The sequence below is a fragment of the Chromobacterium sinusclupearum genome, assembly GCF_002902845.1.
GTDB lineage: Bacteria > Pseudomonadota > Gammaproteobacteria > Burkholderiales > Chromobacteriaceae > Chromobacterium > Chromobacterium sinusclupearum.
The window spans coordinates 53,808-109,872 of sequence record NZ_PPTF01000073.1 but is presented as its reverse complement, the minus strand read 5'-3'; the positions used below and the strand labels follow the sequence as shown (position 1 = coordinate 109,872).

Here is a 56,065-nt window from a genome sequence, read left to right as displayed (position 1 = left end):
GGGCAAGGACCACACCCTGTATGCGAAGGTTGATGGCTACGTTGAATTCACCGTTAAGGGCGCGCATCAGCGCAAGACCGTTAACGTGGTTCCGTACACCGGCGTAGACGGCGAATAATTTTCGCTTTCTGGCACCCGAGAAAGCCCTATCCTTCGATAGGGCTTTTTTCATACCCGAGGGGCAAGGCGTGAGGGTTGGATGGCTCCAATCCTGACGCCTGACTCCTCGCTAGACAGAGGTTTTGAGCAATGAAATTCATCGATGAAGCCCGGATTGAAGTGATGGCCGGACGCGGCGGCAATGGCGTCGCCAGCTTCCGCCGCGAAAAATTCGTGCCGTTTGGCGGCCCGGATGGCGGCGACGGCGGCAAGGGCGGCAGCGTGTACGCGGTGGCCGACGAGAACGTCAACACCCTGGTGGAGTTCCGCTTCGTCAAGAAATACCTGGCGCAGCACGGCGAGCGCGGCCGCGGCGCGGATTGCTACGGCAAGGGCGGCGACGATATCGAACTGAAGATGCCGGTAGGCACCGTGATCACCGACCACGACACCGGCGAGCTGGTGGCCGACCTGACGCATCACGGCCAGCGCGTCATGATCGCCAAGGGCGGCAAGGGCGGCCTGGGCAACATCCACTTCAAGTCGTCCACCAACCGCGCGCCGCGCCAGTGCACGCCGGGCGAGGATGGCGAGCAGCGCACCTTGAAGCTGGAGCTGAAGGTATTGGCCGATGTGGGCCTGCTGGGCATGCCCAACGCCGGCAAGTCCACCTTCATCCGCGCGGTATCCGCCGCGCGTCCCAAGGTGGCGGATTATCCGTTCACCACGCTGCACCCCAATCTGGGCGTGGTGCGGATGGACGATACCCGCAGCTTCGTGATCGCCGACATTCCGGGCCTGATCGAAGGCGCGGCCGAAGGCGCCGGCCTGGGCCACCGCTTCCTGAAGCACTTGCAGCGCACCGGCTTGCTGCTGCACGTGGTGGACATCGCGCCGTTTGACCCGAATGTGGACCCGGTGCGCGAGGCGCGCGCCATCGTCGACGAACTGAAGAAGTACGACGAGGAGCTGTACAGCAAGCCGCGCTGGCTGGTGCTCAACAAGGTGGACATGCTGCCGGAGGACGAACGCGAGCTGACCGTGTCCGCCTTCCTCAACGCCTACGGCTGGCCGCAGACGCCGCCGGACGATTCCTTCGGTTTCGACATCAAGGCGCCGCGCGTGTTCACCATCTCCGCGCTGAACCACGAAGGCACCCGCGAGCTGACCTTCGCCATCATGTCCTATCTGGACGTGGTGCGCGCCGAGGCGCGCAAGGAAGCCGAGGCGCTGCAGCAGCAAGCCGCAGCCGCCAAGCAGAAGCTGATCACGCCGGAAGCGCCGACGGTAAGCGAGGGTGACGAGGTGTAACGAAAACGCAAGGTTTTCATGGTATGGAAGACGGGCTGGAGGCATATCCAGCCCGTTTTTTTATTCAATTTGGGCAAAATATGGGCTTTTGACCGATTTTCGCTCATTTTCGTCGCTTTGTTGTACACCGATCTTTTCACGCGCCGTTACTTCACAAGTCAATTGGATGTTGTATTTTGTCCTCAGGGGAAAACGCCAAGCCAGCCGCCGGTTTGAAGGGCTCCGTGGCACGGAATCTGCTTAGCTTGGCTGCATATGCCCAGTAAATGATTGCGGCATAGCAAGAAAATCCGTCTTGCTAGACAAATTGCTCTAACTATATAACATGGTGCAGCCAAGCCTTAGACCTTGAACAGACTCTTGGCCTGGCCGAATCACGAGCAGTTTGCAGTTCCGTTCCGGGCGCTGGGGTGCCTGGGTGACAAAATGCCGGCGTTCTCGCCGGTCGACGAAACAAGAGTTCGCATTGCTTTGATGAGGAGAATCGCATGAAGAAGGCACTTGCTGCGCTGGCTATCGGCCTGATGGCCGCCTCCGTGGGCGCTTACGCCAAGGACTGGAAGGAAATCCGCTTTGGCGTGGACGCCAGCTACGCGCCGTTTGAATCCAAGGCCGCCAATGGCCAGATCGTCGGCTTCGACATCGACCTGGGCAACGAGATCTGCAAACGCTTGAAGGCCAAGTGCGTGTGGGTGGAAAACGATTTCGACGGCATGATCCCGGCGCTGAAAGCCAAGAAGTTCGACGGCGTGCTGTCGTCGATGTCGATGACCGAGGCGCGCATGAAGGAAATCGCCTTCTCCGCCAAGCTGTTCAATACCCCGACCCGCATGGTGGCCAAAGCTGGTTCCGGCCTGATGCCGACGCCGGCCTCGCTGAAGGGCAAGCGCGTGGGCGTGGAACAGGGCACCATCCAGGAAGCCTACGCCAAGAAGCATTGGGCGCCGGCCGGCGTGGAAGTGGTTCCGTACCAAAACCAGACCCTGGTGCTGGCCGACCTGACCGCAGGCCGCCTGGACGCCTCGCTGCAGGATGCCGTGCAGGCCGACATGGGTTTCCTGAAGAAGCCTGAAGGCAAGGGCTTCGCCTTTGCCGGCGCCAACCTGGTTGACCCGCAAACCCTGGGCGAAGGCGCCGGCATCGGCCTGCGCAAGGAAGACACCGATCTGAAGGCCGCCATCGACAAAGCCATCGCCGGCATGCTGAAGGACGGCACTTACAAGAAGATCGAGAAGAAATACTTCACCTTCGACGTGTACGGCGGCTGATGCCGCCAGCGGGAGGGCGGCGCAGCCGCTCGCCCGACGTAGTGATGCGCCCCGCTTTGCCGGGGCGTATTGATCTGGAGGGCCGCTTTCCATTCGGCAATATAAGCTGAAGGATGCGGCCGCTCGACAAGGGGAACACAATGTTTCTGGATGGATTCGGTCCCATTATCTGGCAGGGGACCCTGGTGACGCTTGAGTTGTCGGTGCTGTCGCTGCTGCTCGCCTTCGTCATCGGCCTCTTTGGCGCGGGCGCCAAGCTGTCGCACAATCCCGTGCTGGGCGGGATTTCCACCGTGTACACCACTTTGGTGCGCGGTGTGCCCGATCTGGTGCTGATGCTGTTGATCTTCTACAGCCTGCAGATCGGCATGAACAAGATTACCGAGGCGATGCACATCGATCAGATCGACCTGGACCCGTTCGTGTCCGGCATCGTCACGCTGGGTTTCATCTACGGCGCCTATTTTACCGAGACGCTGCGCGGCGCCTTCCTGTCCGTGCCCAAGGGGCAGATCGAGGCCGGCATCGCCTATGGCATGAGCGGCTGGCAAGTGTTCCATCGCGTGCAATTCCCGCAGATGATGCGCTTTGCGCTGCCTGGCATTTCCAATAACTGGCAGGTGATGCTGAAGGCCACCGCCCTGGTGTCCATCATCGGCCTGGCCGATGTGGTGAAGGCCTCGGTGGACGCGGGCAAAAGCACCTACAAAGTGTTTTTCTTCACGCTGGTGGCCGGGGCGATCTACCTGCTGCTGACCACGCTGTCCAATTTCGTGCTGATGTGGCTGGAGCGCCGCTATTCTATGGGTGTGCGGGAGGCGGACCTATGATCGACATCATCCAGCAATTCTGGAAGACCTTTCTGTGGACCGATGGCTACCACCTGTCCGGCCTGGCTGTTACCATGTGGCTTTTGGTGCTGTCGGTAGGTTTCGGCTTCATCGCGTCGGTGCCGCTGTCGGTGGCGCGGGTGTCCAAGATCAAGTGGCTGTCGCGTCCGGTGTGGCTGTACACCTACGTGTTCCGCGGCACGCCGCTGTATGTGCAGCTGCTGTTCTTCTACAGCGGCATGTACAGCCTGGACGTGGTGCGCGAGGTGGGCTTCCTGAACCACTTCTTCCGCGAAGGCTACAACTGCACCATCCTGGCGTTTGCGCTGAACACCTGCGCCTACACCACGGAGATCTTCGCCGGCGCCATCAAGGCCACGCCGTATGGCGAGATCGAAGCCGGCCGCGCCTATGGCATGAGCAACTTCACGCTGTATCGCCGGGTCATCATTCCGTCTGCCTTGCGCCGCGCCCTGCCGGCGTACAGCAACGAAGTGATCCTGATGCTGCACGCCACCACCGTGGCCTTTACCGCCACCGTGCCGGACATCCTGAAGGTTGCGCGCGACGTCAACGCCGCCACATACGACTCCTTCAACGCGTTCGGCCTGGCCGCGCTGCTGTACCTGAGCATCACCTTTATCCTGGTCGGCTTGTTCCGCAAGGCCGAAGCGCGCTGGCTTGCTTACCTGCGCCCGACCAAGAGCTGAAACACTGGGGAATCATTTAGATGGACAAGCTGACTATCAGCAACATTCACAAGAGCTACGGCGATCACGAAGTTCTGAAAGGCATCTCGCTGAAGGCCAAGGCCGGCGACGTGATCAGCATCATCGGCTCGTCCGGTTCGGGCAAGAGCACCTTCCTGCGCTGCATCAACTTCCTGGAAAAACCGAATCAGGGCAGCATCGCGCTGAACGGCGAGGAAATCCGCCTGGCCAAGGACAAGCGCGGCGAGCTGATCCCGGCCGACCAGAAGCAGCTGCAAACCATGCGCACCAAACTGGCCATGGTGTTCCAGCACTTCAATCTGTGGGGCCACATGACGGTGCTGGAAAACGTCATCGAGGCGCCGGTGCATGTGTTGGGCCTGTCGCGCGACGAAGCCCTGGCCCGCGCCAAGAAATACCTGGCCAAAGTGGGACTGGACGAGCGCGCCCAGGCCAAGTACCCGGCCCACCTGTCCGGCGGTCAGCAGCAGCGCGTGGCCATTGCCCGAGCGCTGGCGATGGAGCCGGAAGTGATGCTGTTTGACGAGCCGACCTCGGCGCTGGACCCGGAGCTGGTGGGCGAAGTGCTGAAGGTGATGCAGGCGCTGGCCGAGGAAGGCCGCACCATGATCGTGGTGACGCACGAAATGGGCTTCGCCCGCAACGTGTCCAATCACGTGATGTTCCTGCACAAGGGGCTGGTGGAAGAGGAAGGCCATCCGGACGAGGTGTTCGGCAATACCAAGAGCGAACGGTTGAAGGCTTTCCTGTCGGGTAGTCTAAAGTAAAACTATCCCTGCCAAGGGGGAAGGAAACCCGCCGGAGTCGTCAGCCGGCGGGTTTGTTTTTGGGCGGCCCCGTCAGTTGTGGGTAACTTAAGGGTTGGGCCGAGCCTGTGGATAAGCGGGCGTTACTGCGCGGGATGCTGCGCGCGGTAATACGCCCATTCCTCGACCGTGCGGCCATCGGGCAGCTGGCACTGCGCGTATTCGTTGCCGGCGGCGTCCTTTTGCGGCAACAGTTTGCCGCCTTGCTGCACGCAGTAGACCGAGGCCGGATTGGCCATGCCAACCATGGGCGCCTGCGCCGGCGGCGTGTTTTGCGCGCAGGCGGACAGCAGCAGCGCCAGCGGCGCGATCAGGGCATAAGTGTGTTTCATTCGAATTCTCGTTTCTATCGTTGATCAGGCGGTAAGCAGCTTACCGGTTTTGTAAGCGGTGCGGCTGGCCACGCGGGCGATGCACAGGCCGGCCGTGGCGTAGGGACGGTCGCTGCTGGCGTACAGCACGCCGCCGCGCTCGGTGCAGACCTGGCTCACGCTATCGTTGACCGGATCGATCACATCAGCCACCAGGTCGCCGGGGCTGAGCTGGCTGCCTGGCTCGGCGCGGTACACCACCACGCCGGCGTGCGGCGCCAGCAGGTCTTCCGATCCGGCCAGCGGCGTGGCCGGATGGCGCAGCGGCGGCAGATGCGGCGCATCGCCGGCGATCACGCCGCGGTGCTGCAGGAAGTGCACGATGGCCTCGGCGTCCTTGGCGGCGTATTCATGGTTGACGTCCCACTCGCCGCGCAATTCCACCGTCACCGCCAGACAGGCCATGTCGATGGGCGCGGACAGCCCGGCCTGGGCGGCCAGGTCGCGCAGCTGCCACCACGGCTGGCTGCAGGCCTCGTCGAAAGGGTAGTCGCCGGAGTCTTCCGCCAGCAGGCTGGCGCACACGCCCAGATAGCGCGCCAGCGGCTCGCACTGGTCCCACAGCGGCGTGCCGGTGTACAGGTGGATGTCGGCGCGGCTGTCGCAGTGCAGGTCCAGCACGATGTCGGCGTCGCAGGCCATGCTGTGCAGGATGTGGCGCAGCGCTTGCAGCTCGGTCTGCGGCAGTTGTTTGGCCAGTTCGGCGCGCATCGCCTCGCGGATCAGCCGGGTATTGGCCTTGGCATCCGGTCCCAGTTGCTGGCGCACGGCGGCGAACACCGGCTCGGCCAGCGGCAGGTAATGGCGGTTGAAGTTCTGCCCGCTCATCAGCTCAAAGCGGCCCATCAGCCGGCCGTGCTGGTTCTGGTTCAGGCCGATGGGGTTGGCCATAGGCAGCACTGTGATCTCGCCATGGATCGCGCCCTCGTTTTCCAGCTGGCGCAGCCGCTGTTTCAGATGCCAGGCCACCAGCATGCCGGGCAGTTCGTCGGCGTGCAGGCTGGCCTGGATGTGGACTTTTTCGCCGCTGCCCGGCTGGCCGAAATGAAAGCTGGTGAGCGCGCGCTGGCTGCCCAGGCTGGGCGACAGCAGCGGATGATGGCGGGTGTGCATGGCTTCTCCTCTTGAATGATTGGGCGCGCAGCTTCAATAAAACGCGCCGCCGCGTTGACGAAGCGGCGGGCCGCCGGGACAATCTGCGCTTTGATTCACTCCATAGCGGAGCGCGCTTGGATTCATTGTCCGATTTCTTCCAGCCCGGCATCGAGCCCGGCTCGCTGCAGGCGGTATCGCGGCTGCAGGGCGCCTGGGGCTATCTGTCCGTTTTCGTCACGCTGTTCCGCGGCGGCGACGAGGAAGTGCTGATGCGCCTCCTGGTGCTGCGCGAGCTGGGCGGCCGCGCCGAGGCGCCCATGTGGACGCCGCAGGAAATCGCCCAGCGCTTCTCTTATCTTAACGATACCAAACTGGCCACCATTCTGGGGCGTTTGCGCGAGGGCGACCTGCTGGTTTACGACAGCGACGGCGGCGTCTACCAGCTGTCCGAAGGCGCGCGCGTGGCGCTGGCGGCGCTGGCCACCATGGTGGATTTCGCTGGCGACGACGTCGAGCTGGGCTATCTCACCAGCCAGGTGGCGGCCGGCCAGGCCGTGGGCCAGGTGTCGGACGAAGCGCTGAAGCACCTGCTGGCGAGGCTCAACGAGCTGTACGCGGAATTCGAGGAAGCGCTGGAGTCGCAGTCCGAGTTCCGCATCCGAGCCGCCCAGCACCGGCTGGAGGCCGTGTGGCGCTGGGTGGCCAAGTCCACCGAGGTGGTGAAGAGCCTGACCCAGGACGAGTCGCTGAGCCTGACCGTGCTGAACCAGGCCCAGGCCATCGCGCTGGCGCAAAGCCGCATGCTGGCGCTGGCCGGCACCTTCGAGCGCCGCCTGGCGCAGCTGGCCGCGCAGCGCGTGCATCTGGGCAACTCCGGCCTCACCTCCACCGACATCGCCGACTGGCTGCGCCGCCAGGGCGCGGCCACGCTGGCCGGCAAACTAGCCGACGCCTGGTCCATCTGCCCGGAGCCAGCCTTCCTGTCCACGCCGGAGCTGGCCGACGTGGCCGAGTTCGAGCTTTTGGCCCGCGAGCGCGCCAAAGCCGGCGCGCAGGTGCTGCCCGGCAGCGAATCCGCGCCGCTGGCGGACGCGCCGGAAATGGAACGCTTGCTGGAAGCCGAGGACCTGTACGACGCACTGCTGCAGCTGGGCATGAGCGGCGCGGCCGACGCCCACATCAGTCAGGCGGTGCTGGCCGACAGCTACAACGAAACCGCTTATCGCCTGTCCCTGTTGTCCTTGATCGGCGATCCGGAAACCAGCAACGATCAAAGCATCGTCGCCGCGCTGGCCAAGCTGCCGTTCAGCCTGCAGGGCGGCGACGCGGTAATCGAGACGGACCACCCGGAGGTGGCGACTTTGTCGGATGCCAGGCTGGTGGCGGCGCAACCCAAGAGTTGAACCCTTTATTTCGCCACGAAAACCACGAAAGACACGAAAAGTGCAAATTCAGCGAGATGCTTAGTCCTCCCGCTGAGGGCTGAAGAAGACAGCTTTCAAATCAATCTTTCTTTGGATATTTTCGTGTTTTTCGTGGGGTTCGTGGCAAGAGAAGATATGGAACACGAAATCAAAACCCTCACCGCCCGGCTGCTGGCGCAGCGCGTGGTGCCGCGCGGCGACACCCTGGCGCGCAAGGCCTTGCTGGACGACATCTTCCGCGCTGAGCTGGACAAGAGCCTGGCCGCCGTCGGCCTGCGGCTGGTGGAAAATCCGTATGCCGAATACATCGCGGTGGCGCTGCTGCCGGAAATGACCGAGCCGGTGTTCGGCTCCGGCGACGCCTGGCTCAACAATAATCTGGGCTTGCCGCGCGACGGCGTGGCCTTGCTGGTGATCCTGTGGGCGTTGATCATCCTGCCCAAGCGCGAGCGGCAGATCGCCCGCGTGGAGGCTGGAAAGGAGAGCCAGAGCGATATGTTCGGCGCGCAAAAGCCGCTGGAGACGGGCGAGACAGTGTCCACCGGCATTTCCGAGGACGCGCTGTACGCGGACTTCGGCAAGGCCTTGGGCGGCCGCACCCGCTTCAACGCCAACCTGGGCCGGCTGGTCAACCTGGGCTTCGTCGTGCGCCGCAACCGCTGGCTGGACGAGGGGCCGATGCTGGACCTGATGATCGACTACGCCCAGCTGGCGCCGCGCATCATCGAGGGCGCGCTGGCCGACGTATTGCTGCGGCGCGAAGGCCGCGAGGCGCTGGCGGACAAGCGCGCGCCGGACGAGATGGCCGACGAGATTGACGAGGAAATCGGGGCGGACGATGTCGAGTCGGCCGGCCCGCTGTTTGATCTGCCGCCAGAAGACGCGGCGGACGAGGAGACGCGCTGATGTTCCAGATGAAATCCGTCGAAATGGTGCACTGGGACTTCTGGCAGCGGCTGAGCGTGCCGCTGGACGCGCAAATCGTCACCATCATCGGGCCCAACGGCTCCGGCAAGACCACCCTGCTGGACGCGATGCGCACGCTGCTGGCCATCAAGTGCTCCGGCAAGCGCGACTACAAGCGCTACGTGCGCAACAACAAGGAAGCCTTCGCCTACCTGCGCGGCGTGGTGGATAACCCGCGGCGGCCAAGCGGCGGCCTGTACCCGACGCCGTTCTTCCCCATCGTGTCCGAGTCGGTGACGCTGCTGTGCCGCATCAAGAAGCAGGGCGGCGACTGGGTGCGCCATTACGCCATTCTGGACGGCGACATCGCGCTGGAGCACGCCGAGGGCCAGGCGCAATGGCTGGGCGTGCAGGAATACCGCCGCCGCCTGGAGGCGGCCGGCCTGACGCCGGCGGTGGCCGAGGTGCTGGCGCTGGAGCAGGGCGATACCGACAAACTGACCGAATACAGCCCGCGCCAATTGCTGGACCTGGTGTTCCAGGTGTTCGGCGACAAGGACGTGCTGGACAACTACCAGCGCGCCCGCGACGAGCAGCGCGCCACCGAGCTGGAGTTGGAGGCGCTGAGCCGCCAGGAAGAGGCGCTGCAGGTGCGGGTGGAGGCGATGAAGAACCGCGCCAACCGCTATCTGGAATGGAAGCAGCTGCAGACCGGCATCGCCCGGCTGCGCGACGAAGCCTTGCCGGTGCTGGCTTATCTGGACGCCAAGGCATCGTTTGGCAAGCAGTGGCATGACTACCGCGGCGGCTACCATGTGCTGAACCAGGCCCGCGCCGAGCATGCCGATACCCTGGCGCTGATGGCCAAGCTGAAGGCGGCCGAGGTCAGCGCCGCTGAGGCGCGCGCGGCGGCGGAAACCGTGCGCCAGGCCGCGCAGGAAGCCTTCATGAAGGCCAAGGGCGAGCACGCCGGCGTGGCGGGCCAACTGAAGGAGCGCGACCGGTTGCAGGCGCTGGCCGGCAAGGAATACGGCGCCGACGCCGCGCAGCTGGCCGACAAGCTGGCCGCCTTGCGCGCCGAGGCGGATCAACTGAAAGACGGCCTGCGCGATCTGAAAAAGCAGCGTCAGGAAAGCTCGGAACACCTGCAGGCGCTGGAGATCGGCCGCGGCCGTTCGCCGGAGGACGTGCGCCAGTTCAAGGCGGCGCTGGACGAGGCCGGCATCGCCCACGCCATGTTGTCCGACATCGTCGAGGTGATGGACTCCAACTGGCAGGGCGCGGTGGAGGCGCTGCTGCGCGGCTACCGCCACGTGGTGCTGCTGGACAGGGAGTCGGATCGCCGCGAGGCTTGGAAAATCGGCGAAAAGCTGCGCTACCGCCATTTTGTGGTGCCGGAACGCGCCGCGCCGCCGCGCGCCGCCAAGGGCAGCCTGCTGGAAGTGGTGCGCTTCTCCGCCGACGCGCCGGAGTGGCTTTACCGCCAGATGAACAGCGTGACGCGGGTGGAAAATGCGAACGAAGGCGCCAACGTCGATGGCGACTGGATCACCCGCGACGGCTATTTCCGCGAACGCCGCGGCGCGCGCCACATCGGCGTGCCCATGCATGAATACGCGTTTGGCGAAGCGGCGCGGCAGTCGCGCCTGCTGGCCGTGCGCGATGAGCTGAAATCGCTCAATGTGCGCATCCTGGCCGACGAGGAGCGGCTGGTGGCCGCCACCCGCGAGGCGGCGGGCCTGGCCGAGTACCTGGGCGGCATGGACGCCATTCGCCAGTTGGACAGCCGCGCCGACGAGTTCGCCGCCTTGGAGTCGCGCAAGGCCGAGCTGGAAGCCGAAATCGCCCGCCAGGGAGCGGCGCTGGCCGACGCCGGCGCGGAGAAAGACGCCGCCGACCAGCGCTACGGCGACGCGCGGCTGGCGCACGACCGCGTGTGCCAGCGCGAGATGGAAACCTTGTCCAAGTACAATCAAAAGTTGCAGGAAGTGGAGCAGGCGCGCCGCCAGCTCCGTCGGCTGATCAGCGAGCTGCGCGAGTGGGCGCAGCGTTTGCCTGCCGATGCGCTGACGCCGGAGCATGTGGCGCAGCTGGAGGACGAGTTTGACACCGCCGCCGACGCCAAGCACCAGCTGAACTACCTGGAAGAAAAGCTGCAAAGCGGCGACTGGGAGCAGGATGATTCCGTGCTGGCGCTGAAGGACAAGCTGGTGGAAGACCTGACGTCGCTGGACCGCGAGCGGCAGCGCCGCCAGGGCGAGGTGGACCGCTCGCGCGAGCTGACCGACGAAGCGCGCGCCGCCTACATCGGCAAGCTGCGCGCCACCGTGCGCGCCTATGGCCAGAACGTGAAGCGGCTGGGCGAGCTGGCCGGCATCCAGGTGGAAGTGGAGCTGCCCAAGCTGGAGAACGACGACGCGGTGCTGGCGCAGGCCGGGCTGGTGTTGAAGTTCAACTTCGACCAGAAGGGCATGATGGGCATGAACGACGGCGAGGCCTCCGGCGGCCAGCAGGTGATGAAGTCGCTGATCCTGTTGATCGGCCTGATGATGGACGAGTCCAACCCATCCGGCTTCGTGTTCATCGACGAGCCGTTCGCCCACCTCGACATCTTCAACATCGACCGCGTGGCCGGCTTCCTCAAGGCGACGGAAGCGCAGTACCTGATCACCACGCCGAATACCCACAACATCAACATCTTCGCGCCGTCCGAGCTGACGCTGGCCACGCGCAAGAAGCGCCCCGGCGAAACCTGGGCGCCGCCTATCCTGCAGACGCGGCGGCGGGTGGACAACGGGGAGCCGCAGGCATGAACCAGAACGGGGCAGCGAAAGCGGCCCCGTTTTTCATGGATGGCGCGTTTGTTGCCCGGATGGGCCAGCCATACGGAGGGCGATGCGGATGAGCGTGGCTGGCAATCAGGCGCCCAGCATCCCGGCCAGTTCCACCAAACTCTTGGCCACCCAATCCCAATCCTGCTCCGCCATAAGGTCCGTCTGCTGATTGGGACCGAATTCGCGCGGCCGGGGAATGAAGGCGGTTTTGAAGCCGCAGCGACGCGCGGCGGCCAGGTCGCCGTTGTGCGCTGCCACCAGGCAGACCCGTTGCGGCGGCAGGTCCAGCAGCGCTGCCGTGCGCAGATAGGCTTGCGGCATCGGTTTGTAGGCCTGCGCCAGTTCCGCGCCCATGATGGCGTCCCAGGGCAGGCCGGCGTATTTGGCCAGGTTCAGCAGCAGGCTGAAATTGCCGTTGGACAGCGGGGCGATGACGCAGCGCCGCTTCAGCCGGCTCAATCCCTCCACGCTGTCCGGCCAGGGCTCCAGCCGGTGCCAGGCGCGGTTCAGCCATTGCAGTTCTTCCTCCGGCACCGCCGCTGGCGTAATGCCGAACTCCGGCAAGACGGCTTCCAGGTTTTCGCGATGCAGTTGGTCCAGCCGGGTGAACGGCCGCCGTCCGCTGCGCACTTCCTCCATGGCCGGCGAATAGCGGGCGCGCCAGGCGTCGGCGAAGGCGTAAGCATCCTGCCTGGCGCCGGGATGGCGTTGCAAAAAGGCGGCGGCGTTGCGCGCCACGCCTTCGCGCCAGTCCACCACGGTGCCGAACACGTCGAACACCAGCGCTGCGATGCGCTCCGTTGGCATAACGCCCCCGCTCACGCTTTCAGGTTCTGCTGCGCGAACTCCCAGTTGACCAGCTTGTCCAGCACCGCGTTGACGTAATCGGCGCGGCGGTTCTGGTAGTCCAGATAGTAGGCGTGCTCCCACACGTCCACATTCAAGAGCGGGGTCAGGCCGGCGGTGATGGGGGTGTCGGCATTGCCGGTTTTCACCACGCGCAGCTTGTCGCCATCCTGCACCAGCCAGGCCCAGCCGCTGCCAAACTGCGAGATGGCGGCGCCGGCCAGCTGCTGCTTACAGGCGTCCACGCTGCCGAACGACGCTTCGATCTTCTCGCGCAAGGCTTGCGGCGGCGTGCCGCCGCCCTGCGGCCGCATGCTGCGCCAGTAGAAAGTGTGGTTCCACAGCTGGGCGGCATTGTTGAAGATGGCGGCATCGCCGGCTTGTTTGGCCGAGCGGCTGATGATGTCTTCCAGCGACAGATCGGCGTAGTCGCGGCCGGCGATCAGCTTGTTTAAGTTATCCAGATAAGCCTTGTGATGTTTGCCGTAGTGGAAGCCCAAGGTGCGGGCGGAGATCACCGGCTCCAGCGCGTTGTCGGCATAGGGCAGCGGCGGTAGAACCTGTGCCGACGAGGCGCGGGCGCTGAGGGGGAGGGTGGGCAGCGCCAGCGCGGCCAGCGAGCCGGCGGCGGCCAGCAGGAAGCTGCGGCGGGACGAGGTGGTCGGGGTGCTGCGGTCTTGGCTGGACATGTTTCGCTCCTTTACCGTGGATATCGTTTTAGAACCACTAAGCAAACCGCTGATCCCCCGCGCTGTCTGCGGGGCGCGACTTGGCTCACGGTCTGTTCGATGGTTGGTTCGCGACTCTTAGCGTGGGACAATTTTACCGATTAATCCAGTACGTTGGCATGCAGGAGGGGCGTGAACAGAAAACCGCGCACAACCATTAACCTGTCATGGTTGAATTTCACCGGCTTTGCTCCACACTATCGCCATCATTCACCCCAGACGAGGAAGCAAGACATGGCAACCGTAACCCTGCGCGGCAATCCGGTGGAAGTGGCGGGCAAGCTGCCGGCCAAGGGCGAGCAAGCACCGGCGCTGCAACTGACCGGCGGCGATCTGGCCGAAGTGACGCTGGCCACTTTTGCCGGCAAGCGCAAGATCCTCAACATCTTCCCGAGCGTGGATACCCCGACCTGCGCCACCTCCGTGCGCAAGTTCAATGAGAAAGCCGCCGCGCTGGCCGACACCGTGGTGTTGTGCGTGTCCGCCGACCTGCCGTTTGCGCAGAAGCGCTTCTGCGGCGCCGAGGGCATTGAAAACGTGGTGACGCTGTCCACCTTCCGCAACGGCGGCTTCGCCGAAGCGTATGGCGTCAAGCTGGCTTCCGGCCCGCTGGCCGGCCTGACCGCGCGCGCCGTGGTGGTGCTGGATGCCGACAACAAGGTGCTGCACAGCCAGCTGGTGGGCGAGATCGCCGACGAGCCGGACTACGCCGCCGCCCTGGCCGCGCTGTAATTCCTATTCCATTCAGGGCCGATCATTCTGTCGGCTTCATCGCGCGTTCTAGGCGATGACTGGAATGCAGGCAAGCAAAAAGCCGACCCATCCGGGTCGGCTTTGTTTTTGAGCGAAGGATAGGGTGGCTTAGCCGCGCTGGCCGGCCAGCTTGCCGGCGGACTCGCCGTCCTGCTGCATGGCTTCCACCATCGCCGGGTCGTGCTCGTCGCGCAGGTAGCGGGTGTACCAGCCGCTGTTGACGCCCCAGTAGTAGAAGCCCAGCGAAGCCGCGGCCACCACGGCCATGTCGATGCCGTAAGGCAGGATGCCGATGCCGCCGAAGTCGGCGCTGCCAATCCAAGACAGCAAGGCCATCGCCGGCAGATACAGCACCATCCACAGCGCGCCTTTCAGCTCGCGGCCGAACTCCGGCCAACCGGCCTTGGCCTGGTACCAGAAGTACACCGGCAGGGCCGCCACGATCAGGAAGATGATGTGGCCGGTCAGCGGCCAGCGCGCCCAGTACAGCACCAGCGAGGCGCAGACGAAGGCGAACGGCGCGATCAGGCTCAGACCAGCCAGGCGCAGCGGACGCGGCAGATCCGGCGCGCAGCGGCGCAGCGCGGCTACGCTGATCGGGCCGGTCAGGTAGGAGATCACGGTGGCGACCGAGATCACCGCCGCCAGCGTGCCCCAGCCGCGGAAGAAGAACAGGAAGACGAAGGACACGGCCAGGTTGAACCACATGGCCGGACGCGGAATGCGGTACAGCGGGTGGATGCGGCCGAAGATCTCCGGCATGGTGCCGTTGCGCTGCATGCCGTAGATCATGCGCGAGGTGGTGGCCATATAGGTGGCGCCGGTGCCGCTGGGGCTGACGAAGGCGTCAAAATACAGCGTCATCATCAGCCAGTTCAAACCCAGGGCCATGGCCAGCTGGGCGAACGGGGAGCTGAAATCCAGGCCTTTCCAGCCGTGGGCCAGATCGCTGGGCGACAGCGCGCCGAGGAAGGCGACCTGCAGCGCGACGTAGATCACCGCCGCCAGCAGGATGGAGCCGACCACGCCGAATGGCACGCTCTTGCCCGGATTGCGGGCCTCGCCGGCCAGATTGATCGGGCTTTGGAAGCCATTGAAGCTGAACACGATGCCGCTGGTGGCCACGGCGGTCATCACGCTGGCCCAGCCGAACGGCGCGAAGCCGCCCAGCGCCGGATTGTTCAGGTTTTCCGAATGGAAGCCGCTGTAGATCAGCGCGGCCACCGTCAGCGCGGGCACGATCACCTTGAACACGGTGATGGCGCTGTTGGCCTTGGCGAACAGCTTGACGCCCCAGTAGTTGAGCATGAAATAGACCACCACCAGCACGGCGGAGAAGGACAGGCCGACGGTGCTCAGCTCGCCGTTGCTGTACAGATCGTGGGCCCAGGGATAGGGCCAGGTGCTCATGTATTGCACCGAGGCCTCGGCCTCGATCGGAATCACCGACACGATGGCGATCCAGTTGGCCCAGGCGGCGATGAAGCCGAGCAAGGAACCGTGGGAGTAGCGGGCATAGCGCACCATGCCGCCGGACTCCGGGAACATGGCGCCGAGTTCGGCATAGCTCAGGGCGATGGAAAGAATGATCACCATGCCGACGATCCAGGCGACGATGGCGGCCGGGCCGGCGATCTGCGCGGCGTGGGCGGCGCCGAACAGCCAACCGGAGCCGATGATGGAGCCAAGACCGGTCAACATCAGCGCGATCGGGCCGATGTGGCGGGAGTGTTGGTGTTGCAAGGGCGAATCTCCTGTCAATTTCGTGGTGGAGGGCAACAGCCGTCCCTGGCTGGCGCGCGCGCGCCTTGCCGGAGGAGGGTGTTGCCCACAGTGCCGGGTAGCCCGGTCTTCTGGAATGTCGCCTGCGCGGGGCAGGCAGTGCCTGGAAGGCAGGCGCGTCATCACGCTTGCCGAGTGAGGTGGGCGGGGATTGGCTGCGCCGCAGCCGAATACGGCTCGCCACCGGGGATGGCCGGCGGATTGTAACGCAGTGTGAATGCTCTATGCCAGCGTTTGCTTATATGTAATGCAATCTTTTTGTCACAATCGAGGGCTACACTCGCGGCTTCCTCTTGTGTATGCAGTGCCTGCCATGTCTTTGATTAAATGCCTGTGGCTGACCATTTCCTTCACGCTCGCCAGCCTGGCGCTGGTGATGGCGGTCACCGGGCAGCAGCTTTATTCCTTTACCCAGCATGTCGATCGCTATACCCGCCTGCAGCGGCTGAGCAGCAATCTGCAGCAGCTGAAGGCCGTTTCCCTGTCGTTTTCCCGCGCCGATCCCTTACTGCCGGAAACCGCTGTCCGCCTGAAGCAGGCGCAACGCCAAGTGGGCATATTGCAGGATGAAATCCTGGCCAGCCTGCCGGATGCGGATCGCCAGGCTTTTGCCGGCGTATTGCGCGGCCACTGGCAGGAATATGTTCGCAACTTGGGCAGCGCCATCCGCATCGCCGAGACCGCGCCGCAGGACGCGCTGTCGATACCGGAGCAGGCGTATCTGAATGACCTGGTGCCGCTGGCCGCCGAGATCGATCGCCAGCTTGCCCGCCGCGACGGCGAACTGCTGCAGGAGAAGGCCGCGCTGGCGACCGCGCTGGCCTGGCTCGCGCCGTTGATCCTGGGGCCGCTGGCCTTGGCCAGCGCGCTGGTGGTGCTGATCCAGCTGACGCTGGCCCGCCGTTTGAAGCGCCACTTGTTGGCGATGGCGCGGGCGGCGGATGCGCTGAGCGAGGGCAATCTGGCGGTGCGCCTGCCGGACCAGGGCCAGGACGAGCTGGCGCACGCCGCTTCGCGCATCAACCGTTTTCTGGACCGGCTGGCCAGCCTGTTGGACGAGGTCAGGCTGCATGCCGGCAACAATCTGCGCGACAGCCAGCGCCTGCAGCTGTTGACGCGCAAGAGCGCCGACGCCAGCCAGCAGCAGACCGGCAAGAGCCGGCTGTGCAACGACGCGGCGGCCGAAATCGCCGATCACGCCGAACAGGTGGCGCAGCATATCGAGGCGGCGCTGGACAATTCGCGCAGCGCCGCCACGGCCACCGCCCAGGCCAGACGGCAGGGCGAGTGCAACGCCGACGCCATGCGGCAGCTGGTGGAACGCATAGACTACGCCACGCTGGAAATGCAGGAGCTGAGCCAGGCGGTGGGCGCCATTTCCCAAATCAGCTCGCTGATCCGCGACGTGGCGGATCAGACCAATCTGCTGGCGCTGAACGCGGCGATTGAAGCCGCCCGGGCCGGCGAGGCCGGCCGCGGCTTCGCCGTGGTGGCGGACGAGGTGCGCAAGCTGTCGGAAAGCACCGCCAACGCCACCGGCGCGATTTTCGGCAGCCTGCAGAAGATGGAGCGCGCCAAGGGCGCGCTGGGCGAGGCGATTGCCGCCGCTGGCAGCGCCAGCCGCGACAGCCAGGCATCGCAACAGGCGCTGGACGCCGCGTTGGGCCTGGTGGATGACGCGCTGGGCCGCCTGGGCGTGTTGATGGAAGACATCGGCACCGCGCGCGAGCTGCAGGCCCGCGCCGGCGGCACCATCCGTCAGCACGGCCACGAGCTGGCCAGCCTGGCGCATGACATCGAAAGCCAGATGGAGGCGGCGGAGCCGCTGATGCTGCAATTGGCGCAGTCGGCCGGGGGCCTGGGGCAGGCGCTGGCCTGGTTCCGTCTGCCGAAGCAGGAGCCGGCGGCGGCCCAGGCGGGCAAGCCGTTCCGCGCGCCGCTCCCGCGCGCGGCGTGAGTCTCAGCCGCGGCGCGGGAACGACACCGGCGCCGGTTTGCGCCGCACCACCACGGTGCGCGCCAGCTTGTCGTGCCAGCCTTGTTTGCGCGGATCGATCCCCACCCAGACGATTCCCAGGCAGAACGGGATGATAGCGACGAAATAGCCCAGATAGCGCAGCGCCGCCTGGCCCGGCGTCAGCGGGCCGCCGCTGTCGGCGTCCACCACCTTGGCGCCCAGCATCATCTTGCCGGGCGTGGCGCTCTTGTAGATCCAGAACAGGATGACGGCCGCGGCCGGCAGCAGGTAGTTGATCAGGAATTCGCCCAGGCTGCCCAGGCCGGCCAGTTCGGTTAGGCTGGGCATCGCATCGGCCAGTTGCGGAACCTCGCGCCGGGCCAGCAGCCACCATAGCGGCGCCGACACGATCAGCAGCAGCACGGTGTCCACCAGGCTGGCCAGCGTCCTGGCCCAGAAGCCGACGTACTCCAGTTCCTCATCGCGGTCGCTTGCCATCGCTCAGTCCTCCAGGTTGGCCTTGTGCTTGTCCGCCACGCGCAGGTAGTGCTCGGCGGAATACTTGAAGTAGGCCAGTTCCTGTTCGGTCAGCGCGCGCGCCTGTTTGACCGGATTGCCCAGATAGAGATAGCCGGATTGCAGCCGCTTGCCCGGCGGCACCAGGCTGCCGGCGCCGATCAGCACACGGTCTTCCACCACCGCCCGGTCCAGCACGATGCTGCCGATGCCGATCAGCACCTCGTCGCCTATGGTGCAGCCGTGCAGCGTCACGTGGTGGCCGATGGTGACGTGCTTGCCTATGATCAGCGGCGCGCCGTGCGGATCGGCCGCGGTCTTGTGGCTGACGTGCAGCATGGCGTGGTCCTGCACATTGCTGTTCTCGCCGATGTGGATATGGTTGACGTCGCCGCGGATCACCGCGCAGGGCCAGACGGACGCGCCTTCTTCCAGCTTCACCTCGCCTATCACCACCGCGGCCGGGTCGATATAACAGCCGTCGGCGATGGCGGGACGGTGGCCGTCGTAGGGGCGGATATTGCTTTTCATCGTTTCGTCCTTATTTCTGCAATGATGCATTGTGCCGGGCACGCGCCGCGGCAGGCAAATTCCTTTATCATATCGGCCCCACTGAACAGGACGTTGAAGCCATGAGCCAGAATCCCCTACTCGATTTTTCCGGTTTGCCGCGTTTTGAAGAAATCCGCCCCGAGCACATCGGCCCCGCCATCGATGTCCTGCTGGAAGAAGCGCGCGCCACCGTGGCCAGGCTGACGGCCGAAACCGGCGAGCCGAGCTGGGACAACTTCGTTTCGCCGCTGACCGACGCCACCGAGCGTCTGTCGCGCGCCTGGGGCGTGGTGGGGCATTTGAACGCCGTGGTCAATACGCCGGAGCTGCGCGACGCTTACAACGCCAACATCCCGCGCATTTCGGAGTTCTGGACCGAGATGGGGCAGAACCTGAACCTGTTCGCCCGCTTCAAGGCGCTGGCCGCCAGCGCGGAGCATGCGTCCTATGGCGCGGCGCGCAAGAAGATCATCGAGAACGATCTGCGCGATTTCCGCCTGTCCGGCGCCGAGCTGGAGGCCGCGGCCAAGGAGCGTTTCGCCGCGATCCAGACTCGCCTGGCCGAGCTGTCCGCCAAGTTCGAACAGAACGTGCTGGACGCGACCGACGATTTCAGCCTGATCATCCACGACAAGGCCGAGCTGGCCGGCGTGCCGGAGGATTCGCTGGAAATGTTCGCCGCCGCGGCAGAGGGCGACGGCAAGACCGGCTACAAGATTACTCTGCAGTTCCCGTTCTATTTCCCGGTGATGCAGTATGCCGACAACCGCGGCCTGCGCGAAAAGCTGTATCAGGCCTATGTGCAGCGCGCGTCGGAGTTCGGCCCGGCCGAGCGCGACAACGGCCCCATCATCCGCGAGAAGCTGAAGCTGGCGCGCGAAGAGTCGCAGCTGTTGGGCTTCGCCAATTTCGCCGAGCTGTCGCTGTTCACCAAGATGGCGGAAAGCCCGGAGCAGGTGATCGCCTTCCTGCGCGACCTGGCGGCCAAGGCCAAGCCGTTTGCGGCGAAGGACCGCGAAGAGCTGGAAGCCTTCGCCAAGACCGAGTTGGGCATCGCCGAGCTGCAGGCCTGGGACCTGGCCTACGCGGCGGAAAAGCTGCGCGTCGCCCGCTACGCGTTCTCCGAGCAGGAAGTGAAGCAGTACTTCCCCGAGGGCAAGGTGATCCGGGGCCTGTTCGGCGTGGTGGGCAAGCTGTTCGGCGTGGAGGTGCGCGAAAGCCGCGCCCCGGTATGGCATGCCGATGTGCGCTTCTACGACATCGTGAAGGATGGCGAGCTGCTGGGCAGTTTCTATTTCGACCTGTACGCCCGCGACGGCAAGCGCTCCGGCGCCTGGATGGACGACGCGCGCGGCCGCCGCAAGAACGGCGGCGCGCTGCAGACGCCGGTGGCCTACCTGACCTGCAACTTCACCCGACCGGTCGGCGACAAGCCGGCGCTGTTCACGCACGACGAAGTGATCACGCTGTTCCACGAGTTCGGCCACGGTCTGCACCACATGCTGACCCGCGTCGACGAACTGGGCGTGTCCGGCATCAACGGCGTGGAATGGGACGCGGTGGAGCTGCCCAGCCAGTTCCTGGAAAACTTCGCCTGGGAATGGGACGTGCTGCAGGGCATGACCGCCCACGTCGATAGCGGCGAAGCGCTGCTGCGCGCCTTGTACGACAAGATGCTGGCCGCCAAGAACTTCCAGAGCGGCATGGCCACGGTGCGCCAATTGGAGTTCGCCCTGTTCGACCTGATGCTGTACAGCAGCTTCGACGCAGACAACGGCGACTGGCTGGCGCTGCTGGACGAGGTGCGGCGCGAGGTGGCGGTGAACTTCCCGCCGGCTTACAACCGCTTCCCCAACAGCTTCGGCCATATCTTCGCCGGCGGCTACGCGGCAGGCTACTACAGCTACAAGTGGGCCGAGGTGCTGTCCGCCGATGCTTACGCCGCCTTCGAGGAAGTGGGCGGGGCCAATCCGGAAACCGGCAAGCGCTTCTGGAACGAGATCCTGGCCGTCGGCGGCAGCCGTCCGGCGCTGGAATCGTTCCGCGCCTTCCGCGGCCGCGACCCGCAAATCGACGCCTTGCTGCGCCATTCCGGCATGGTGGCGGCGTCCGCGTAAAAAAAGTTGGAATTGTTGGAACTCCCCCGGAACTGGCTTGCTCTAATCTCTTGCTCAGGGTTGTCTTCCGGAGCAGCAAGCGAGCCAGACGCGTATCAGGGGTAGTGATATAGTGTCTATTCCACGCCTCCGCACCAGCGGAGGCGTTTTTTTTGCCCAAGGCCCCTGCACAGCCGCGCGCGCGGCTGCTAAGGTGTCGGCCTTTAGCCTGTCATTTGGAGAGCCCGCCGATGCGTTTTGCCACCTGGAACGTCAACTCCCTGAAAGTTCGCCTGCCGCAGGTGCTGCAATGGCTGGCCGATACCGGCGTCGAAGTGCTGTGCCTGCAGGAATTGAAGATGGACCAGGACGCCTTCCCGCTGGCGGAGATCGAAGCCGCCGGCTATCGCGCGGTCTGGTTCGGCCAGAAGACCTACAACGGCGTGGCCATCCTCGCCAAAGCGCCGCTGGAGATGACGGACGTGGTGGCCGGCATCCCCGGTTACGACGACGAGCAGCGGCGCGTGATTACCGCCACCGTGGCCGGCGTGCGGGTGATCTGCGCCTATTTCGTCAACGGCGAGGCGGTGGATTCGCCCAAGTACCCTTACAAGCTGGAGTGGCTGTCCAAGCTGGAGGGCCATGTCGCCGCCGAACTGGCCCGGCATCCCAACTTGCTGCTGCTGGGCGATTACAACATCGCGCCGGAAGACCGCGACGTCTACGACCCCGAGGGCTGGCATGAGCAAGTGCTGTGCAGCACGCCGGAGCGCGAAGCCTTCCGCCGCCTGATCGCCCTGGGCCTGTCGGACAGCTTCCGGCTGTTCAACCAGGAGGACAAACAGTACAGCTGGTGGGACTACCGCCAGATGATGTTCCGCCGCAACAAGGGCGTGCGCATCGACCATATCCTGGTCAGCGACGCCCTGAAAGCCCGCGCGCAGTCCTGCGAGATCGACAAGGCGCCGCGCAAGTGGGAGCGCCCGTCCGACCATACCCCGGTGGTGCTGACGCTGGCCGACTGATCCTGGCTGTCGAGCGTTGCCTGTACGGCCCGGCTTGCGCCGGGCCGTTTGTTTTGGCGCAAGCCTGCGGCGTTTAGCCTGGTTGTGCCGGCGCGCATCGCCTATAGATAGCGATGACGTCCGCGGCAGGGCGTCGGCGATGTCTATAAATACAATGGAATATGCCTTCCGCGTGGTTGGGCCAAGGTTTGGCCTGGCTCAAGCCGCAAGGCCTGCGCGCTTGCTAAGCTGTTTCCATCACTCATAGCCGGTAACCCACCATGACCACACTACACACGCGTACCAGCACAGGCGATCCCTACTACCAGGACGTACCCGGCTATATGACCGAGGTGTACGACTGGGCTTATGTCAATCCGCGCAAGGCAAGGCTGCTCGACCACAAGCTGGTGGTGCGCACGCTGCTGTTCGGCAATGACCAGCGGCTGATGCGGGCCTATCTCGATGAAATCCGTCCAGGCGAAAAAGTGTGGCAGGTGGCGCATGTCTACGGCGACCTGGTGCAGCGCGCCGCCGAGCGTGTCGGCGAGGAGGGCCGCTTCACATTGACCGACATCACGCCCATCCAGGTGGAGCTGGCCGAAGGCAAGCTGGCCGCCAATGGCCAGGCCGCGGTGGTGCGGGCCGATGCCGCCCGCTATCAGCCGGAGCAGCAACAGGATCTGGTATGCAGCTTCTTCCTGCTGCACGAGGTGCCGGAAAACATGAAGTCCGCCATTGTCGACAATATGCTGGCCCAAGTGGCGCCTGGCGGCAGGGCGATGTTCGTCGATTACCACCGTCCCGCGCCGTGGCAGCCCATAGGCTGGCTGTTGAAGTGGGTCAATCGCGTGCTGGAGCCGTTTGCCGAGGCGCTATGGCGCAACGGCATCGACAGTTACGCGCGCGAAGCGGATCGTTTTGCGTGGAGCAAGCGCACCGTGTTCGGCGGGGTGTACCAGATCGTGCTGGCGCGCCGCAAAGACTGACGCCGCTGCATGTACGTAGCGTTACACGGCCTTACATCCAACTAACAGACGGCAGGAGGGGGCAGGGCTAGGATACGTCTCAAGGAAACACCAAACACGGTGCCTGGCGGAGAGATTCCCTCCGCAACCGATCTGGAGATGAATCATGAAAAAGCTGACCCTTCTTGCCCTGTCCGCCGTTTTTGGCCTGAGTTCCGCAGCCGGCTTCGCCGCTGATGCCGCCCCGGCTTCCGCCCCGGCCGCCAAGGTAGCTCCGGCTGCCAAGAAAGCCGAAAAGAAAGCCCCGGCCAAGATCCACCACGCGAAGAAGGCTGAAAAAGTCACCGCTTCCGCTCAAAAAGCGCAAGCCGCCAAGGCCGACGCCTCGGCTCCGGCCAAGGCCGCGAAGAAAAAAGTCGGCGTGAAGAAGCACGCTTCCGCTCCGGTCGCCCAGAAGGCCCAGGCCGCCAAGGCTGACGCTTCCGCGCCGAAGGCCAAGAAGGCCCACAAGCACGCTGCCAAGAAGCACGAAGCTTCCGCTCAGAAGGCTCAAGCCGCCAAGGCCGACGCTTCGGCTCCGATGGCCAAGAAGAGCCACAAGCACCATGGCAAGAAGCACGTAGCCAAGAAGGACGCCTCCGCCGCTCAAAAGGCCCAGGCCGCCAAGGCTGACGCTTCCGCGCCGAAGGCCAAGAAGGCTCACAAGCACGCTGCCAAGAAGCACGAAGCTTCCGCTCAGAAGGCTCAAGCCGCCAAGGCCGACGCTTCGGCTCCGATGGCCAAGAAGAGCCACAAGCACCACGGCAAGAAGCAACACAAGGCCGCCGCTTCGGCAGCCAAGTAATAAAATAATAAAACCAGATCGCATCTGGCTCGCACAAAAACTGGGGAGGCTTCGGCCTCCCTTTTGTTTTGCGCGGCGTCTGGATGCGGCAAGCGGCCCGTTCAGGCCGGCATAAAGAAACAGCCCCGCGGCGCAAGCCTGCGGGGCTGTTTGCATTCCGCGCGGGGCGGATGATTACTTCTCGACGAAGGCGCGCTCGATCGCGTAATCGGCGGGATCGCCCATGCGCGGCGATTCCTTGAAACCCATGCCGTTCAGGATTTCGCACAGGTCATGCAGCATGCTCGGGCTGCCGCAGATCAGCACGCGGTCGTGTTCCGGATTCAGCTGAGGCAGGCCGATGTCGGCGCACAGCTTGCCGTTGGTGATCAGGTCGGTCAGGCGGCCCTGATTGCGGAACGGCTCGCGGGTGACGGTCGGGTAGTAGATCAGCTTTTCCTTGACCATATCGCCGAAGAACTCGTTTTCCGGCAGTTCCTTGGTGATGTAGTCGTGGTAACCCAGTTCGCTGACCCAGCGCACGCCGTGGGTCAGGATCACTTTGTCGTAACGCTCGTACACGTCCGGGTCCTTGATGATGGACATGAACGGGGCGAGGCCGGTGCCGGTGGACAGCAGATACAGGTTCTTGCCCGGCAGCAGGTTGTCCTGCACCAGGGTGCCGGTGGGCTTCTTGCTGATCAGCACGGTATCGCCAACCTGCAGGTGCTGTAGTTTGGAAGTCAGAGGACCATCCTGCACCTTGATGCTGTAGAACTCCAGGTGCTCCTCGTAGTTGGAGCTGACGATGGAGTAGGCGCGCATCAGCGGCTTGCCGTTGACTTCCAGGCCTATCATCACGAACTGGCCGTTGATGAAGCGCAAACCCGCGTCGCGGGTGCAGGTGAAGCTGAACAGCGTGTCGTTCCAGTGGTGGACGGACAGGACTTTTTCAGCGGTCAGATTGGGAGAAGACATATGTCGCGCAGCTCACTCAATAAAGATCGGAATCATGTTGCGTTGCAAGGATTTTAACCCGTTTGCCGTTCCCCTGCTCAGTTCCTGCGGCTTCGGGCGTTGTATGGCGGCGCGAGACGTGCTCACGCGGGCCGGTTGTGCTTGGGATGACGCCAAGGCGGCTGCCGAGACGCGATCGTGATGGCATCGCTCTGCCAGACGGCAGGACGCGACTGTCGCATGGTACCGGACGGACTGGCCATGGTGGAAGATCGTTTGCTGATTTTTTTAGCACTAACCGTTATTTAGATCAGTGTCATTGTAATGAATTTTTCATAAAGGCAGAGGGCGTCCCGGTGTTGGGACGCCCTCCGGATGACGACGGGGACGAAACATCGATTTCGCGCTCGGCTTAAAACTTGCGGTTCCGGACGCGAACCCTACTAGAGTCACTACGGCATGCGCTCTACGCGCGCGCCGCTTGGAAGGAAACTTGCAGATTGCCGGTGCTGTTGCGCTTTTCGATACTCTACTGCCGGCACATCCTGCGCCCTGTCACGGGTGCGAATACGGGAAAAGGCTTCCCGCGGGGATCATCTCTGTTGTCCGTCTTCAGCTGTGGTATCTCTACGTCATGTATGGCCGGCCGGCGGCCTCTGGATCATACCGTGCATCCGTCTTGGACGCTGTTTGGGGCACTGCAGGCACCTTACGGTGCTGACTGGCGCTATGGGTTCGGGCGCAGTCGCAATGCCGAATCGAGAGTAAGGTTGCCGGTGGTCAACGTCTGACTCATCCTATCTCCTCCCTATTGCTGCGACTTTATCAATATAGTGCTTACAGATTGTGAAGCAAGTATTTCTTATGGAAAGCGTCAATCCAGCGCCGGGCTGACCGTGGCGGCGGTGACCGGGTTGGGCCGCAGATGCGATTCGAACTGGCGGCTGGCCGCCTGCCAGGAATAGCCTTCGGCGACGCGGCGCACATGCTCGCGGTCAATCTCCAGCGCCTGCAGGCAGCCCGCGCGCAAATCCCAATCCAGCACGCCGGCGCCGGAATCGCCGACCACATCCAGCGGGCCGGCCACCGGGAAGGCGGCCACCGGCGTCCCGCAGGCCATCGCCTCCAGCAGCACCAGTCCGAAGGTGTCGGTCAGGCTGGGAAACACGAATACGTCGGCGGCGCGGTAGAAGCGCGCCAGCTCGTTCTGCGGAAAAACGCCGGCGAAGTGCACGTCCGGGTACTGCTGCTTCAGCCTGGGCAGCAACGGGCCATCGCCGACCACCCATTTGCAGCCGGGCAGGTCCAGTTTGAGGAAGGCCTCGATATTCTTTTCCACCGCCACCCGGCCAATGTAGACGAAGCGCGGCGGAATGGATTCATCCAGCCGCTGGCGCTCGCCCGGGCTGAACATCTCGGTGTCGACGCCGCGGCTCCACAGCTTGACGTTGTCAAAGCCGCGCGCTTCCAGATCGTTGGCGATGGAGCGGGTGGGCACCATCACCGCTTGCGAGGCGCCGTGGAAGCGCCGCATCCAGGCATAGCTGATCGGCAGCGGCAGACGGCAGCGCGCGTGGATGTATTCCGGGAACCGGGTGTGATAGGCGGTGGTGAAGGCCAGGCCTTCGCGCAGGCAGAAGCGGCGGGCGGCCAGGCCCAGCGGTCCTTCGGTGGCGATGTGTATGGCGTCGGGGGCGAAGCCGGCGATGCGATGCGCCACCTGGCGGTAGGGCAGCAGCGACAAGCGGATGTCCGGGTAAGTGGGGCAGGGCAGAGTGCGGAACTCCAGCGGCGTGATCATATTGATCTGATGGCCGAAACCGTCCAGCTCGCGCACGGTTTCGGTCAGCGAGCGGACTACGCCGTTGACCTGCGGCTTCCAGGCGTCGGTGATGATCATGATGCGCATGAGGATTCCTCCGTGGCGATGGTGGGCGGGGCGATGTCTTCCTGCGGGGCCGTTTTAGGCGAGGCCAGCGCGGTCCAGTGCAACACTTGCAGAGTGCCGTCCGGATGTTCAACCAGCGCCGACAGGCTTTCCACCCAGTCGCCGCAGTTGCCGTACAGGATGCCGTCTATCATCCGCACTTCCGGCTTGTGAATGTGGCCGCACACCACGCCATCGAAGCCGCGCCGCCTGGCCTCGCCGGCGACAATGCTTTCGAACTGGCTGATGAAGTTGACCGCGTTTTTCACCTTGTGCTTCAGGTACTGCGACAGCGACCAATACGGCAGGCCCAGCCGGGTGCGCACCCAGTTGAAGCCGCGGTTCAGCTCCAGGATCAGCGTGTAGAGGTTGTCGCCCAGATAGGCCAGCCATTTGGCGTACTGGATCACGCCGTCGAATTCGTCGCCATGCAGCACCAGCAGCCGCCGGCCGTCGGCGGTGATGTGCTCGGCCTCATGGCGGATGGCGATGCCGCCGAAGTCCAGCCCGCAGTATTGGCGCGCGGCCTCGTCGTGGTTGCCGGGAACGTAGATCACCTGGCAGCCCTTGCGCGCCTTGCGCAGCAGCTTTTGCACCACGTCGTTGTGGCTTTGCTTCCAGTACCAGGATTTTTTCAGTTGCCAACCATCCACGATGTCGCCGACCAGATACAGATAGTCGGATTCGTGTCCGCGCAGGAAGTCGAGCAGGTGGTCCGCCCGGCAGCCCGCGGTGCCGAGATGGACATCGGAAATCCAGATGCTGCGCAGGCGGCGGGGGGCGTCGGAAGCGGGGTCTGGCTGCATGGCAAGTCCGTGGGCCTAGGTGATAATCCATGCTGCAATGATGAAGTGACAGGCAAATGAGACTTTGTTGACAAGCATGTGAAGCGCTGGGACGGCGGCGGCGTATCCTTGGTTTGCCCGGCGCGCCGCGCGCCGTCGGCAAGGTTGTTGGCCGCGTTTAAGCATCATTTAAGCTGGCGGTGAGATAAGAAGGGCGATACGGGGAGGAGCGATGCGGATACTGCTGGTGGAGGACGACGGCCAGATTGGCGACGGCTTGCGCATGGGCTTGCGGCAGCTCGGCTTTGTGGTGGATTGGCTGCAGGATGGCTTGCAGGCGCGCGATGCGCTGTCCGCCGCGCCATACGACGCCGCTGTGCTGGACCTGGGTTTGCCCGGCCTGGACGGCATGGCCATTCTGGCCGCGTGGCGGCGCCAGGGCAGCGATCTGCCGGTGCTGGTGCTGACTGCGCGCGATGCGCTGGCGGACCGTGTCGGTGGGCTGGACGCCGGCGCCGACGACTATCTGGCCAAGCCCTTCGCTTTGGCCGAAGTGGCGGCCAGGCTGCGCGCCCTGCATAGACGGCGCCAAGGCATGAGCCAGCCGCTGTTGAGCCATGGCCGGCTCACGCTGGACCCGGTCGGCCGCGTGGCGACGCTGGACGGCGCGCCGCTGGAGCTGACGGCACGGGAATTGGCCTTGCTGGAGTTGCTGCTTTGCAACAGAGGGCGCGTGCTGCCGCGCGAGCGGATAGAGGAAAAGTTGTACGGCTGGGGGCAGGAGCTGGAAAGCAATGCGCTGGAAGTGCATGTCCATCACCTGCGCAAGAAGCTCGGCGCCGGTTTCATCCGCACGCTGCGCGGCATCGGTTATACGCTGGGAGAGCCGGCGTGAGGCGGCCGGTCAGCCTGCAGGCCAGGCTATTGCTGGTGCTGCTGCTGATCGTGCCGGCCACCTGGCTGGCGGCGTCGGCCGCCGCGGTCTGGCTGGCTCAGCGCGAGGTCGATGAATTGTTCGATACCCAGATGGCGCAGTTCGCCCGCCAATTGCTGGCCATCGATGTGCATGATGCGGTGCCGGACGACACGCCCAAGCTGAAGCACTTGCTGCATGGCGCCGACGCGGGGCGGATGGACAATGGCGATCTGGGTTTGGCGGTATGGGACCGCCAGGGCAACCGGCTGTTGTGCGACGGCCGCGGCCGCCGCTTCGATTATCAGCCCAGCCGGCGCGGCTTCTACGATGAGCCCGGAAAGGACCGGCATCATGACTGGCGGATGCTGTATCTGTTGTCCGCCGATGGAACCCGGCAGGTCGCGGTGGGCCAGAAGCTCGGCCTGCGGCAGGAAATGGTGTGGAGCGTGGTCACGGCGCAGTTGCTGCCATGGCTGATCGGCCTGCCCTTGATGCTGCTGGCCATCCTGTTCGCGCTGCGGCGCGAGCTGGCGCCCTTGCGCAAGCTGGCCGCCGTCATCGCCGCGCGCGCGCCGGACGACAACAGCCCGGTCAGCGCCGACGTGCCGCAGGAAGTGCAGCCCTTGCTGCGTTCGCTGAACGCGCTGTTTGGCCGCATGGGGCAGATGCTGGAGCACGAGCGGCGATTCACCGCTGATGCCGCGCATGAGCTGCGCACGCCGCTGGCGGCGCTGCGTGTCCAGGCGGAAGTGCTGGAATTGATGCCGGACGATGCCGGCCGCCGCCATGCCCTGGCCCAGCTGCAGCTGGGCATTGCGCGCGCCGGCCGTTTGGTGGAGCAACTGCTGGCCCTGTCGCGGCTCGACCCGCTGCAACAGCCGCAGCAGCGGGCCCGGCTGGATTGGCAGCGCTTGATTGAGCATATGCTGGCGGAGCTGTCGCCGCTGGCCGAGCAGGTGGAGTGGCAGCTGGACTGGCGTTGCGCGCCGGAGGCGGCGCTGCCGCTGTTTGGCGACGAGGCCTTGCTGGGGCTGATGTTGCGCAATCTGCTGGAAAACGCCTGCCGTTATGGGCCGGCCGATGGCGTGGTGACGGTGAGGCTGGAGCAGGACGCGGTCAGCGTGCTGGATCAGGGGCCGGGCATCCCGCCGCAGTGGCTTGCGCGGGTGCGCGAGCGTTTCTTCCGCCCGCCGGGCCAGCAGCAGGCCGGCAGCGGGCTGGGCCTGTCCATTGTCGAACGCATCGCCGAGCTGCACGGCTTGCGGCTGGTGTTGCGCAACCGGCCCGAGGGCGGCCTGGAGGCGAGGCTGGAGCGGACGGCGTGACTGCGACAATCTGCCGCAGGCCGCCGGCAGGATGCTGGTTTATGCTGTGAATATCCCGGCGCGACAGGTGCTGGGCAGACAAAGGTTGCAAGCCCGCTTTGACCGGCGGGCTTCTTTTTTGTCAGCGAGTCAGCCCGCTCGCTTGGCGTAGGCGGCCGGGTCCATGTCCCGCACCTCGCAGCTGATGGCGGCGACCTCCGGCAGCACGGCGCTGGCGGCGCGCACCAGCGCATCGGCCAGCCGACCTTTCTGTTCATCGTTGCGGCCTTCAAGAATCAGGCAGGAGAGATGGACAAAGTCCGCCTTGGCGCCGCCGACCAGATAGTGCGGCGATGCTAGCAGCCGGGTCTTGATGTCGGCGGTTTGGAACAGCCCGCTACGGTTGGCCGCGTCATGGACAGCCTGGACCAGCTGTTCGACGGCGGGATGGCGGGCCAGGTCGGCTGAGCATTCGATGACGCAATGGGGCATCTTGAGTATTCCGTGAAGTGGATCAGTCGGCGTTCACGCCGAAGCGCATGCGCCAGAACAGCGCGTTGCACACGCCGCCGGCCATCGCGCCCAGGTAGATGGTCATCCAGTCGTTATACAGCAGCGGCTCCGCCACCCTGGCGTACAGCAGCGTGATCACGCTGCCGCTGAAGGCGCCCGGCATGAAGGCGACCAGCAGCAGCAGCCAGGCCGGCCACTGCCGCTGCCAGCGCGCCACCGGTCCGGCCAGGATGATGCGCAACAGGCACAGCAGCAGGCCGAAGATCAGTGCCGGCACCGCGCCCATCAGGTAGGCCATCATCGGCACCACGCCGCTGGCCAAGAGCGCCACCAGCGGCCCGAGCAGGATGAACAGCGTCAGGCCGCAGGCCAGGATTTTCAGATAGGGAGTCTTCATCCGCTTTCGACACAGGGCTAAAGGCAGACAGCGTAGCAGACTGGCCGGCTGGCGACGAGTGTAGCCATCATCGGCGCGCGGCGAACGGGTCGGCCAGGCGCGGATCGCGGATCAGCGTGTCGTCGGTCAGGGTTTTCAGGAAGGCGACGATGTCGGCCTGCTCCGCCGCGCTCAGCCGGATGCGGTCGATGGCGGCGTCTTTCCACGGGTTGCGCCGGCCGTCGCCGCTTTTCGCGTCGCGGCGGCCATGCTCGGCGTGGATGCGCACCGCTTCTTCCAGCGTCGCCACGCTGCCGTCGTGCATATACGGCGCGGTGAGGGCGACATTGCGCAGGCTGGGGCTGCGGAAGCGGCCCATGTCGGCAGGCTGGCCGCTCAGCTCCAGCGCGCCGCGGTTGGGAAACGGATAGCCGCCTTTGCCATCCGTGTTGTAGAGGCCGATGTTGTGGAAGGGCAGGCCGTCGCTATGGCCTGCCATCTGGTCGTCGAAATCCGGGCTGCCATGGCAGCGCAGGCACTGGGCTTGTTCCGAGCGGAACAGTTTCAGGCCGCGCAGCTCGGCGGCGGACAGCACGGCCCGGCCGGCCTGGTAACGGTCGTAGCGCGAGTCGAACGAGACGATGCCGCGTTCGAACGTGGCGATGGCCTTGACGATATTGGCCAGCGAAAGCGGCTGCGCCTCTGCGGGAAAGACGCGGGCGAATTCCCGCTGGTACACGGGATCGGCGCGGAGCCTGGCCAGCACCGTCGGCAGATTGCCGTCGTTGATGCCCATTTCCACCGGATCGGTGCGGAACAGCGGCCCGTCCATCTGCCGCTCCAGCGTGGTCAGCGAATAATTGGCCCAGGTATAGCTTTTGCGCCAGGCGACATTGGCCAGCGGCTGGGCATTGCGCAGCGTGCGCTCGCCGGTGCTGCCCAGCGACCGCGCCACGCTGTCGCTGAAGGCCTTGTCCTGCGGATGGCAGCTGGCGCAGCTGATGCTGCCGTTGCCGGACAGCCGCTTGTCGTAGAACAGGCGGCGGCCGAGCTCGAACTTGGCCTGGCTCATAGGATTGTCGGCCGGCACCGGCGGCGGAGCCACGCCGGCCGGCAGCGTCCAATGCCAATCTCCGACCGGGGCCGGCGGCGGACTTTCCCGCCCGCATGCCGTCAGCAGTCCGGCCAGCGCCAGCGCGGCGAGCGGCCTCATGAGGCGATTTTCTCCAGCCGGAACACGCGGGAATGGCGGCCATCGTCCAGCGGCTGGCCGCCGTCGTTGGCGCCCGGCTGGCTTTCGTTCAGCCGCAGGCCCAGGCGGTCGAAGATGGGTTGGCATTCGGCGTCGGTGACATTGGATTTGCAGCCGAAATCGGCGCTGTCGTCGCGGGTGATGTCGTTGCCGGCGAACAGCGCTTGCACATCCAGCACCACGCGGTCCGATTTCGGATCGAAGCGGTCGAACATCACCTTGAAGCGATTGGGCTTGCCGCAGCGGTAGCCGCCGGCGATGTTGCGGTCCGGCTTGCAATCGGTGGAGCCGAGGTGGAAAGACCACTTCGGATCGCCGCTGCCGTCCTGGCGCTTGACGCCGCCGTCCGGCGCCAGGTCTACCCGCATGAAGCGATGGCCGGATTGCCATTCCCACATCAGCCAGTACACGCCGAGTATCGGGTGCGGCGGGCTGTGCGCCGGCTGGTGGTTCAAGCCCACTTCCTTGCCTTGGGCGTTCTTGGCGGAGATCGGCACGCCCACCTTGAAACTCAGGCCGGTGTAGTTGCCGGCCGGGGCGGTGCCCACCACGTCGCTGTTGCTGCCGTCCAGCGGCTGGTTGTCGTCCACATTCGGCTGCTTGCAGCTGCCGCCGGCAAAGTCCAGCAGGGCCAGGTTCAGGAACTGCCATTTATTGGCCTGGTCCAGCTGCAGCGGCACTTCCTGGCCTTGGTCCGTGATCAGCGCCACATCGTGCACATACATCATGCCTTCGGTCAGTTGGGCATTGGCATGGCTGCTGCCGATATTGCTCAGCTTGCTGCCGCACGTCGCCGGTTGATTGCCGGACTTCAGCGCGAAATGGACGGTGGTGGCGCCGCCGCCATAGCCTTCATTTTGCGTCGGCGCGGGGCTTTCGCTGCTTGATACGCCGCCGCCCAGGCAGCCGGCCAGGCTCAGGCATAGCGCGGGCGCGAGCATCCAAAATGTCTTCATCACGGTTCTCCATTTTTTTATGAAATCAATCCGCCGCCACGGTTTGTCGTACCTCGGCAGTGCCGCCAGGCACGGCGGAACGCCCGGCTAAGCCGGGCTTCCGCCCTACGGTTGTCTTACCAATGCGCCTGCAGCTTCATCCACAGCGTGCGGCCAGGCTCATTGACGCGCAGGGTGCGGTCATAGCCGATGACGTCGGCGCCGCCTTTGCTGACGTGCTCGGCGTAGGCGCGGTTGAACAGGTTGTCGATGCCGGCGGTCAGCTTGATGGCCTTGCTGACGCGCCAGCCGCCGTTCAGCGACAGGGTGGCGAAGCCTGGCGTCGGGCCGATGTCCTGGCCGGCGATATTGCCCTGGCCGATGGCGTAGCGGTCCTGGCCCGCTGCCACGCGCCATACGGCGGCCCCGGCCCAGGTCTGGTTGTCCCAGGCCAGGCTGACGGTGGCGGTCAGCGGCGGCGTCTGCGCCAGCGGCTTGTCGTCGGTGGCGTTGGCGGCCCAGCTGTAGGCGGCGCTGCCGGACAGCTGCCACTGCGGCGCGAACTGCCAGGCGGCGTCGGCTTCGAAGCCGTAGCGGTAAGCCTGGATATTGCGGGTCTGCTGGCTGGCCTTGGTGTCGATCAGCAGGAAGTCGTCGATGCGGCTCAGGTAGGCCGACAGCGAACCCTTGACCTGCTCGCCCTGGTATAGCGTGCCCAGGTCCAGCTGGGTATTGCGTTCCGGCTGCAGCACGGTGCGGTTGGCGCTGACCTTGGCGCGTTCCCAGTAATCGGGCGCGCGTTCGGCGACGCCGATGCCGGCATACGGCGTCCAGCTCCCCAGTTTGTATTCGTAACGGGCGAAGCCGCTATAGAGGCGGTAATCCTGCAGCTGCTCGCCTTGGGTCGCCGTAGCGTCGTAATAAGCGCGAGCCCGGTCGTGGCGCCAGCCGGCGATGAGCTTGCCGCCGCCCAGGGGTTTGCTGCCTTCCACATAGATGCCGGCGCGCCTCAGATGCTGGTCGGGAGTCCGCGGCAGGCTGGCGTAGTCCCGTCCGCCGAAGCGGCTGGTGTGGCGGTCGTTCTGCCAGTCGGCGCCGGCGGTCAGCTCGATATCTGCCAAGGCCAGGTCGGCCTCCAGCTTGGCGGCGTCGGTGGTGCGATCCGGATTGCTGGCGCTAGCCGGTTTGCCGGGGGGCAGCGGCCGCAGCGAGTAATTGTCCATCACGTGGTCGGCGTAGCTGTGGTTGGCGGCCAGCCTCACCGCGTCCAGCCACGGCGCGAGATTGCGTTGTTCCGCCTTGACGCCCCAGGCGCTGCGGTCGAACTGGCTGCCGTCCATGCCGCGATCGGCATAGGCGGCGTGGCCGCGGCCGAAGTCGCCGGACAGCTCGATGGTGGTGTCGCGCGTGGGCGTGAAGCCGGCGATGAGGCTCTGGCTGTCGCGCTGGTAGGCCGAGTGCACTTTCTGGCCGTTGCCGTCGCGGTAATCGCTGGCCTCGTTGTGGGCGTCGATCAGGCGCAGATAGCCCAGCGCGCCGCCCAGCGTCAGGTCGGCGTAGGCGTCCTGGCGGTCGGCGCTGCCGGCCAGCAGGCTGCCGTCGAAGCGCAGGCCCGGCTCGTCGAAGGGCTTGGTTTTGCGCTCGAAGCTGACCGCGCCGCTGATCAGCGCGCCGCCGTATTTGACCGACTGCGGCCCCTTGATCACCACCAGTTTGTCGTAGGCGTCGGGAAACAGGTAGGCGGTGGGCGGGTCCATCCGGCCCGGGCAGCCGCCGTAGACGAAGCCGCCATTGGCCAGGATGTTCAGCCGCGAGCCGCCCAGGCCGCGCAGCAGCGGGTCGCCGGAGCTGCCGCCTTTGCGCACCACGTCGAAGCCGGGAATGGTTTTCAGGAGGTCGGCGCCGTCGCCGGCCGGCACCGGTTGGCGCGGCGCGCGCGGGTCGGTTTCCACCCGCAATGGCTGTTCGGTTTTGACGGCGGTGACGACGATGGTGTCGGCGTGGAAGACAGGCAGATCGGCGGCAAAGGCGTGGCCAACCGCCAGCGCCAAAGGCACGGGAAGCAGGATTTTATTGAGCATCACGGGAGCCAAACGGTTTTTGAATTTTGCGGCGATGCTATTGGAAACCGTTCCCGCCCGGAATGCGGCATATTGTCGCAGCGCGCCGCGCCAGCGGCATGGTGTAAAGTGGCGGCATGAAATGGAATGCGATATGGGAGCCGGAGCAGGCCATCGATCCGCGCCAAACCAGCCGCCGGGTCTGCCGCCTGCGCTGGATGATGCTGTCGCTCGCCTCCGGGCTGGCGGCCTGCTGCGCGCTGCTGGACGTAGCCTTGCCGTGGTTGCTGATCATGCAGGCGCTGGCGACGCTGACGCTGGTCAATCTGGCGCTGCCGCGGCTGCCGGATTGGGAGGTGTCGGCCGAGCAGGCGCTGCGGCTGGGCCTGCTGGCCGACGTGCTGGTGCTGACCGAGCTGTTGGCTTTCAGCGGCGGCGCAGCCAATCCCTTGGCCTCGCTGTATCTGCCGCCGGTGTTGTTCGCCGCGCTGCTGTCGCCGGGCTGGTTCGCCTGGTTGCTGGCCATCCTCAGCGTGGCCGCCTACGGCTTGCTGTTCCAGTGGCATCTGGACTGGCCGCTGAACGGCGGCAACGCCGCCTATGCTTTCAATCTGCACCTGGCCGGGATGTGGATTTCCTTCGCGCTGTCCGCGCTGTTGATCGCGGGCTTCGTGTCCTGGCTGGCCCGCCAGCTGCGGCATCAGGGCGATGCGCTGGCGCAGGCGCGGGAAACGCAGCTGCGCGATGAGCAATTGCTGGCGGTGGGCATGCAGGCGGCCGGCGCCGCCCATTCCTTGTCCACGCCGCTGAATACGCTGACGCTGCTGGTGGACGAACTGATCAGCGAACGCGCCGACGACGCCGCGCTGTCGCAGGATCTGCAGCTGATGCGGGCGCAACTGGCCAGCTGCCGCGGCACGCTGTCCCGGCTCAAGCATGGTTCCGAACCCAGTCCGGGGCGGCAGCCGCTGTTCGCCGCGCTGGCGGAGCGGCTGGATGGCTGGCGCAGCCTGCGGCCCGACGTCAAGCTGGATTGGCAGGCGCCGGACGGCGACGATCCGCGGGTGGCGCTGGATGCCGCGTTCTGGCCGGCGCTGTTCAATCTGGTCAATAACGCGGCGGAGGCCGGCGGCGGCGAGGTGACGGTGGCGGCGCAGCTGCGCCAGGGCTGCCTGCTGCTGGACATCATCAACCGCCAGGGCTGCCTGAGCGAGGCGCAATTGGCCCGCGCCGGCCTGGCGCCGCTGGAGTCGGCCAAGCCTGCCGGGCTGGGGCTGGGCATGATGCTCAGCCACGCCACCTTGGCGCGTCTGGGCGGCACGTTGAGCCTGGACAATCGCGCCGAGGGCGGAGTGCACGCGCGCATCACGCTGCCTTTGGCGCTGGAGGAAAAAACGTGAGCGATTTTCTGTTGATCGATGATGACGAAGCCTTCGCCATGGTGCTGATGCGCTCGCTGAGCCGGCGCGGTTACGCGGCGGTATGGGCGCGCGACGCGGTGCAGGCGCTGGCGCGAGCGGCCCAGCGGCCGGCCCGCATCCTGCTGGACCTGAATCTGGACGGCGACAGCGGCCTCAGGCTGCTGCCGGCGCTGCGCGAGGCCAGCCCGGACAGCGCCATCGTGGTGCTGACCGGCTACGCCAGCATCGCCACCGCCGTCGAAGCCACCAAGCTGGGCGCGGTGCAGTACCTGGGCAAGCCGGCCGGCGTGGACGAGATTCTGGCGGCCTTCGCCCAGCAGGCGGCCAATCCGGAGCTGCCGGTGTCGCCGCAGCCGATGTCGCTGCGGCGCGTTACCTGGGAGCATTTGCAGCGCGTGCTGGCCGAGCACGACGGCAATATCTCCGCCACCGCGCGCGCGCTGAACATGCATCGCCGCACTCTGCAGCGCATGCTGGCCAAGAAGCCGGTCAAAAACTGAACCAAGGATCATGACGATTATATAAATCGGACGATGGCGGGCCATCAGAAAATATGATTGGAGTGAAAGCTCCAGCGCGGCGTAACGTGCGGATTCCATACTGATAAAGGGGAGATGCAAGATGCTGCGTGGACAGATGATGGACCTGCCGTTGCTGATTTCCGACCTGCTGACGCACGCCGAGCGTTTTCATGGCGACACTGAAATCGTGTCGCGCACGGTGGAAGGGCCAATCCACCGCTACACCTACCGCGATGCCGCGCGCCGCGCGCGCCAGCTGGCGAATGCGCTGCCCTCGCTGGGCGTTACGCCGGGCGACCGCATCGGCACGCTGGCCTGGAACGGCTACCGCCATTTCGAGATCTATTTCGCCGTTTCCGGCAGCGGCGCCGTCTGCCACACCGTCAATCCGCGGCTGTTCCCGGAGCAGATCGCCTGGATCATCAACCACGCGGAAGACAAGGTGCTGATGTTCGACCTCAGTTTCCTGCCGCTGGTGAAGCAACTGGCGGACCAGTTGAAGAGCGTCGAGCATTTCGTGCTGCTGGCCAGCCATGCCGACCTGCCGGCGGACAGCGGCATTCCCGATCTGATCAGCTATGAAGACCTGGTGAACAGCCATAGCGACGTCTACGCCTGGCCGCGCCTGGACGAGAACGCCGCCTCCAGCCTGTGCTACACCTCCGGCACCACAGGCAACCCCAAGGGCGTGCTGTATTCGCACCGCTCCACCGTGCTGCATGCCTACGGCAGCGCGCTGCCGGACAGTTTCGACATCTCGGCGCGTTCGGTGGTGATGCCGGTGGTGCCGATGTTCCACGCCAACGCCTGGGGCCTGCCGTACAGCTGCGCCATGAACGGCAGCAAGCTGGTGTTGCCGGGTTCAAAGCTGGACGGCGCCAGCCTGCAGCAACTGATCGCCGGGGAGGGCGTGACCACCACCGTCGGCGTGCCCACGGTCTGGCTGCAGCTGTTGCAATATTGCCAGCGCGAAAATCTGTCGCTGGCGCCGCTGAAGCGGGTGATCGCCGGTGGCTCCGCCGTGCCGGAGAGCATGATCGAGCAACTGGCCGAGCGCGGCATCGAGATGCGCCAGCTATGGGGCATGACCGAGCTGTCGCCCTGCGGCACCACCGGCACGCCCAAGCTGAAGCACGAGGGCCTGGCCGGGCCGGAATGGAACGCGCTGCTGACCAAGCAGGGGCGTCCGGTGTACGGCGTGGACATCCGCATCGTCGACGACGCCGGCCTGCCGCTGCCGCACGACGGGGTGTCGTTCGGCAACCTGCAGGTGCGCGGCCCCTGGGTGCTGTCGCAATATTTCAAGCGCGAACTCGACGCCAATCATAGCGCCGATGGCTGGTTCCATACCGGCGACGTGGTGACGATAGACCCGGATGGCTTCATGCGCATCACCGACCGCACCAAGGATGTGATCAAGTCCGGCGGCGAATGGATCAGCTCCATCGATCTGGAAAACATCCTGGTGGGCCATCCGGCGGTGGCGGAGGCAGCGGCCATCGCTGTGGCGCATCCGAAATGGGACGAGCGCCCGTTGATGGTGGTGACGCTGAAGCCGGGCGCGCGCGCCACGCGAGACGAGCTGCTGGCCTACTTCGACGGCAAGATCGCCAAGTGGTGGACGCCCAATGACGTAGTCTTTGTGGACGAGCTGCCGCACACCGCCACCGGCAAGCTGCTGAAGATGAAGCTGCGCGAGCAGTTCCGCGACCATCAGTGGCCGGAAACATGAAAATTGGATGATTTGCTCTAATGTGCTGGCTTTTTATAGAGCATTTACGTTAGAATGCCCGCTGCACTGAGAGCCGCAAGGTTTTGAGGTGTTAGCCCCTCGAAATATCGCGCTGGCCAAGGCCGGTCCGATGTTTCTTCCTCGTGTTGACCCCTGCCGCATAGCCGCAGGGGTGTTTTTTTTGGCGCCGCCGAAGTGTGGTATTCACATCGACGCCTGTCTTTCAAGCACCTATCATAATCAAGTTGGCATGCGTTCGATCAAGCGGTTTTGTCCGAGCCTGGTTTAACGTACTCGTCAAGTTTTCAATAAGCACTATCAAATACGCTTGATCCGGTACCGCCTTGGCGAGTCCAGGCAGGTCGGCGCGCGCGCTCGCCTTCTATTCGGGACTGCTGATTCAATACAGTGGGAAAAGGGAAACAGATGAAATCACTCCGTAGCCGCCTGATAGCGCTCAACGTCTTGTTGATGGCGCTGTTCGGCCTGGTCCTGGTGACCATAGTCTTCATGCAGATGCGATCGGAAATCCTGGGCGGGCTGGACAACGAGTTCTCCGCCAGCCTGAAGGGGCAGAGCGCCGTGGTCACCACCTGGCTCTCCGAGAAAAAACAGCAGATCGTCGCCCAGACCAGCGTGGCGAATGAGCCGGATGCGCTGCGCTTCCTCAAGGTGGGCAGCAAGGCCGGCGGCTTCAATGTCAACTATGCCGGCTACGCCGACGGACGCACGCTGTTCTCCGACGACTGGGTGGCGCCGGCGGATTACAAAGTGGCCGACCGCGACTGGTACAAACAGGCCAAGGACGCCGGCCAACCGATTGTGACCGAGCCTTATGTCGACGAGGCCACCAAGAAGCTGACCGTCACTATCGCCGCGCCGTTCAGCCACAACGGCGCCTTCGCCGGCGTGGTCGGCGGCGACGTGATGGTGGACACACTGGTCAAGTCGGTGTTGTCGATGAAGGTGCGCGGCAACGGCTACGCTTTCATCGTCGACAAGAAGGGCACCGTGATCGCCCACCCGCAGGCGGACCTGACGCTGAAGCCCATCACCGGCTTGGTGCCGGAATTGACGCCGGAGCGGCTGACGCAGCTGGTGCAGAGCGACAACGCCTCGGATATGAACATCGGCGGCAAAGACATGCTGGTCTCCGCCCAGACCATTCCCGGCACCAACTGGGTCATGGCGCTGGCGACGGAGCGCGATGTGGTGCTGGCGCCGCTGGACAAGCTCTTGTACACCATAGGCGGACTCAGCCTGCTGGTGTTCGTGTTCATGATCCTGTTCTCCGGCATGGTCATCGGCAAGATGCTGGCCGGCCTGGTCAAGCTGAAGGCGGCGATGGAAGACATCGCCCGCGGCCAGGGCGACCTGACGCTGCGGCTGAAGGATGACGGCCAGGACGAGATCGCCGCCACCGCGCGCGCCTTCAACACCTTTGTCGGCCAGCTGGGCCACCTGTTCCGCGGCCTGAAGACGGATGCGCAGGACGTGGTGGGCGGCGTGCAGGACGCCAGCCAGCTGGTGGCCAGCGTGGCGCAGAGCGCGCGCCATATATCGGACGTCTCGTCCTCCAATGCAGCCACGCTGGAGCAGATCACCGTCTCCATCTCCCATATCGCCGACAGCGCGCGCCAGGCCGACCAGTTGGCCAGCGCCACCGGCCAAAACCTGGCGGCCAGCGCCGACAATATGGAGCGGCTGTCCAGCGGCATGGAAAACACCGTGCAGTCGGTGCGCGGGCTGGAGGAGATGCTGTCGTCGCTGGACAAGCGCTCGCAGGAAATCTCCGGCATCACCAATGTGATCCGCGATATCGCCGACCAGACCAACCTGCTGGCGCTGAACGCGGCGATCGAGGCGGCGCGCGCCGGCGAGCAGGGGCGCGGCTTTGCCGTGGTGGCGGACGAAGTGCGCAAGCTGGCCGAGCGCACCGCCCAGGCCACGCTGGAAATCTCCAATATGGTGGGCGCGATCCGCGAGGAAACCGGCCGCGCCGTGGGCGACGTCAACAACACGGTGCAGGCGGTGGACGAGGGCGTGGGCCTGACCCGTGAGGCGGTGGACAATATCGCCGCCATCCGCGAATCCATGCTGGAGGTGGTGGCCAAAATGAGCGAGATTTCCCATTCCACCCAGGAACAGCACAAGGCCACCACGCTGATCGCGCAAAGCTCCGAGGCGATCAACGGCCATGTGCTGGAGAACGACGACGTGCTGCAAAACGTCAGCAGCACGCTGTCTGGCCTGGCCGGCAACGCCGGCAAGATGGACGCGGAGTTCAACAAGTTCCGGCTGTGATCCCGTTGTTCATGCAGACAACGCCGCCTTGCCAGGCGGCGTTTTTGCGTCGAAGATCCGGACAAGCCGTTTCGATGATCGGATGCCATGACGCCGTTCTCTCCCGATACCCTGCTTGCCGCCAGACGCCTGGTCGAAGGCGACCTGTCCGGCGCGCTGCATGCCGCGCAGACCGGCCTGCAGGCGGAGCCCGGCAATGCGCCGCTGTGGAACTTGCTGGGCGTTTGCGCCGCTCGGCTCGGCCAGTTGCCGTTGGCGGAGCAATGCTGGGGCCAGGCGCTGGCGCTCGATCCTGTCACCCCGGACGCGCATTTCAATCTGGCTTGCCTGCGCGCCGAGCAGCGCAAACTGAGCGAAGCGGAGTCGCATTACCGCGCCGAGCTGGCGCGCGATCCAGACCACCCGGCCAGCCTGGGCAATCTGGGCAATCTGCTGCAAGAAGCCGGCCGGCTGGCGGAGGCCGAAGCCTGCTTCCGCCGCCGGCTGGCGGCGCGCCCTTCGGCCGCCGCGCATTATCAGCTGGGCCGTTTGCTGCGCCAGCAGGGCCAAGCCAGCGAGGCGGAGGCCTGTTTGCGCGCCTGCCTGGCGGATGCGCCGGATGATGTCGAAGCCCTGCAGCTGCTGGGCCAGTTGCTGGCGGACAAGGGCGATGCCGCCGAGGCTGAAACGATGTTGCGGCGCGCCGTGGCTCTGGAACCGGAGCATGCCGTCGCCGGCAATAATCTGGGGCTATTGCTGATGGCGCGGCGCAGCTGGGACGAAGCGGAGCGCTGGCTGCGGGCGGCCCATGCCCGGCAGCCGGCAGCGGTGCTGCCCAATCTGGCGGCTCTGCTTTGCGCCACCGGCCGAGCGGCGGAGGCGGAGAAGGCGCTGCGCGCGGCGCTGGCGGCCGAGCCGAACTGCGCCGACTGGCTGAATCTGCTTGGCGTGGCCCTGCGCGAGCAGGGCCGGGACGATGAGGCGGAGCAAGCCTGGACGCGCGGTCTGGCGCAGGCGCCGGCGCATCGCCGCTTGCGGCAGAACCTGGGCTATTGTCAGCTGGCGCGCGGCGAATGGCAGGCCGGCTGGGAGAGCCACGAGGCCAGGCTGGCCGCCGCGAGCTATCCTGCGCCGCCGTCGCCGCGCTGGCAGGGCGAGGACTTGCCGGGCAGGCATCTGCTGCTGCTGTTCGAGCAGGGCTATGGCGACGCCATCCAGTTCAGCCGCTACCTGAATCCGCTGCTTGAAAAGGGCGCGGCGCGCGTGACGGCGCTGTGCCGCGCGCCGCTGTTGCCCTTGTTTGCGCGGCAATGGCCGCAAGTGGAATGGCTGGCTATGGCCGGCGGTTATCCGGCCGCTTTTCCGCCGCACGATTGCCATGTGTTTTCGATGAGCCTGCCATGGGTCTTGCGCGAGTTTGAGCCGCGCGCGGAGATCTATCTGCAGGCCGATCCGGCGCTGCGACAGGCGTGGCGTGCGCGCCTGCCTGCCGGCCGCAACATCGGCCTGGTCTGGCGAGGCCGGCCCGAGCATCCGTTCGACCACTGCCGCTCCTTGCCGGGACCTGAGGCCTTGCAGCCCTTGCTGCGCGGCGAAAGCGCCAACTGGATTGCGCTGCAGCCGGAGCCGACGGAGGCCGAGCAGGCTTGGCTGCGCAAACACGGCGTGCTGGAGCTGGGCGGCGAACTTAAGGATTTTGCCGATAGCGCGGCCGTGCTTGCCGAGTTGGACGGCGTGGTGAGCGTGGACACCGCGATGGCGCATCTGGCTGGCGCGCTGGGCGTGCCTTGCCGATTGCTATTGTCCGGCGAGCATGTGGACTGGCGCTGGGGGCGGGATGGCGAAGCGACGCCGTGGTACGGCTCGGTCCGCCTGCAGCGCCAACGGCGCGGCGAGGGATGGGACGAGACGATGGCTCGGCTGTCTGGCGGGTAGGGCGGAAGCCCCAAGGGGCGTTCCGCCATGTTTCGGTCGTGATCGGCGGAACGCCCGGCGCGGCCGGGCTTCCGCCTTACAGCCACTTCCCGGGATTCATCAGCCCGTCCGGGTCCAGTGCGTGCTTGATGCTGCGCATCAATTCCAGCGCCAGCGGGTCTTTGTAGCGTACCAACCAGTCTTTCTTCAGCTGGCCGACGCCGTGTTCGGCCGCCAGCGTGCCGCCCAGACGGTAGACATGGTCGTAGACGATGGCGTTGACCGCCGGCTCGTCATCGAACAGATCGACATTGCCGGGCCGGGTGAAGCTGACGTTGTAGTGCAGATTGCCGTCGCCGGCATGGCCGAAGGCGACGATGCGCACGCCGGGAAACGCCCGCTCCAGATCCGCCGCGCAGTCGCGCACCAGTTGCGGCAGCGCCGAGGTGGGCACGGCGATGTCGTGCTTGATGCTGGGGCCGTCCTTGCGCTGGCTTTCCGATATCTCCTCGCGCAGCGTCCACAGCTTGCGTCGTTCGGTTTCGTTTTGCGCCATCACGCCGTCCAGCATGTCCTGCGTGGCCAGCCACTCCACCAGCGCGTCGTTAAGCTCGGCCGCGTCGCCGCCGTCGGAAAGCTCGATCAGCATCAGCCACGGCGCGGAAAACGGCATCAGCGCCGGATGGTGGCGCAGCAGCACCTGCTGGCAGTTGGCGTCGATGACCTCGAATGCGGTCAGGCGGTCGCCAAAGCGATGGCGCAGCCGGTTCAGCCAGTCTATCGCCGTCTCGATATCGCCGACGCCGACCATCGCGGTGGCGTGGGCGCTGGGCAGCGGAAACAGCTTCAGCGTGGCGGCGGTGATCAGGCCCAGCTGGCCTTCGGCGCCGATGAACAGCTGCTTCAGGTCCAGGCCGGTGGTGTCCTTGCGCAGGCCGGACAGCTGGTCCAGCACGCGGCCGTCCGGCAGCACCACTTCCAGCCCCAGCGTCAGCTCGCGCATGGTGCCGTAGCGCAGCACCGCCACGCCGCCGGCGTTGGTGGAAAGATTGCCGCCGATCTGGCAAGTTCCTTGCGAAGCCAGCGCCAGCGGAAACAGCCGTCCGGCCGCTTCTGCCGCCTGCTGGGCTTCCCATAGCGTGACGCCGGCGTCCACGGTCAGCGCATTGTTGTCGGTGTCCACCCGGCGTATGGTTTTCAAGCGGCGCAAGGCGACGATCAGTTGCCGGCCGCTGGCGTCCGGCGTGGCTGCGCCGCAAGTGGAGGTATTGCCGCCCTGCGGCACGATGGCTATTTTGTGCGCGCGGCACAGCCGGACGATGGCGGCCACTTCCGCGGTATTGCCCGGCAGAGCCACCGCCAGCGGCGCGCCCTGATAGCGGCGCCGCCAGTCCAGCGTGAACGGCGCGGTATCGTTTTGCGCGGTGAGGATGTATTGCGGGCCGATGGCGGCGGCCAGCTGCTGCAGGAAGTCGTTCATGCGGGTTCCAGAAAACTTTCGTCCACGGCCGCGTACAGGGCCTGCGGCGCGCCGCAGACGGCGGCCCAGTAGCGGTCGCCGTAGGACCAATGCCACCACTCGGACGGGTAGTTGACGAAGCCGGCCGCCCGCATCGCCTCACTCAGCATGCGCCGGTTGGCGCGGGCCTGGGCCGATATGGCGGGGCTGTCGGTGTAGCAGGCGCCGGCGGATTCCTCGCTGTCGGCATTGAACGGACAACCCATGTCCAGTTCCTGCCCCGTGGCATCGATCAGCGTCACGTCCAGCGCCGCGCCGGTGGGATGGGGCGCGACAGCCGGCGGCGCGACGTACAGGCTGGCCTCGCGCAACAGCGCGGCCTCGTCCAGTTCCGGCCGCAGTTCGCGGAGTTTGGCCAGATGCTCGTCGTAAGAGCGTTGCTGGCGCGCCAACGGCCGGTAGGCTTCCTTGACGCAGAAGCGCGGGCCATCCGGCAGATGGCGCGCGGCGATCCGCAGCCGCTCCGCCACCGCGCGGCGGGCTTTCAGAAAGTGCGGGCTGCGGCTGGCAATCTGGCTGCGGCTCAGGTCCACTGCCCAGTCCGGGTAGTCGGCCAGGTCCACGAACGGTTCGGCGATGCCGGCCAGCGGAATGGCCAGCAGGGCGGGGTCGGCAAGCGTCAGCATGGCGGCTTTCAGAAAGGCCCGTTGTTGTCGCGCAGCTTGTCCGGCAGGCCGTCGTGGCCGCCAAGCTCGCGCTCCGGCACGTCGTCCCAGTGCAGGGTCCCCAGGAACTGGTTGCGCTCGGGATGCACGGCGTAGTGGATGCGGTTGTCCTCTCTGTCCGTATCGCCTACGCACAGCAGGCGAACCGGCTGATCCGTGTTGTTGATGAAGGTATGAGCCAGGCCGTCTCCGGCCTTGAACCCTACCGAATCGCCCGGCTGCAGCCGGTACACGGTGCCATCCAGCCAGACATCGGGCGTGCCTTCCAGCACATGGACGAATTCGTCCTCGGTTTTTTCGGCATGGGGCCAACTGGTGCGGCAGCCCGGTTCCAGCAGTTCGTGATGGATGCCGAGCCGGGCGAAGCCATAGTGCTTGCCCAGCGCGCTGCCGCGGGATAGCGGTTCCTGGCTGCCGGAGTAATAGCGCGGCCTGTCGCTTTGCAGTTCGCTCCAATGTTTGATGCAGTCGGGGCGGCTCATGGGTCTTCCTCTGTAGTGGCCAGGCTGTCGCAGCCGTGGCCGATGGCGAGATAGCGCCGGGCCAGCCGTCGGAACCCCGGCTCGGCCCAGGCTGGCAAGCGGGGCAGATAGCGGCGCGGGGTTTGCAGCAGGCCGCAACGATAGCGCGGTGCGTCCCATTCCAGCGCGGGACAGGGGCCGGCGCGATGTTTCAGCAATAGCCGCGACAGCGGGCAGGGCGCGGCCGCGCAGCATACGCCGCAGCCGTTGCAGGGCTGGCCGGCGGCGGGCTTGGCCGGCGCGTCGATCCTCAACCATACCACCTGCCGGCTGGCCATGACAGGCGCGCTTATTCCGGGATGTCGGCCGCCATCAGCTCGTCCGGATGCTGCCAGCCCGGCTGGGCGGCGATGCGGGCGAGCCAGGCCTGGATATGGGGCCAATCGGCGATGTCCAGGCCGGCGTCGGACAGCCACCACAGGTAGGCGCACAGCGAGACGTCGGCGATGCTGACTTGGTCGCCGGCCAGATAGCGGCGCTCGGCCAGCTCCGTCTCCAGCACGGCCAGGTCTTCGCGCAGCCGCGCTTCCAGCCAGGCTTCCACCGCCGGTTCGTAGTGGGCCATTAGGCGGGAGTAGCGCAGATTGGGCAAGGACATGCCTAGGCGGTTGGTTTCCCAGTTCAGCCATTCGCGCACGCGCTGGCGTTCGCCCAGCGCGCCGCCCAGCGTGCCGTAGCTGTCGGCCAGCCATTGCAGGATGGCGTTGGACTGGCACAGCGGCACGCCGTCGGCCACCAGCACCGGCACTTCGCCGAAGCGGCTGGCGGTGCGGAAGTCTTCCGGACGTTCGGCGCGCGGCAGGGCGAGGTCGATGTGGGCGTAGTCGTGCGAGATGTCGGCCAATACCAGCGCCAGCCTGACCTTGTAGCTATGGCCGGAGTAGCGGTTGCCGTAGAGAATCAGCTTGCTCATTGCGTGTACTTTCTGTCGGGCGCTTCCATCATGTTAGCGCTTGCCGCGCGATCCCAGCCAGGCCGCGGCGAAGGCCAGCGGCAGCGAGAACAGCGCGGGGTTGGAATACGGGAACAGCGGCTTGGCGTGGCCCAGCGCGGCCACCCATACCGCTGGGCCGCAGACGATCAAGGCCAGCGCGCCGACGATGCCGGCCACGCCGCCCCACACCACGCCGCGCGCTCTCAGGCCGCGCCAGTGCAAGGCCAGCAGCAGCAGCGGGAAATTGGCCGAGGCGGCGATGGCGAAGGCCAGGCCCATCATCACGGCGATGTTCAGCTGCTGGAATACGGTGGACAACAGCATGGCGGCCAGGCCCAGGCCCAGCGTGGCCAGCCGCGATACCTTGAGCTCGCGCCGCGGATCGGTCTGGCCCTGTTTCAGCCAGCTGGCGTACAGGTCATGGCTGACCGCGCTGGCGCCGGCCAGCGTCAGGCCGGCCACCACGGCCAGGATGGTGGCGAAAGCCACCGCGGCGACCGCGGCGCGGGCGAAATCGCCGCCCAGCAGCTGCGCCAGATGCAGCGCCGCCATATTGCCGCCGCCCAGCAGCTTGCCGTCCGCGCCGTGGAAGCGTGGATCAGGGCCGATCAGCGTCAGCGCGCCATAGCCGATGATCAGATTCAGTAGGAAGAAGCCGGCCACCAGCCAAGTGGCGATGCCGACCGAACGCCGCGCGGCGCGCTCATCGGCCACGGTGAAGAAACGCATCAGCACATGCGGCAGACCCAGCAGGCCCAGGCTCAGCCCCAGGCCCAGCGACAGCACCTCCACCGGGTCGGACAAGGCCTGGCTGGGTAGGAAGGCGGCCGCGCCGCGCAGCTTTTCCGCGGCGGCGAACAGGGCGGCCGGGCTGCCGTTGTAACGCGCCAGCACGCCGCCAGCCAGGAGCAGGGCGCAGACAAACAGCAAGGCCGCCTTGCTCATCTGCACCCAGGTGGCCGCCAGCATGCCGCCCAGCGCCACGTAGATCATCATCAGCGCGCCCACCAGGCCCACCGCGGCCAGATAGGGCAGGCCGAACAGCAATTCGATCAGCTTGCCGGCGCCCACCAGCTGCACGATCAGGTAGCACAGCGTCACCGTCAGCGAGCTGGCGATGCCCACCAGCCGCACCCCGGCGTGGTCAAAGCGCTGGCTCAGCACGCCGGCCACGGTGTAGCGGCCCTGCCGCCGCAGCGGTTCGGCCAGCAGCAGGAGCAGCAGCGGCCAGCCGGCCAGGGTGCCCACGGCGTAAGCCAGCGAGTCATAACCCTGGCCCAGATACATGCCGGCCGCGCCGAGGAAGGCGGCGGCGGACAGGTAGTCGCCGGCCAGCGCCAGGCCGTTTTGCCAGGCCGGTACCCGGCCGCCGGCGGTATAGAAATCATTGAGCGAGGCGGTGCGGCGACGCGCGGCGGCGGTCAGCAGCAGGGTCAGCAGCGTCAGCGCCAGAAACAGCCATTGCGCCAGACTCATGCGCCATCCTCCCGGCGCAGATAGCCGTACAGCGTGGCGATCAGGCAGAACAGCAGCATCGCGGCCAGCGCCAGCGCGATGGAGGCTGGCACGCCGGCCAGGCTGATGGCCAGCCAGTGGGGCCGCAGGGCCAGGATCAGGTAGTAGCCGAGGCAGACCGCCGCAGCGAGGCAAACCAGTAACAGCTTCATGCGCGCTTCATTCGAGCAAAAGCCCGAGTTTAGCGGCCTTGCCACTGCATCACCAGCCTGGCTTCGCCAGGGCCGAAGTAATCCGCCTCGCGGCCCGTTTCGACAAAGCCCAGGCGGCGGTACAGCTCTGCCGCCGGATTGGCCGGGTCCACCGTCAGGCGAATGGTGTTCGCCTGCGGCCGCATGGCGGCCAGCGCCGCCTGCATCAAGGCCTTGCCTGCGCCCTGGCCGCGGCAGGACGGCAGCAGCGCCAGCGACAGCAGCCACAGTGCGTCCGGCTGTTGGCTGGGGGCGCCCAGGGCATAGCCGACGACCTGCCCGGCTTCGTCCTCGGCCAGCCAGAACCAGTCCGGCCACAGGTCCAGGGCCTGGCGGAAAAAGAAGTCGGGATAGACGTGGCTGCCGAATACCGCCAGTTCGACGGCGAAGATGGCGGCGAGGTCGGCGCGTTGGGCGGGGCGCAATTTCATCGGGTGGGTCCTGCTGTCTGGTTCCGGGGGAGGGCGTCAAGGGTAAACGATGGCGTGCTTTGCGCAAAGTCAGCCGATCAGCACGCTTAATGAAATGATCATATTTCTTGCGCAAACTGCCCGCTGTTTTGCCTGGTTTCCCTATTGCCTTGCCCATTCCGGAGCGTTGTCATGAGCGAATTGTCACGTCGCGAGTTTCTCAAGTTGTCGGCCGCCGGCATTGCCGCCGGCGCGCTGCCGCCCGGTTTGGCGGCAGCCATGGCGGCCCAGCCGGCCGGACGCAGCCTGTCCGCCGTCAAGCATGTCGTGGTGTTCATGCAGGAAAACCGGTCGTTCGACCATTATTTCGGCACCCTGCGCGGCGTGCGCGGTTTCAACGACCGCAGCGCTCTGCAATTGCGCAACGGCAACAGCGTGTTCAAGCAGCCCAATCTGCTGCAGCCGGCCGAGTATCCGTTTCATCTGGACAGCAGCCGCACCAGCGCGCAATACCTGAGCGACCTGGACCACTCCTGGTTGGGCACGCACGCCGCCTGGAACCTGGGCAAGTACGATGGCTGGGTGCCGGCCAAGACGGCGATGACCATGGGTTACTTCAACCGCGCCGACATTCCCTACCACTACGCGCTGGCCGACGCCTTCACCATCTGCGACCACTATTTCTGTTCGGTGCTGGGGCCGACCAACCCCAACCGCCTGTATCTGTGGAGCGGCATGATCAACCCGCAAGGCGGCAAGGGCGGGCCGGTGATCGACAACAGCGAGCTGGGTTACAGCTGGACCACCTATCCGGAGCGGCTGCAGAACGCCGGCGTCAGCTGGAAGGTGTATCAGGTGCTGGGCGACAATTTCGACGACAACGCGCTGGCCTGGTTCAAGCAGTACCGCAATGCCCAGGCCGGCAATCCGCTGCACGACCGCGGCATGGCCTCGGTGCCCAAGACCGGCGGCAACTCCGTGCAAGACCTGGTGGCCGCCATCCGCAACGACGCGGTCAACGGCACGCTGCCGCAGGTGTCATGGGTGGTGGCGCCGCAGGACTATTCCGAGCACCCCAGCGCCGCGCCGGCCGCCGGCGCCTATCTGATGGACCAAGTGCTGCAGGCCTTGACCGCCAATCCGGACGTGTGGGCCTCCACCGTGCTGCTGCTCAATTACGACGAGAACGACGGTTTCTTCGACCACGTGCCGCCGCCGATTCCGCCGTCCGGCACCGCCGACGAGTCCGTCGCCCTGTTGCCCATCGGCCTGGGGCCGCGCGTGCCCATGCTGGTGTTGTCGCCGTGGAGCCGCGGCGGCTATGTCTGCTCGCAGGTGTTCGATCACACCTCGGTGATCCGCTTCCTGGAAACCTGGACCGGCGTGCAGGAGCCGAACATCTCGGTCTGGCGGCGCAAAATCTGCGGCGACCTGACCAGCGCGCTGGATTTCGGCAACAGCAATATCACCGTGCCGGCCTTCCCGGACACCACGGCGCTGCTGACCCAGGCTCAGCAAACCAAGAATTGGCCCAAGCCCAGCGCGCCGGCGCCGGGCCAGATGCCGCAACAGGAACCCGGCCGCCGGCTGGCGCGTCCGCTGCCTTACCAGTGCAACGCTTACGCCAGCACGGACGTGTCGTCCGGCATCGTCTGGATACACATGCAGAACGGCGGCACGCAGGCGGCGCATTATTCGATCTACGCCAACGCCTACCGCATAGACGGCCCGTGGCAGTACGACGTGGCAGGCGGCGCCGAGAGCAAGGACTATTTCCATGTCCAGACCTACGGCCTCGGCTGGTACGACCTGACGCTGTACGGCCCGAACGGCTTCCTGCGCCGCTTCGCCGGCAATATCCATCAGGCGGGCGGCAAGCTGGAGGCGGCCAGCGGCGTCAGCGCCGCCGGTGGCGTGCCGACGCTGACGCTGCAGTTGAGCAATGGCGGCAAGTCGCCGGTGACCTTCCAGATCAGCGGCAACGGCTACGGCGGCTCGTCGCCGCAGCAGGTCAGCGTGGCGAACGGCGGCAGTCAGATACTGAGCTGGAATCTGTCCGGCGTTTACGGCTGGTACGACTTCACCGTCAGCTGCACCAACGACGCCAATTTCCTGCGCCGCCTGGTCGGCCACGTGGAAACCGGCGCCGCCAGCGTCACCGGCTGAGCGGCACCCCGCTCTCGTTCTGGGGGGCGGCCGCTGGGTTTCGCCCCTCAGGACGACAGCTTGCGGCCCAGCCGCTTCTCCACCTGCCGCCTCTCCCAGTCCGGGCCCAGGATGGGCAGCAACTCGAAAGTGTTTACCGCCTGCAGCAGCAGGCCTATGCCCCAGCCCAGCGCCGGCCAGACCACCCATAGCCGGTGCGGAGAAGTCAGCAGATTGACGGCGGCCAGCAGCGCCATCACCAGCGCGTATTGCGCCAGGTGGCGGTAAAAGCGCTTGAGGCGGTTCACGTGTTGCAGCGCCAGCATTTCTTCCAGTTCGCGGGAGGCGACGGGCGCGGAGGCGGTATCGGGGGCGGTCAAGTCGGTCATGGCGGGCTCCTGGTTCAGTTCCGAGAAATCGATCTCGAACACGGAGGCCAGCGACTTCAGCGACTCGACGCTGGCGCCCTGGCCGCGCTCGATGCGCTGGACGGTGCGCACGCTCAGACCGCTCAGATCAGCCAGTTGTTGTTGCGACCAGCCGCGTTGCAGCCTCAGTTTCTGTATCAGCATAAAACCTCCGTTCGATCACTGGACGCAGTGTGGGGGCGCTTAGGGCAAGAGACAACGACAGCGGGGCGACAGACAGACGACAGCGGCGCGACAATGCCCGCCAGGCTTGGGTTTCCAGCTGACGCCGGCCAGGAGCGCCGCCCGCGTTTCAGGCGCTCATCGGCATGATAGGGACAGGAAGCGGCGGCTGGCAAGGCGGCGCGCCGGAATGAAAAACGTCGCCGTTCGAGCGAACGGCGGCGCGGGAAGAGGCGGCTTGGCGCCGGGGCCTTACCACAGCACCTTGACCTTGCCTTCGCCCAGCCAATCGCTCAGCGCCAGCAGCAGGCCGTCATCGAGGCGCACGCCCCATTCCTGCGGCAGCATCAGCTCGCCCTTGGCCTTGCCGTTGTTGTAGGCCAGCCGCACCAGGCAGCCGGCGTCCTGGCTCTTGAACGGGTGCAGTTCCGACTTCAGCCGCGCGATGTCGGGCTTGGCCGGCAGCTGCAAGGACAGGCCGCGGGCGTAGCGGCTGCGCGCTTCGCCCAGGCTGTGCAGCTTGTCCACGATGATGCGCAGGCCGCCGGAGAAGCTGTCCTCGCTGACCTTGCCCTCCACCACCAGCACCACGTCCTCTTTGAGCTTGTCGCGGTTCAATTCGAAGCTCTCCGCGAACAGGCTGACTTCCAGCTTGGCGGTGCCGTCGTCCAACTGCACGAAGGCCATCTTGCCGCGATTGCCCACCTTGACGCGGATGCCGGTGACGAAGCCGGCCAAGAGCTGCGGCTCCTTGCGCGGAGTCAGCCGCGACAGCGTGGTCTTGATGAAGCCGCGCACTTCCTTCTCATAGGCGGAGAACGGGTGGCTGGACAGATAGAAGCCGATGGCCAACTTTTCCTCGGCCAGCTTGACCGCGTCGCTCCATGGACGGGTGGCGACCATTTCCACCGCTGGCGCGACGTCGTCGCCGAACATGTCGAACAGGCCGCCCTGGTTGGCGTTGGCGTGTTCCTGTTCGGCGGCGTCCATGGCCAGGCCGACATTGGCGAACAAGAGCGCGCGGTTCGGTTCGATGGCGTCGAAGGCGCCGGCGCGGATCAGCGCCTCGATCACCCGCTTGTTGACCAGCTTCTTGTCGGTGCGTTTGCAGAAATCGAACAGGTCGCTGAACGGCCCGCCGGCTTCGCGCACCGATACGATGTGGTCCACCGCGGCTTCGCCGGTGCCCTTGATCGCGCCCAGCGCGTAGCGGATTTCCTTGCGGCTGACCGGCACGAAGCGGTAGAAACTGTGGTTGACGTCCGGCGGCAGGAAGGTGATGCCGTTCTTGGCGTCCTGGCAATCGTCATAGAACACCTTCAGCTGGTCGGTGTTGTCCAATTCGGTGGACATCGTCGCCGCCATATAGGCCGCGCAGTGGTGGGCCTTCAGCCAGGCGGTGTGGTAGGCCACCAGCGCGTAGGCGGCGGCGTGCGATTTGTTGAAGCCGTAGCCGGCGAACTTCTCCATGTAGTCGAAGATTTCGTTGGCCTTGGCTTCCGGAATGTCCTGCTTGGCCGCGCCCTGCACGAACATCGCGCGCTGGGCCACCATCTCCTCGACCTTCTTCTTGCCCATCGCGCGGCGCAGCAAGTCGGCGCCGCCCAGCGAGTAGCCGCCGATCACCTGCGCCGACTGCATCACCTGTTCCTGGTACACCATGATGCCGTAGGTCGGCGCCAGCACCGGCTCCAAGAGCGGGTGCAGGTATTCGAACTTGGCGCCGTGCATGCGCTGGATGAAGTCCGGAATCAGGTCCATCGGGCCTGGGCGGTACAAGGCCACGAAGGCGATAATTTCCTCGAACTTGCTCGGTTTGGCCTCCACCAGCATCTTCTTCATGCCGGTGGACTCGAACTGGAACACGGCGGTGGTGTTGGCGGTGGCGAACACCTTGTAGGCGTCGCGGTCGTCCAGCGGCAGGTGGGCGACGTCCACGTCCTCGCCGCTGACCTGCTTGATGTACTTCTGCGCCAGTTCGATGATGGTGAGGTTGCGCAGGCCCAGGAAGTCGAACTTCACCAGGCCGATCTGCTCCACGTCGTCCTTGTCGAACTGCGAAACGGGAGACGCGCCTTCGCCGCTGGCGATGTACAGCGGGCAGAAGTCGGTCAGCTTGCCCGGCGCGATCAACACGCCGCCGGCGTGCATGCCCAGGCCGCGCGTCAGGTCTTCCAGCTTCATGGCCAGTTCGATCAGTTCCTGCGCGCCTTCGGATTCGATCACCTCGCCGATCTGCGGCTCCACCTGCATGGCCTTTTCCAGGCTCAAGGGTTTGTTCGCCTCCAGCGGGATCAGCTTGGACAGGCGGTCGCACAGGCCGAAAGGCAGGTCCAGCACGCGGCCGACGTCGCGGATCACCGACTTGGACGACATGGTGCCGAAGGTGGCGATCTGGCTCACCGCTTCCTCGCCGTATTTCTGCCGGGTGTATTCAATCACCCGCCAGCGGTTTTCCTGGCAGAAGTCCACGTCGAAGTCGGGCATGGACACCCGCTCCGGGTTCAGGAAGCGCTCGAACAGCAAGGCGTAGCGCAGCGGATCGAGGTCGGTGATGCTGAGGCTGTAGGCCACCAGCGAGCCGGCGCCGGAACCCCGGCCCGGCCCCACCGGGCAGCCGTTGGCCTTGCCCCACTGGATGAAGTCCGCCACGATCAGGAAGTAGCCGGGGAAGCCCATCTGGATGATGGTGTCGCACTCGAATTTCAGCCGCGCGTCGTATTCCGGCCGCCGGGCTTCGCGCACCGCTTCGTCCGGGTACAGCTGCTTCAGCCGCTCTTCCAGCCCGCGCTTGGCCTCGTAGACAAGGAAGTCGTCCAGCGTCATGCCGTCCGGCGTCGGGAACAGCGGCAGGTAGTTCTTGCCCAGCACCACGGAGATATTGCAGCGCTTGGCGATTTCCACCGTGTTGGCCAGCGCCTCCGGGATGTCGGCGAAGCGCTGCAGCATTTCATCGGCGCTGAGGAAATACTGGCATTCGTGGAAGCTGCGCGGACGGCGCTTGTCGCCCAGGGTATAGCCTTCGGCGATGCACACCCGCGCCTCGTGCGCCTTGAAGTCTTCCGGCTCCATGAACTGGATGGGGTGGGTGGCCACCACCGGCAGCGCCATCTCGCCGGCCAGCCACAAGGTGGCCTGCACCACGTTTTCGATCTGCGCGTTGTCCAGGCGCTGGACTTCCAGATAGAACGACCCCGGGAACAGTTTTTCCCAGTAAGCGGCGCGGCGTTGCGCTTCTTCGCGCTGGCCCATGGACAGCGCGATGCCGACGTCGCCGTGATGGGCGCCGGACAGGCACAACAGGTCGCGGTTGTCGCCGGCCTCCAGCCAGGCGCGCTTGATCTCGGCACGGCCGCGGTACTGGTTGTGGCTGAAGGCTTCGGTCAACAGTTCGCACAGCCGCCGGTAGCCTTCGCGGTTCTTCACCATCAGCATCAGCCGGTAGGGCTTGTCGCGATCCTCCTCGTTTTCCAGCCAGATGTCGGCGGAGACGATGGGTTTGACGCCCTTGTTGCGGCAGGCCTTGTAGAACTTGACCATGCCGAACAGATTCATCAGGTCGGATACGCCAAGCGCGGGCATCTGTTCCTTGACGGCGCGTTTGACCGCGTCATCGAGGCGGACGATGCCGTCGGTGATGGAGAACTCCGAGTGGAGGCGAAGGTGGACAAAGCGGGGTGCGTTCATTCCGGCATTTTACCGGCAGGCGAGGGCGCGAACCAGTTCAAATGATGGCTGGCACATCGTGGCCCAAGCGCATTAGAATGCTGGCATGGCAATTTTCACCGCAGGCGAAGAAAACCGATGGAGTTCAATGTGCAGCAATTGGAGCGGACGAATCTGTATCAACTGCTGGTGGGCTGCATCCTGCCGCGGCCTATCGCCTGGGTCAGCACCCAGGATTTGAAGGGGGTGTGCAATCTGGCGCCGTTTTCCTTCTTCAACGTGATGAGCGTGACGCCGCCGCTCTTGGGCATCAGCATCCTCAAACAGGCGTCGGAGCGAGACAAGGATACGCTGGCCAATATCCGGCTGACTGGGGAGCTGGTGGTCAACATCGTCAATCGGCCGCTGGCCGAGGCGATGAATGTCACCTGCGGCGCTTATGCGCCGGAAGTGGACGAATTCGAGCTGGCGGGTCTGGCCAGGGCGGCCAGCGTGACGGTCAAGCCGCCCGGCGTGGCGGAAGCGCCAGTGCGTCTGGAATGCACGCTGCATCAATGCCTGAGCTTCGGCCACGGCAGCGGCGCCGGCAATCTGGTGCTGGCCGAGGTCAAATACATCCACGTGGCGGACGAGGTGTGGCGCGACGGCGCGGTGGACGATCTGGCGTTGCAGGCGGTGGGCAAGCTGGGTGGGGATCGCTACAGCCTGGCGGAGCCGGCCTTCAGTCTGGCGCGTCCGGCCTGAGCTGCGCTTAGACCCGCTAAGCCAACCCCTGATCCTGCGTTGCGCCTCCTTGCCATACTACTTGTACTGTCTGCGTCGACGCGCCTTGGCTCAGGTTCTCTGATGAGGTTTGTGAGGTTTGGTTAGCGACGCTTAGAGCGCGGCCTGGGTTTGCTCGGACAGCGCGTCCAGCATGCCGTAGCGGCGCTGGTACTCGGCGCGCTTCTTGCTGGCGATGTCTTCCATGGCCTTGCGCGGCGGCGTCAGCGGAATGCGGTAGAAGCGGCCGTCATCCACCGGCTCGGCGTCCAGCGTCTGCCAGAAGCTGTCGTAGTCGGCGAAGAACTCGCGTCGATACCGCCATGAGCTGTAAATATGTTCGCGGTTGCCGATGGCCAGGATCTCGTCGGCGCCGATCTTGCGCGCCAATGCGGTCAGCGACTCCATCGCCAGCCGCTTCGGAAACAGGCCGTGCGCCGCCTTGGTGGCCAACTGCACGGCTTCCGCGCCATGCGGCTTGCGCGGGCCTTGCAGGCCGCCGATCACCAACACGATATCCTGTTCGCGGCGGGTCAGCGTGAAAGTCAGCG

At 65.5% G+C, this 56,065-nt stretch carries 50 protein-coding genes (1 of these 50 running past the window's edge); 24 read left to right on the top strand and 26 right to left on the bottom strand.

The genetic code is table 11. The annotated features are described in order from the left end of the window. From rpmA to C2134_RS16135, 6 genes are all read left to right on the top strand, one after another. Nucleotides 1-118, top strand: partial view of a 50S ribosomal protein L27 gene (rpmA, locus tag C2134_RS16160; RefSeq protein WP_043621127.1) — the end only. It extends 158 nt beyond the left edge of the window; 118 of the gene's 276 nt are visible here — the last part of the coding sequence; its start codon lies beyond the left edge, outside the window; its stop codon occupies nucleotides 116-118. 131 nt (nucleotides 119-249) lie between these two features. Next, nucleotides 250-1,410 carry a GTPase ObgE gene (obgE, locus tag C2134_RS16155; RefSeq protein ID WP_103321158.1) on the top strand — a complete coding sequence of 387 codons (1,161 nt, stop codon included), beginning with the start codon at nucleotides 250-252 and terminating at the stop codon, nucleotides 1,408-1,410. Between the two features lie 488 nt (nucleotides 1,411-1,898). Then, complete coding sequence (locus C2134_RS16150) at nucleotides 1,899-2,678, top strand: ABC transporter substrate-binding protein (protein ID WP_103321157.1); 780 nt, start codon at nucleotides 1,899-1,901, stop codon at nucleotides 2,676-2,678. A gap of 140 nt (nucleotides 2,679-2,818) precedes the next feature. Then, entirely contained in the window at nucleotides 2,819-3,508 is a 690-nt protein-coding gene (locus C2134_RS16145) for an ABC transporter permease (protein WP_103321156.1), read from the top strand. Continuing rightward, entirely contained in the window at nucleotides 3,505-4,218 is a 714-nt protein-coding gene (locus tag C2134_RS16140; protein WP_103321155.1) for an ABC transporter permease, read from the top strand. The genes C2134_RS16145 and C2134_RS16140 overlap by 4 nt, the downstream gene beginning before the upstream one ends. Nucleotides 4,219-4,238: 20 nt before the next feature. Further along, nucleotides 4,239-5,006: an ABC transporter ATP-binding protein gene (locus C2134_RS16135; protein WP_103321154.1), complete on the top strand. Its 768-nt coding sequence runs from the start codon at nucleotides 4,239-4,241 to the stop codon at nucleotides 5,004-5,006. Between the two features lie 122 nt (nucleotides 5,007-5,128). Here the strand turns inward: C2134_RS16135 and C2134_RS16130 are convergent, their stop codons facing one another. Beyond that, nucleotides 5,129-5,377, bottom strand: coding sequence for a putative hemolysin (locus C2134_RS16130; protein WP_103321153.1), 249 nt, complete (start codon nucleotides 5,375-5,377; stop codon nucleotides 5,129-5,131). A 24-nt stretch (nucleotides 5,378-5,401) separates the two neighbouring features. Next, the gene (locus C2134_RS16125) at nucleotides 5,402-6,529 is read right to left on the bottom strand and encodes a succinylglutamate desuccinylase/aspartoacylase family protein (RefSeq protein WP_103321152.1); all 1,128 of its coding nucleotides are present in this window, start codon (nucleotides 6,527-6,529) and stop codon (nucleotides 5,402-5,404) included. A gap of 116 nt (nucleotides 6,530-6,645) precedes the next feature. On the opposite strand from C2134_RS16125, the gene C2134_RS16120 reads away from it, so the two are divergent. The 3 genes from C2134_RS16120 (at nucleotide 6,646) to C2134_RS16110 (ending at nucleotide 11,654) form a co-directional block, all read left to right on the top strand. After that, on the top strand, nucleotides 6,646-7,914 hold the full coding sequence (locus C2134_RS16120; protein ID WP_233196480.1) for a hypothetical protein: 1,269 nt from the start codon (nucleotides 6,646-6,648) through the stop codon (nucleotides 7,912-7,914). Between the two features lie 156 nt (nucleotides 7,915-8,070). Next, the gene (locus C2134_RS16115; RefSeq protein ID WP_103321151.1) at nucleotides 8,071-8,841 is read left to right on the top strand and encodes a hypothetical protein; all 771 of its coding nucleotides are present in this window, start codon (nucleotides 8,071-8,073) and stop codon (nucleotides 8,839-8,841) included. Further along, nucleotides 8,841-11,654 (top strand): ATP-binding protein, encoded by a 2,814-nt coding sequence (locus C2134_RS16110; RefSeq protein ID WP_103321150.1) that lies wholly within the window; start codon nucleotides 8,841-8,843, stop codon nucleotides 11,652-11,654. The genes C2134_RS16115 and C2134_RS16110 overlap by 1 nt, the downstream gene beginning before the upstream one ends. A gap of 105 nt (nucleotides 11,655-11,759) precedes the next feature. On the opposite strand, the gene C2134_RS16105 is transcribed toward C2134_RS16110, so the two are convergent. Next, nucleotides 11,760-12,482: a haloacid dehalogenase type II gene (locus C2134_RS16105; RefSeq protein WP_103321149.1), complete on the bottom strand. Its 723-nt coding sequence runs from the start codon at nucleotides 12,480-12,482 to the stop codon at nucleotides 11,760-11,762. 11 nt (nucleotides 12,483-12,493) lie between these two features. Then, the gene (locus C2134_RS16100; protein WP_103321148.1) at nucleotides 12,494-13,210 is read right to left on the bottom strand and encodes a superoxide dismutase; all 717 of its coding nucleotides are present in this window, start codon (nucleotides 13,208-13,210) and stop codon (nucleotides 12,494-12,496) included. A 273-nt stretch (nucleotides 13,211-13,483) separates the two neighbouring features. On the opposite strand from C2134_RS16100, the gene tpx reads away from it, so the two are divergent. After that, nucleotides 13,484-13,981 carry a thiol peroxidase gene (tpx, locus tag C2134_RS16095; RefSeq protein WP_103321147.1) on the top strand — a complete coding sequence of 166 codons (498 nt, stop codon included), beginning with the start codon at nucleotides 13,484-13,486 and terminating at the stop codon, nucleotides 13,979-13,981. 129 nt (nucleotides 13,982-14,110) lie between these two features. Here tpx and C2134_RS16090 read toward each other — a convergent pair whose 3' ends face one another. After that, nucleotides 14,111-15,745 (bottom strand): APC family permease, encoded by a 1,635-nt coding sequence (locus C2134_RS16090; RefSeq protein WP_199179963.1) that lies wholly within the window; start codon nucleotides 15,743-15,745, stop codon nucleotides 14,111-14,113. Nucleotides 15,746-16,097: 352 nt separating this feature from the next. On the opposite strand from C2134_RS16090, the gene C2134_RS16085 reads away from it, so the two are divergent. Then, nucleotides 16,098-17,741, top strand: a complete 1,644-nt coding sequence (locus C2134_RS16085) for a methyl-accepting chemotaxis protein (protein ID WP_158248788.1) — start codon at nucleotides 16,098-16,100, stop codon at nucleotides 17,739-17,741. 3 nt (nucleotides 17,742-17,744) lie between these two features. Here C2134_RS16085 and C2134_RS16080 read toward each other — a convergent pair whose 3' ends face one another. Next, nucleotides 17,745-18,239, bottom strand: coding sequence for an RDD family protein (locus C2134_RS16080; RefSeq protein ID WP_103321145.1), 495 nt, complete (start codon nucleotides 18,237-18,239; stop codon nucleotides 17,745-17,747). A gap of 3 nt (nucleotides 18,240-18,242) precedes the next feature. Continuing rightward, on the bottom strand, nucleotides 18,243-18,788 hold the full coding sequence (locus C2134_RS16075) for a gamma carbonic anhydrase family protein (protein WP_103321144.1): 546 nt from the start codon (nucleotides 18,786-18,788) through the stop codon (nucleotides 18,243-18,245). 101 nt (nucleotides 18,789-18,889) lie between these two features. Between C2134_RS16075 and C2134_RS16070 the strand changes: the two genes are divergently transcribed. From C2134_RS16070 to C2134_RS16055, 4 genes are all read left to right on the top strand, one after another. After that, nucleotides 18,890-20,926 (top strand): M3 family metallopeptidase, encoded by a 2,037-nt coding sequence (locus C2134_RS16070; protein ID WP_103321143.1) that lies wholly within the window; start codon nucleotides 18,890-18,892, stop codon nucleotides 20,924-20,926. 230 nt (nucleotides 20,927-21,156) lie between these two features. Continuing rightward, a complete protein-coding gene (gene xth, locus C2134_RS16065) occupies nucleotides 21,157-21,930 on the top strand; it encodes an exodeoxyribonuclease III (RefSeq protein ID WP_103321142.1) in 774 nt (257 codons plus the stop codon). Between the two features lie 260 nt (nucleotides 21,931-22,190). Further along, on the top strand, nucleotides 22,191-22,898 hold the full coding sequence (gene rquA / locus C2134_RS16060; RefSeq protein ID WP_043621044.1) for a rhodoquinone biosynthesis methyltransferase RquA: 708 nt from the start codon (nucleotides 22,191-22,193) through the stop codon (nucleotides 22,896-22,898). 145 nt (nucleotides 22,899-23,043) lie between these two features. Beyond that, entirely contained in the window at nucleotides 23,044-23,721 is a 678-nt protein-coding gene (locus tag C2134_RS16055) for a hypothetical protein (protein ID WP_199179962.1), read from the top strand. A 174-nt stretch (nucleotides 23,722-23,895) separates the two neighbouring features. Here C2134_RS16055 and C2134_RS16050 read toward each other — a convergent pair whose 3' ends face one another. The 3 genes from C2134_RS16050 to C2134_RS16040 form a co-directional block, all read right to left on the bottom strand. Next, nucleotides 23,896-24,678: a ferredoxin--NADP reductase gene (locus tag C2134_RS16050; protein ID WP_103321141.1), complete on the bottom strand. Its 783-nt coding sequence runs from the start codon at nucleotides 24,676-24,678 to the stop codon at nucleotides 23,896-23,898. Nucleotides 24,679-25,531: 853 nt separating this feature from the next. Then, nucleotides 25,532-26,566 (bottom strand): glycosyltransferase family 4 protein, encoded by a 1,035-nt coding sequence (locus C2134_RS16045; protein WP_103321140.1) that lies wholly within the window; start codon nucleotides 26,564-26,566, stop codon nucleotides 25,532-25,534. Then, a complete protein-coding gene (locus C2134_RS16040) occupies nucleotides 26,554-27,390 on the bottom strand; it encodes a UDP-2,3-diacylglucosamine diphosphatase (RefSeq protein WP_103321139.1) in 837 nt (278 codons plus the stop codon). The genes C2134_RS16045 and C2134_RS16040 overlap by 13 nt, the downstream gene beginning before the upstream one ends. Nucleotides 27,391-27,601: 211 nt before the next feature. Between C2134_RS16040 and C2134_RS16035 the strand changes: the two genes are divergently transcribed. After that, the gene (locus tag C2134_RS16035; protein ID WP_103321138.1) at nucleotides 27,602-28,264 is read left to right on the top strand and encodes a response regulator; all 663 of its coding nucleotides are present in this window, start codon (nucleotides 27,602-27,604) and stop codon (nucleotides 28,262-28,264) included. Beyond that, the gene (locus tag C2134_RS16030; RefSeq protein WP_103321137.1) at nucleotides 28,261-29,610 is read left to right on the top strand and encodes an ATP-binding protein; all 1,350 of its coding nucleotides are present in this window, start codon (nucleotides 28,261-28,263) and stop codon (nucleotides 29,608-29,610) included. Before C2134_RS16035 ends, C2134_RS16030 begins: the two co-directional genes overlap by 4 nt. Nucleotides 29,611-29,739: 129 nt before the next feature. Here the strand turns inward: C2134_RS16030 and C2134_RS16025 are convergent, their stop codons facing one another. The 5 genes from C2134_RS16025 to C2134_RS16005 all read right to left on the bottom strand — a co-directional run bounded on the left by C2134_RS16025 (nucleotide 29,740) and on the right by C2134_RS16005 (nucleotide 34,746). Beyond that, the gene (locus C2134_RS16025; protein WP_103321136.1) at nucleotides 29,740-30,081 is read right to left on the bottom strand and encodes a 5-carboxymethyl-2-hydroxymuconate Delta-isomerase; all 342 of its coding nucleotides are present in this window, start codon (nucleotides 30,079-30,081) and stop codon (nucleotides 29,740-29,742) included. Nucleotides 30,082-30,103: 22 nt separating this feature from the next. After that, nucleotides 30,104-30,499 carry a hypothetical protein gene (locus C2134_RS16020; RefSeq protein WP_103321135.1) on the bottom strand — a complete coding sequence of 132 codons (396 nt, stop codon included), beginning with the start codon at nucleotides 30,497-30,499 and terminating at the stop codon, nucleotides 30,104-30,106. A gap of 67 nt (nucleotides 30,500-30,566) precedes the next feature. Continuing rightward, a complete protein-coding gene (locus C2134_RS16015; protein ID WP_103321134.1) occupies nucleotides 30,567-31,691 on the bottom strand; it encodes a methanobactin export MATE transporter MbnM in 1,125 nt (374 codons plus the stop codon). Further along, the gene (locus tag C2134_RS16010; protein WP_103321133.1) at nucleotides 31,688-32,686 is read right to left on the bottom strand and encodes an MbnP family copper-binding protein; all 999 of its coding nucleotides are present in this window, start codon (nucleotides 32,684-32,686) and stop codon (nucleotides 31,688-31,690) included. Before C2134_RS16010 ends, C2134_RS16015 begins: the two co-directional genes overlap by 4 nt. Before the next feature lie 116 nt (nucleotides 32,687-32,802). Then, nucleotides 32,803-34,746 (bottom strand): TonB-dependent copper receptor, encoded by a 1,944-nt coding sequence (locus tag C2134_RS16005; protein WP_103321132.1) that lies wholly within the window; start codon nucleotides 34,744-34,746, stop codon nucleotides 32,803-32,805. Between the two features lie 116 nt (nucleotides 34,747-34,862). Between C2134_RS16005 and C2134_RS16000 the strand changes: the two genes are divergently transcribed. The 5 genes from C2134_RS16000 to C2134_RS15980 all read left to right on the top strand — a co-directional run bounded on the left by C2134_RS16000 (nucleotide 34,863) and on the right by C2134_RS15980 (nucleotide 42,617). Beyond that, nucleotides 34,863-36,125 carry an ATP-binding protein gene (locus C2134_RS16000; protein ID WP_199179961.1) on the top strand — a complete coding sequence of 421 codons (1,263 nt, stop codon included), beginning with the start codon at nucleotides 34,863-34,865 and terminating at the stop codon, nucleotides 36,123-36,125. Then, nucleotides 36,122-36,646, top strand: a complete 525-nt coding sequence (locus tag C2134_RS15995) for a response regulator transcription factor (RefSeq protein ID WP_103321131.1) — start codon at nucleotides 36,122-36,124, stop codon at nucleotides 36,644-36,646. Before C2134_RS16000 ends, C2134_RS15995 begins: the two co-directional genes overlap by 4 nt. Nucleotides 36,647-36,767: 121 nt before the next feature. Then, entirely contained in the window at nucleotides 36,768-38,399 is a 1,632-nt protein-coding gene (locus C2134_RS15990; RefSeq protein WP_103321130.1) for a 3-(methylthio)propionyl-CoA ligase, read from the top strand. Nucleotides 38,400-38,825: 426 nt separating this feature from the next. Continuing rightward, nucleotides 38,826-40,703 carry a methyl-accepting chemotaxis protein gene (locus C2134_RS15985; RefSeq protein WP_103321129.1) on the top strand — a complete coding sequence of 626 codons (1,878 nt, stop codon included), beginning with the start codon at nucleotides 38,826-38,828 and terminating at the stop codon, nucleotides 40,701-40,703. An 87-nt stretch (nucleotides 40,704-40,790) separates the two neighbouring features. Then, nucleotides 40,791-42,617, top strand: a complete 1,827-nt coding sequence (locus C2134_RS15980) for a tetratricopeptide repeat protein (RefSeq protein WP_103321128.1) — start codon at nucleotides 40,791-40,793, stop codon at nucleotides 42,615-42,617. A gap of 76 nt (nucleotides 42,618-42,693) precedes the next feature. Here C2134_RS15980 and C2134_RS15975 read toward each other — a convergent pair whose 3' ends face one another. Genes C2134_RS15975 through C2134_RS15940 form a run of 8 tightly spaced genes read right to left on the bottom strand, consistent with a single transcriptional unit; the run spans nucleotide 42,694 to nucleotide 48,372 of the window. Then, nucleotides 42,694-44,076 (bottom strand): FAD-binding oxidoreductase, encoded by a 1,383-nt coding sequence (locus tag C2134_RS15975; protein WP_103321127.1) that lies wholly within the window; start codon nucleotides 44,074-44,076, stop codon nucleotides 42,694-42,696. Further along, a complete protein-coding gene (locus C2134_RS15970) occupies nucleotides 44,073-44,741 on the bottom strand; it encodes a M15 family metallopeptidase (RefSeq protein ID WP_233196479.1) in 669 nt (222 codons plus the stop codon). Before C2134_RS15970 ends, C2134_RS15975 begins: the two co-directional genes overlap by 4 nt. 8 nt (nucleotides 44,742-44,749) lie before the next feature. After that, nucleotides 44,750-45,262, bottom strand: a complete 513-nt coding sequence (locus C2134_RS15965; protein ID WP_103321126.1) for a cupin domain-containing protein — start codon at nucleotides 45,260-45,262, stop codon at nucleotides 44,750-44,752. Further along, nucleotides 45,259-45,579, bottom strand: a complete 321-nt coding sequence (locus C2134_RS15960; RefSeq protein WP_103321125.1) for a hypothetical protein — start codon at nucleotides 45,577-45,579, stop codon at nucleotides 45,259-45,261. The genes C2134_RS15965 and C2134_RS15960 overlap by 4 nt, the downstream gene beginning before the upstream one ends. An 11-nt stretch (nucleotides 45,580-45,590) precedes the next feature. Further along, nucleotides 45,591-46,214, bottom strand: a complete 624-nt coding sequence (locus C2134_RS15955; RefSeq protein WP_103321124.1) for a glutathione S-transferase family protein — start codon at nucleotides 46,212-46,214, stop codon at nucleotides 45,591-45,593. A 33-nt stretch (nucleotides 46,215-46,247) separates the two neighbouring features. Beyond that, complete coding sequence (locus C2134_RS15950; protein WP_103321123.1) at nucleotides 46,248-47,711, bottom strand: sodium:solute symporter family transporter; 1,464 nt, start codon at nucleotides 47,709-47,711, stop codon at nucleotides 46,248-46,250. Next, nucleotides 47,708-47,902, bottom strand: a complete 195-nt coding sequence (locus C2134_RS15945; RefSeq protein ID WP_071109967.1) for a hypothetical protein — start codon at nucleotides 47,900-47,902, stop codon at nucleotides 47,708-47,710. The genes C2134_RS15950 and C2134_RS15945 overlap by 4 nt, the downstream gene beginning before the upstream one ends. 29 nt (nucleotides 47,903-47,931) lie before the next feature. Then, the gene (locus C2134_RS15940) at nucleotides 47,932-48,372 is read right to left on the bottom strand and encodes a GNAT family N-acetyltransferase (RefSeq protein ID WP_103321122.1); all 441 of its coding nucleotides are present in this window, start codon (nucleotides 48,370-48,372) and stop codon (nucleotides 47,932-47,934) included. A 171-nt stretch (nucleotides 48,373-48,543) separates the two neighbouring features. On the opposite strand from C2134_RS15940, the gene C2134_RS15935 reads away from it, so the two are divergent. Then, nucleotides 48,544-50,517 (top strand): phosphocholine-specific phospholipase C, encoded by a 1,974-nt coding sequence (locus tag C2134_RS15935; RefSeq protein ID WP_103321121.1) that lies wholly within the window; start codon nucleotides 48,544-48,546, stop codon nucleotides 50,515-50,517. A 47-nt stretch (nucleotides 50,518-50,564) separates the two neighbouring features. On the opposite strand, the gene C2134_RS15930 is transcribed toward C2134_RS15935, so the two are convergent. Further along, nucleotides 50,565-51,068, bottom strand: a complete 504-nt coding sequence (locus C2134_RS15930) for a 2TM domain-containing protein (protein WP_046158770.1) — start codon at nucleotides 51,066-51,068, stop codon at nucleotides 50,565-50,567. A 270-nt stretch (nucleotides 51,069-51,338) separates the two neighbouring features. Beyond that, nucleotides 51,339-54,773, bottom strand: a complete 3,435-nt coding sequence (gene dnaE / locus C2134_RS15925) for a DNA polymerase III subunit alpha (RefSeq protein ID WP_103321120.1) — start codon at nucleotides 54,771-54,773, stop codon at nucleotides 51,339-51,341. 117 nt (nucleotides 54,774-54,890) lie between these two features. On the opposite strand from dnaE, the gene C2134_RS15920 reads away from it, so the two are divergent. Further along, entirely contained in the window at nucleotides 54,891-55,496 is a 606-nt protein-coding gene (locus C2134_RS15920) for a flavin reductase family protein (RefSeq protein ID WP_103321119.1), read from the top strand. Between the two features lie 132 nt (nucleotides 55,497-55,628). On the opposite strand, the gene C2134_RS21585 is transcribed toward C2134_RS15920, so the two are convergent. Then, nucleotides 55,629-56,065 (bottom strand): DUF535 family protein (locus tag C2134_RS21585; protein ID WP_158248806.1); only part of this gene is annotated, 437 nt, incomplete at its 5' end.

What these genes read in the sequence shown, in the direction of transcription:
- C2134_RS15940 (WP_103321122.1), bottom strand. Translation starts at nt 48,372, where the DNA reads ATGAAATTGCGCCCCGCCCAACGCGCCGACCTCGCCGCCATCTTCGCC.
- obgE (WP_103321158.1), top strand. Translation starts at nt 250, where the DNA reads ATGAAATTCATCGATGAAGCCCGGATTGAAGTGATGGCCGGACGCGGC.
- C2134_RS16145 (WP_103321156.1), top strand. Translation starts at nt 2,819, where the DNA reads ATGTTTCTGGATGGATTCGGTCCCATTATCTGGCAGGGGACCCTGGTG.
- rquA (WP_043621044.1), top strand. Translation starts at nt 22,191, where the DNA reads ATGACCACACTACACACGCGTACCAGCACAGGCGATCCCTACTACCAG.
- C2134_RS15970 (WP_233196479.1), bottom strand. Translation starts at nt 44,741, where the DNA reads ATGCTGACGCTTGCCGACCCCGCCCTGCTGGCCATTCCGCTGGCCGGC.
- dnaE (WP_103321120.1), bottom strand. Translation starts at nt 54,773, where the DNA reads ATGAACGCACCCCGCTTTGTCCACCTTCGCCTCCACTCGGAGTTCTCC.
- C2134_RS15990 (WP_103321130.1), top strand. Translation starts at nt 36,768, where the DNA reads ATGCTGCGTGGACAGATGATGGACCTGCCGTTGCTGATTTCCGACCTG.
- C2134_RS16020 (WP_103321135.1), bottom strand. Translation starts at nt 30,499, where the DNA reads ATGAAGACTCCCTATCTGAAAATCCTGGCCTGCGGCCTGACGCTGTTC.
- C2134_RS16150 (WP_103321157.1), top strand. Translation starts at nt 1,899, where the DNA reads ATGAAGAAGGCACTTGCTGCGCTGGCTATCGGCCTGATGGCCGCCTCC.
- C2134_RS15960 (WP_103321125.1), bottom strand. Translation starts at nt 45,579, where the DNA reads ATGGCCAGCCGGCAGGTGGTATGGTTGAGGATCGACGCGCCGGCCAAG.
- C2134_RS15920 (WP_103321119.1), top strand. Translation starts at nt 54,891, where the DNA reads ATGGAGTTCAATGTGCAGCAATTGGAGCGGACGAATCTGTATCAACTG.
- C2134_RS15930 (WP_046158770.1), bottom strand. Translation starts at nt 51,068, where the DNA reads ATGCTGATACAGAAACTGAGGCTGCAACGCGGCTGGTCGCAACAACAA.
- C2134_RS16005 (WP_103321132.1), bottom strand. Translation starts at nt 34,746, where the DNA reads ATGCTCAATAAAATCCTGCTTCCCGTGCCTTTGGCGCTGGCGGTTGGC.
- C2134_RS16115 (WP_103321151.1), top strand. Translation starts at nt 8,071, where the DNA reads ATGGAACACGAAATCAAAACCCTCACCGCCCGGCTGCTGGCGCAGCGC.
- C2134_RS16125 (WP_103321152.1), bottom strand. Translation starts at nt 6,529, where the DNA reads ATGCACACCCGCCATCATCCGCTGCTGTCGCCCAGCCTGGGCAGCCAG.
- C2134_RS15935 (WP_103321121.1), top strand. Translation starts at nt 48,544, where the DNA reads ATGAGCGAATTGTCACGTCGCGAGTTTCTCAAGTTGTCGGCCGCCGGC.
- C2134_RS16110 (WP_103321150.1), top strand. Translation starts at nt 8,841, where the DNA reads ATGTTCCAGATGAAATCCGTCGAAATGGTGCACTGGGACTTCTGGCAG.
- C2134_RS15985 (WP_103321129.1), top strand. Translation starts at nt 38,826, where the DNA reads ATGAAATCACTCCGTAGCCGCCTGATAGCGCTCAACGTCTTGTTGATG.
- C2134_RS16010 (WP_103321133.1), bottom strand. Translation starts at nt 32,686, where the DNA reads ATGAAGACATTTTGGATGCTCGCGCCCGCGCTATGCCTGAGCCTGGCC.
- xth (WP_103321142.1), top strand. Translation starts at nt 21,157, where the DNA reads ATGCGTTTTGCCACCTGGAACGTCAACTCCCTGAAAGTTCGCCTGCCG.
- C2134_RS16130 (WP_103321153.1), bottom strand. Translation starts at nt 5,377, where the DNA reads ATGAAACACACTTATGCCCTGATCGCGCCGCTGGCGCTGCTGCTGTCC.
- C2134_RS16085 (WP_158248788.1), top strand. Translation starts at nt 16,098, where the DNA reads ATGTCTTTGATTAAATGCCTGTGGCTGACCATTTCCTTCACGCTCGCC.
- C2134_RS16055 (WP_199179962.1), top strand. Translation starts at nt 23,044, where the DNA reads ATGAAAAAGCTGACCCTTCTTGCCCTGTCCGCCGTTTTTGGCCTGAGT.
- C2134_RS16105 (WP_103321149.1), bottom strand. Translation starts at nt 12,482, where the DNA reads ATGCCAACGGAGCGCATCGCAGCGCTGGTGTTCGACGTGTTCGGCACC.
- C2134_RS16040 (WP_103321139.1), bottom strand. Translation starts at nt 27,390, where the DNA reads ATGCAGCCAGACCCCGCTTCCGACGCCCCCCGCCGCCTGCGCAGCATC.
- C2134_RS16070 (WP_103321143.1), top strand. Translation starts at nt 18,890, where the DNA reads ATGAGCCAGAATCCCCTACTCGATTTTTCCGGTTTGCCGCGTTTTGAA.
- C2134_RS15980 (WP_103321128.1), top strand. Translation starts at nt 40,791, where the DNA reads ATGACGCCGTTCTCTCCCGATACCCTGCTTGCCGCCAGACGCCTGGTC.
- C2134_RS16035 (WP_103321138.1), top strand. Translation starts at nt 27,602, where the DNA reads ATGCGGATACTGCTGGTGGAGGACGACGGCCAGATTGGCGACGGCTTG.
- C2134_RS15945 (WP_071109967.1), bottom strand. Translation starts at nt 47,902, where the DNA reads ATGAAGCTGTTACTGGTTTGCCTCGCTGCGGCGGTCTGCCTCGGCTAC.
- C2134_RS16080 (WP_103321145.1), bottom strand. Translation starts at nt 18,239, where the DNA reads ATGGCAAGCGACCGCGATGAGGAACTGGAGTACGTCGGCTTCTGGGCC.
- C2134_RS16045 (WP_103321140.1), bottom strand. Translation starts at nt 26,566, where the DNA reads ATGCGCATCATGATCATCACCGACGCCTGGAAGCCGCAGGTCAACGGC.
- C2134_RS15955 (WP_103321124.1), bottom strand. Translation starts at nt 46,214, where the DNA reads ATGAGCAAGCTGATTCTCTACGGCAACCGCTACTCCGGCCATAGCTAC.
- C2134_RS16140 (WP_103321155.1), top strand. Translation starts at nt 3,505, where the DNA reads ATGATCGACATCATCCAGCAATTCTGGAAGACCTTTCTGTGGACCGAT.
- C2134_RS16025 (WP_103321136.1), bottom strand. Translation starts at nt 30,081, where the DNA reads ATGCCCCATTGCGTCATCGAATGCTCAGCCGACCTGGCCCGCCATCCC.
- tpx (WP_103321147.1), top strand. Translation starts at nt 13,484, where the DNA reads ATGGCAACCGTAACCCTGCGCGGCAATCCGGTGGAAGTGGCGGGCAAG.
- C2134_RS15965 (WP_103321126.1), bottom strand. Translation starts at nt 45,262, where the DNA reads ATGAGCCGCCCCGACTGCATCAAACATTGGAGCGAACTGCAAAGCGAC.
- C2134_RS16075 (WP_103321144.1), bottom strand. Translation starts at nt 18,788, where the DNA reads ATGAAAAGCAATATCCGCCCCTACGACGGCCACCGTCCCGCCATCGCC.
- C2134_RS16050 (WP_103321141.1), bottom strand. Translation starts at nt 24,678, where the DNA reads ATGTCTTCTCCCAATCTGACCGCTGAAAAAGTCCTGTCCGTCCACCAC.
- C2134_RS15950 (WP_103321123.1), bottom strand. Translation starts at nt 47,711, where the DNA reads ATGAGTCTGGCGCAATGGCTGTTTCTGGCGCTGACGCTGCTGACCCTG.
- C2134_RS16000 (WP_199179961.1), top strand. Translation starts at nt 34,863, where the DNA reads ATGAAATGGAATGCGATATGGGAGCCGGAGCAGGCCATCGATCCGCGC.
- C2134_RS16100 (WP_103321148.1), bottom strand. Translation starts at nt 13,210, where the DNA reads ATGTCCAGCCAAGACCGCAGCACCCCGACCACCTCGTCCCGCCGCAGC.
- C2134_RS16135 (WP_103321154.1), top strand. Translation starts at nt 4,239, where the DNA reads ATGGACAAGCTGACTATCAGCAACATTCACAAGAGCTACGGCGATCAC.
- C2134_RS15975 (WP_103321127.1), bottom strand. Translation starts at nt 44,076, where the DNA reads ATGAACGACTTCCTGCAGCAGCTGGCCGCCGCCATCGGCCCGCAATAC.
- C2134_RS16015 (WP_103321134.1), bottom strand. Translation starts at nt 31,691, where the DNA reads ATGAGGCCGCTCGCCGCGCTGGCGCTGGCCGGACTGCTGACGGCATGC.